The 57,671-nt window shown below is 61.3% G+C and carries 43 protein-coding genes (1 of these 43 running past the window's edge); 16 read left to right on the plus strand and 27 right to left on the minus strand.

Features of this window, described 5'->3' with window-relative positions:
- The first annotated feature begins 519 nt into the window (after positions 1-519).
- Positions 520-3,516 (plus strand): class I SAM-dependent DNA methyltransferase, encoded by a 2,997-nt coding sequence (locus tag ALA01S_RS34715; protein ID WP_084267464.1) that lies wholly within the window; start codon positions 520-522, stop codon positions 3,514-3,516.
- A gap of 162 nt (positions 3,517-3,678) precedes the next feature.
- Positions 3,679-4,587 carry a hypothetical protein gene (locus ALA01S_RS32890; protein ID WP_157118944.1) on the plus strand — a complete coding sequence of 303 codons (909 nt, stop codon included), beginning with the start codon at positions 3,679-3,681 and terminating at the stop codon, positions 4,585-4,587.
- A 670-nt stretch (positions 4,588-5,257) separates the two neighbouring features.
- Here the strand turns inward: ALA01S_RS32890 and ALA01S_RS31715 are convergent.
- Together ALA01S_RS31715 and ALA01S_RS31720 are read right to left on the minus strand one after the other, a co-directional pair.
- Positions 5,258-6,940 (minus strand): ATP-binding protein, encoded by a 1,683-nt coding sequence (locus ALA01S_RS31715; RefSeq protein WP_084267465.1) that lies wholly within the window; start codon positions 6,938-6,940, stop codon positions 5,258-5,260.
- 86 nt (positions 6,941-7,026) lie between these two features.
- Positions 7,027-7,659: a response regulator gene (locus ALA01S_RS31720; protein WP_084267466.1), complete on the minus strand. Its 633-nt coding sequence runs from the start codon at positions 7,657-7,659 to the stop codon at positions 7,027-7,029.
- 434 nt (positions 7,660-8,093) lie between these two features.
- Between ALA01S_RS31720 and ALA01S_RS11860 the strand changes: the two genes are divergently transcribed.
- Positions 8,094-8,393, plus strand: a complete 300-nt coding sequence (locus tag ALA01S_RS11860) for a hypothetical protein (RefSeq protein ID WP_157118945.1) — start codon at positions 8,094-8,096, stop codon at positions 8,391-8,393.
- Positions 8,394-8,781: 388 nt separating this feature from the next.
- On the plus strand, positions 8,782-9,081 hold the full coding sequence (locus ALA01S_RS11865) for a hypothetical protein (protein WP_157118946.1): 300 nt from the start codon (positions 8,782-8,784) through the stop codon (positions 9,079-9,081).
- Here ALA01S_RS11865 and ALA01S_RS31725 read toward each other — a convergent pair.
- The 5 genes from ALA01S_RS31725 to ALA01S_RS11890 form a co-directional block, all read right to left on the minus strand.
- Positions 9,072-10,361 carry a DUF1173 domain-containing protein gene (locus tag ALA01S_RS31725; RefSeq protein ID WP_084267467.1) on the minus strand — a complete coding sequence of 430 codons (1,290 nt, stop codon included), beginning with the start codon at positions 10,359-10,361 and terminating at the stop codon, positions 9,072-9,074. The genes ALA01S_RS11865 and ALA01S_RS31725 overlap by 10 nt on opposite strands.
- Positions 10,362-10,404: 43 nt before the next feature.
- Entirely contained in the window at positions 10,405-12,624 is a 2,220-nt protein-coding gene (locus tag ALA01S_RS11875) for a hypothetical protein (RefSeq protein WP_066336448.1), read from the minus strand.
- 99 nt (positions 12,625-12,723) lie between these two features.
- A complete protein-coding gene (locus tag ALA01S_RS11880) occupies positions 12,724-13,650 on the minus strand; it encodes a DsbC family protein (protein WP_066336451.1) in 927 nt (308 codons plus the stop codon).
- Positions 13,651-13,652: 2 nt separating this feature from the next.
- A complete protein-coding gene (locus ALA01S_RS11885) occupies positions 13,653-14,774 on the minus strand; it encodes a secretion/conjugation apparatus DotM-related subunit (RefSeq protein ID WP_066336454.1) in 1,122 nt (373 codons plus the stop codon).
- A gap of 14 nt (positions 14,775-14,788) precedes the next feature.
- Positions 14,789-15,547: a lytic transglycosylase domain-containing protein gene (locus ALA01S_RS11890; protein WP_238455775.1), complete on the minus strand. Its 759-nt coding sequence runs from the start codon at positions 15,545-15,547 to the stop codon at positions 14,789-14,791.
- A 172-nt stretch (positions 15,548-15,719) separates the two neighbouring features.
- Here ALA01S_RS11890 and ALA01S_RS11895 point away from each other — a divergent pair, with 172 nt between their 5' ends.
- Complete coding sequence (locus tag ALA01S_RS11895; RefSeq protein ID WP_066336457.1) at positions 15,720-16,088, plus strand: hypothetical protein; 369 nt, start codon at positions 15,720-15,722, stop codon at positions 16,086-16,088.
- A gap of 98 nt (positions 16,089-16,186) precedes the next feature.
- Here ALA01S_RS11895 and ALA01S_RS32895 read toward each other — a convergent pair whose 3' ends face one another.
- The 5 genes from ALA01S_RS32895 to ALA01S_RS11905 form a co-directional block, all read right to left on the minus strand.
- The gene (locus ALA01S_RS32895; protein WP_157118947.1) at positions 16,187-16,555 is read right to left on the minus strand and encodes a hypothetical protein; all 369 of its coding nucleotides are present in this window, start codon (positions 16,553-16,555) and stop codon (positions 16,187-16,189) included.
- A gap of 86 nt (positions 16,556-16,641) precedes the next feature.
- Positions 16,642-16,884, minus strand: a complete 243-nt coding sequence (locus tag ALA01S_RS11900) for a hypothetical protein (protein WP_066336460.1) — start codon at positions 16,882-16,884, stop codon at positions 16,642-16,644.
- 73 nt (positions 16,885-16,957) lie between these two features.
- Entirely contained in the window at positions 16,958-18,082 is a 1,125-nt protein-coding gene (locus ALA01S_RS31730; RefSeq protein ID WP_157118948.1) for a TraB/GumN family protein, read from the minus strand.
- Positions 18,079-18,585, minus strand: a complete 507-nt coding sequence (locus ALA01S_RS32900) for a hypothetical protein (protein WP_157118949.1) — start codon at positions 18,583-18,585, stop codon at positions 18,079-18,081. The genes ALA01S_RS31730 and ALA01S_RS32900 overlap by 4 nt, the downstream gene beginning before the upstream one ends.
- A gap of 88 nt (positions 18,586-18,673) precedes the next feature.
- Positions 18,674-25,255: an LPD7 domain-containing protein gene (locus ALA01S_RS11905; protein ID WP_157118950.1), complete on the minus strand. Its 6,582-nt coding sequence runs from the start codon at positions 25,253-25,255 to the stop codon at positions 18,674-18,676.
- Positions 25,256-25,455: 200 nt separating this feature from the next.
- On the opposite strand from ALA01S_RS11905, the gene ALA01S_RS31735 reads away from it, so the two are divergent.
- The 3 genes from ALA01S_RS31735 (at position 25,456) to ALA01S_RS11915 (ending at position 27,204) form a co-directional block, all read left to right on the plus strand.
- Positions 25,456-26,037 carry a hypothetical protein gene (locus tag ALA01S_RS31735; protein ID WP_084267477.1) on the plus strand — a complete coding sequence of 194 codons (582 nt, stop codon included), beginning with the start codon at positions 25,456-25,458 and terminating at the stop codon, positions 26,035-26,037.
- 17 nt (positions 26,038-26,054) lie between these two features.
- Positions 26,055-26,729: a hypothetical protein gene (locus tag ALA01S_RS32905; protein WP_157118951.1), complete on the plus strand. Its 675-nt coding sequence runs from the start codon at positions 26,055-26,057 to the stop codon at positions 26,727-26,729.
- A gap of 223 nt (positions 26,730-26,952) precedes the next feature.
- A complete protein-coding gene (locus ALA01S_RS11915; RefSeq protein WP_066336473.1) occupies positions 26,953-27,204 on the plus strand; it encodes a hypothetical protein in 252 nt (83 codons plus the stop codon).
- Between the two features lie 238 nt (positions 27,205-27,442).
- Here ALA01S_RS11915 and ALA01S_RS11920 read toward each other — a convergent pair whose 3' ends face one another.
- A complete protein-coding gene (locus ALA01S_RS11920) occupies positions 27,443-28,399 on the minus strand; it encodes an IS110 family RNA-guided transposase (RefSeq protein WP_066336475.1) in 957 nt (318 codons plus the stop codon).
- A 368-nt stretch (positions 28,400-28,767) separates the two neighbouring features.
- Here ALA01S_RS11920 and ALA01S_RS32910 point away from each other — a divergent pair, with 368 nt between their 5' ends.
- The 6 genes from ALA01S_RS32910 to ALA01S_RS11940 all read left to right on the plus strand — a co-directional run bounded on the left by ALA01S_RS32910 (position 28,768) and on the right by ALA01S_RS11940 (position 38,380).
- The gene (locus ALA01S_RS32910; protein ID WP_157118952.1) at positions 28,768-29,871 is read left to right on the plus strand and encodes a DUF6685 family protein; all 1,104 of its coding nucleotides are present in this window, start codon (positions 28,768-28,770) and stop codon (positions 29,869-29,871) included.
- Positions 29,872-30,553: 682 nt separating this feature from the next.
- Positions 30,554-31,561, plus strand: a complete 1,008-nt coding sequence (locus ALA01S_RS32915; protein ID WP_157118953.1) for a FitA-like ribbon-helix-helix domain-containing protein — start codon at positions 30,554-30,556, stop codon at positions 31,559-31,561.
- A gap of 662 nt (positions 31,562-32,223) precedes the next feature.
- Entirely contained in the window at positions 32,224-33,414 is a 1,191-nt protein-coding gene (cas7g, locus tag ALA01S_RS11925; RefSeq protein ID WP_084267469.1) for a type I-G CRISPR-associated RAMP protein Csb1/Cas7g, read from the plus strand.
- Between the two features lie 10 nt (positions 33,415-33,424).
- On the plus strand, positions 33,425-34,801 hold the full coding sequence (gene csb2, locus ALA01S_RS11930) for a type I-G CRISPR-associated protein Csb2 (protein ID WP_066336482.1): 1,377 nt from the start codon (positions 33,425-33,427) through the stop codon (positions 34,799-34,801).
- The gene (gene cas3g / locus ALA01S_RS11935; protein WP_066336484.1) at positions 34,798-37,437 is read left to right on the plus strand and encodes a type I-G CRISPR-associated helicase/endonuclease Cas3g; all 2,640 of its coding nucleotides are present in this window, start codon (positions 34,798-34,800) and stop codon (positions 37,435-37,437) included. Before csb2 ends, cas3g begins: the two co-directional genes overlap by 4 nt.
- Positions 37,424-38,380 carry a type I-G CRISPR-associated protein, Cas3-extension family gene (locus ALA01S_RS11940; protein ID WP_157118954.1) on the plus strand — a complete coding sequence of 319 codons (957 nt, stop codon included), beginning with the start codon at positions 37,424-37,426 and terminating at the stop codon, positions 38,378-38,380. Before cas3g ends, ALA01S_RS11940 begins: the two co-directional genes overlap by 14 nt.
- Before the next feature lie 775 nt (positions 38,381-39,155).
- Here ALA01S_RS11940 and ALA01S_RS31740 read toward each other — a convergent pair.
- The 14 genes from ALA01S_RS31740 to ALA01S_RS11995 form a co-directional block, all read right to left on the minus strand.
- Complete coding sequence (locus ALA01S_RS31740; protein WP_084267471.1) at positions 39,156-40,079, minus strand: thioredoxin fold domain-containing protein; 924 nt, start codon at positions 40,077-40,079, stop codon at positions 39,156-39,158.
- A 22-nt stretch (positions 40,080-40,101) separates the two neighbouring features.
- The gene (locus ALA01S_RS32920; protein WP_157118955.1) at positions 40,102-40,929 is read right to left on the minus strand and encodes a hypothetical protein; all 828 of its coding nucleotides are present in this window, start codon (positions 40,927-40,929) and stop codon (positions 40,102-40,104) included.
- A 24-nt stretch (positions 40,930-40,953) separates the two neighbouring features.
- Positions 40,954-41,550, minus strand: coding sequence for a hypothetical protein (locus ALA01S_RS32925; RefSeq protein ID WP_157118956.1), 597 nt, complete (start codon positions 41,548-41,550; stop codon positions 40,954-40,956).
- The gene (locus ALA01S_RS11945; protein ID WP_066336560.1) at positions 41,547-43,742 is read right to left on the minus strand and encodes a DotA/TraY family protein; all 2,196 of its coding nucleotides are present in this window, start codon (positions 43,740-43,742) and stop codon (positions 41,547-41,549) included. The genes ALA01S_RS32925 and ALA01S_RS11945 overlap by 4 nt, the downstream gene beginning before the upstream one ends.
- Positions 43,739-44,350, minus strand: a complete 612-nt coding sequence (locus ALA01S_RS32930; protein WP_066336497.1) for a hypothetical protein — start codon at positions 44,348-44,350, stop codon at positions 43,739-43,741. The genes ALA01S_RS11945 and ALA01S_RS32930 overlap by 4 nt, the downstream gene beginning before the upstream one ends.
- On the minus strand, positions 44,350-45,498 hold the full coding sequence (gene traW, locus ALA01S_RS11955) for a conjugal transfer protein TraW (protein WP_157118957.1): 1,149 nt from the start codon (positions 45,496-45,498) through the stop codon (positions 44,350-44,352). The genes ALA01S_RS32930 and traW overlap by 1 nt, the downstream gene beginning before the upstream one ends.
- 68 nt (positions 45,499-45,566) lie before the next feature.
- The gene (locus ALA01S_RS11960; protein WP_066336501.1) at positions 45,567-48,635 is read right to left on the minus strand and encodes a putative type IV secretion/conjugal transfer ATPase; all 3,069 of its coding nucleotides are present in this window, start codon (positions 48,633-48,635) and stop codon (positions 45,567-45,569) included.
- 15 nt (positions 48,636-48,650) lie between these two features.
- A complete protein-coding gene (locus ALA01S_RS11965) occupies positions 48,651-49,430 on the minus strand; it encodes an HNH endonuclease (RefSeq protein ID WP_157118958.1) in 780 nt (259 codons plus the stop codon).
- 14 nt (positions 49,431-49,444) lie between these two features.
- On the minus strand, positions 49,445-49,894 hold the full coding sequence (locus ALA01S_RS11970; protein ID WP_066336518.1) for a DUF6750 family protein: 450 nt from the start codon (positions 49,892-49,894) through the stop codon (positions 49,445-49,447).
- Positions 49,895-49,934: 40 nt separating this feature from the next.
- On the minus strand, positions 49,935-50,468 hold the full coding sequence (traQ, locus tag ALA01S_RS11975) for a conjugal transfer protein TraQ (protein ID WP_066336519.1): 534 nt from the start codon (positions 50,466-50,468) through the stop codon (positions 49,935-49,937).
- 15 nt (positions 50,469-50,483) lie between these two features.
- Entirely contained in the window at positions 50,484-51,326 is an 843-nt protein-coding gene (locus ALA01S_RS11980) for a hypothetical protein (RefSeq protein WP_157118959.1), read from the minus strand.
- Positions 51,327-51,354: 28 nt separating this feature from the next.
- A complete protein-coding gene (traO, locus tag ALA01S_RS11985; protein ID WP_066336525.1) occupies positions 51,355-52,722 on the minus strand; it encodes a conjugal transfer protein TraO in 1,368 nt (455 codons plus the stop codon).
- An 11-nt stretch (positions 52,723-52,733) separates the two neighbouring features.
- Positions 52,734-53,705, minus strand: a complete 972-nt coding sequence (locus ALA01S_RS11990) for a DotH/IcmK family type IV secretion protein (protein WP_238455777.1) — start codon at positions 53,703-53,705, stop codon at positions 52,734-52,736.
- Between the two features lie 233 nt (positions 53,706-53,938).
- Positions 53,939-54,601 (minus strand): DotI/IcmL family type IV secretion protein, encoded by a 663-nt coding sequence (locus ALA01S_RS11995; RefSeq protein ID WP_066336527.1) that lies wholly within the window; start codon positions 54,599-54,601, stop codon positions 53,939-53,941.
- Between the two features lie 1,651 nt (positions 54,602-56,252).
- Here ALA01S_RS11995 and ALA01S_RS12000 point away from each other — a divergent pair.
- Together ALA01S_RS12000 and ALA01S_RS12005 are read left to right on the plus strand one after the other, a co-directional pair.
- The gene (locus ALA01S_RS12000; RefSeq protein ID WP_084267473.1) at positions 56,253-57,542 is read left to right on the plus strand and encodes a replication initiation protein; all 1,290 of its coding nucleotides are present in this window, start codon (positions 56,253-56,255) and stop codon (positions 57,540-57,542) included.
- 101 nt (positions 57,543-57,643) lie between these two features.
- Positions 57,644-57,671, plus strand: partial view of a hypothetical protein gene (locus ALA01S_RS12005; protein WP_066336533.1) — the beginning only. It continues 260 nt past the right edge of the window; 28 of the gene's 288 nt are visible here — the first part of the coding sequence; the start codon lies at positions 57,644-57,646; its stop codon lies beyond the right edge, outside the window.

The following is a 57,671-nucleotide window of genomic DNA, read 5'->3' on the forward strand; positions in this document are numbered from 1 at the left end:
CCCCCCCCCCAACGGCCTACCTTCGGGTAGGCCGCCCTATTTCAAGCAGACGCCCCGCTAAGGGGCGTTTTGCATTGCGGCTTACGTCGCCGGTGTCCGCTCCGGTACCGCGTTGATAGTTCGCGCGAGCCTGCTCCGAATCAAGCTATCGCCTCAAGCGCATCCAGGATGTCTGGCCACGTCGGGGCTGCCCCCGCGCTTTCGGTGACGGATGTCCCTGGCGGCGGTGCGAGTCAGGCAGGGTGTGCAGTAGGTGCGGGGTACCTTCCCTCAGAGTCCTGGTAATCGTCGTCTTGGCATCCGTAATGCTGAAAACGCCGTGGCGCAAGTGCTTATCGCCGGCGGCAAGTGGTTAAATTGCAAAGGATTTTGTTGCCTGCCGGGAATTGAGGCGCCGTTGCGCCTGGATGGTGACCCGGCGTCGTGCAGGGCCAGCCCGAAACGCGCTGCAGCTCCCACGGTATCGACGTTTTTGTCCTCTACGATTCGCCCCCAGCATGACGAGAGTGGGTGAGGGAGATGGACGCAAGGGTTGACTCTGCAGCGAGCGATGCGCGCGCTTTCATAAAAAAATGGGGACCGGGCGGGCGTTCGTACACGCTCTCCGAGCGTGCCGGCGCGCAGAAGCACTTCATTGACCTGTGCCGGTTGCTCGCTCTGCCAGAGCCGGACGATCGCGACAGCTACTGCTTCGAGCGTGGCTTGACGAAAACTGGCGCCGGCCGCGGCTGGGCTGACGTCTGGAAGCGCGGCACGTTTGCATGGGAGTACAAAGCGCCTGGCGCAAAGCTCGACGCGGCGCTGCGCCAGCTCATGCAGTACGCGCTGCCGCTGGAGAGCCCACCGCTGCTTGTGGTCAGTGACCGACTGCGCATCGAGGTCCACACGCATTTCACGGGCACCCCCAGCGACTGCCATGTCTTCACGCTGGAGGACCTGGCGGATGCAGCGCAACGCCAGCGCCTGCGCTGGGTATTCACTGACCCAGAGCGTTTCAGGCCAGCGCGTACCAACCGGCAGATCACGGAAGAGGCCGCGCACACGTTTGCCGACACCGCGGCGCGCATGCGTGCCGCTGGCGCGCCGCCAGCGCAGGTCAGCCATTTCCTGACGCAGTGCGTGTTCTCGTTTTTCGCGGAAGACGTCGGTCTTTTGCCGGACCGGCTCTTTGAGCGCTTGGTAGGCATCACTGTGGCGCCCGAGCGGCTACGCGCACAACTCGCGCAACTGTTCAACGCGATGCGCGACGGAGGGCTGTTCGGGGTCAACGACGTGCCCTGGTTTAACGGCGGACTGTTCGCCACGGTCGACGTGCCTCCCCTGACCGCTGAGGACGTGGCCGCGTTGCGTACCGCCAGTGCCCTCAACTGGAGCGCTATCGACCCCGCCATCTTTGGCACGCTGTTCGAGCGCGGGCTAGACCCCAGCAAGCGCGCCCAGCTGGGCGCCCACTACACCGACCCCGCCACCATCGAACGCCTCATCGAGCCTGTCGTGCGGCGGCCGCTGCTGCAGGAGTGGGAGACTGCGAAGGACAAGATTGCGGGACTCCTAGTCAAGCGCGACGAGCTGCGCGACGAGGCCCAGAAGATCCCTAGCACCACCAAGACGCTGCGGGACAAATTCGCGCGCGTGCGCTCGCGGGCGAACGAAGCCGAGCGCGATGCGCAGGACACATTCCTTGGTTTCCTGAACCGGCTGCGCGACTTCCGCGTGCTCGATCCGGCGTGCGGCAGCGGGAACTTCCTGTACCTGGGCTTGAAAACGCTCAAGGATGTGGAACATCAGGCGAATCTGGAAGCGGAGCAGTTGGGCCTGCAACGCCAGTACGACCTGACCGGGCCGCACAACATGCTCGGCATTGAGCTCAACGAGTACGCCGCCGAACTCGCGCGGGTAACGGTGTGGATCGGTGAACTGCAGTGGCGCATCCAGCACGGCTACAGCTTCCGCCTTGACCCGGTGCTGCAGTCCCTGGACCACATCGAGTGCCGCGATGCGGTGATGAACGCAGACGGCACCGAGGCTATCTGGCCAGCGGCTGATGCAGTCGTGGGCAATCCGCCATTTGTGGGCGACAAGAAAATGCGTGGCGAGTTGGGCGTGGATTACACCGAGCGCCTACGCGGCCTCTACGACGGACGCGTGCCGGGAGGGGCAGATCTAGTGTGCTACTGGTTTGAGAAGGCAAAAGCACAGATCGAAGTCGGCACGCTCCAGCGCGCGGGGCTGGTTTCAACGAATTCAATCCGCGGCGGTCGCAACCGTGAAGTGCTGGACCGCATCTGCGCGGCGACTCGAATCTTCGAAGCTTGGGGTGATGAACCCTGGGTGAACAACGGAGCAGCAGTACGGGTCTCCTTAACTTGCTTCGGGTATAGCACTCAGCCAGCAATATTAGATGGTCAAGTGGTGACTTATATTGCGCCGGAATTGGCGGCTTGTGACGTAGCAGCTAACTCGTTGTCGTCAGCTGAAGTGCTTGATGAAAACCTGGGGGCGGCATTTCAGGGGCCAACCAAAGGCGGCAATTTTGATGTGCCAGGTGATACGGCGCGACGGTGGTTGCGCGAACCAGCAGTAGGTGTTCGCAATGCAGATGTGCTGAAGCCTTGGGCCAACGGTCAAGCCGTTGTCGGTCGCTGGCCTGATATGTGGATCATCGACTTTGGCGATATGTCTGAGGAGGATGCCGCACGGTACGCTGCGCCGTTCGAATGGGTGAATACAAATGTTCGGCCAGAGCGTGCAAGCAATGCCGAAAAGAGAACTAGGGAATTCTATTGGCAGTTCAAGCGTTCTGGGGCTGATCAAAAGACGGCGGTACAATCTCTTTCGCGCTATATTGCGACGCCAGAAGTTTCAAAGCATCGGGTGTTTGTCTGGCTGCCAACGTCCGTTGCGGCTGACAAAAATCTTGTCGTGGTGGCTCGCCAAGATGATGCTACTTTTGGAGTGCTGCAGTCGCGATTCCATGAAATTTGGGCTCTGCGGCAGGGTACTAGCTTAGAAGATCGACCAAGGTACACGTCTAGCACGACATTTCGGACATTCCCGTTTCCTGAGGGATTGACCCCACAGAACACGTCACACCAGCGCACGGAGATTTTGGCCTCTGGTGCGGTCATTCCTGCTGATTTAGATACTAGCGTGCGAAAACATGCCGTGGCTATTGCCAATGCTGCACAGCGTCTGATTACTTTGCGTGAAGCATGGTTGAATCCGCCAGAATGGACAGAGCAGCAGGCCGAAGTGAAGCCAATTGGCATGAAGGTTTCCCCCTACCCACATCGAATTGTGTCTAAGGCAGGTTTTGAAGGAGACGTGAAGAAACGCACACTGACGAACCTGTACAACAAGCCGCCCGCTTGGTTGACGCAAGCGCACGCAGCCTTGGATAAAGCAGTTGCCGTAGCGTATGGTTGGACCGAAGCCCCAGGCTCGCTCAGCGATGATGAGGTGCTGAAGCGACTTCTGGCAGCCAATCAAGCTCGATCTGCAAAAGCAGTCGCCTAATGAAGATTGCTGGTCTGCTGGTCCTGGATGACAGCTGAACTTTGCGCAACTCGCTACAAAGGCCGGTACAGGCCTTGCGTCATGGCCCTGCTTGTGAAAGAAAAGCGCTGCCGCAAAAAAACGGGCCGCATGCGGTTTTTTTAATTGATCAGTGAGGCTTAAGTGCAGCACGACGACGAAGTTCTTCAGTTCAACTCCGTTCAGGAGTTCCAGTCTCGCCCCCTGTTTCACACAGCATTAGTCGCTGCCGCGGAAGATCTTGAGAAAATTGTTGGAAAGTATCTTCTGCCCGAGCCAAGAATGGCCTGGATCTGCTGTGGTTTGAATAACTGCGACCAACCTCATCGACGCGGCTATATTGTTCGTCTTCGGGATGGCAGAGAAACGAACTGTGGTCACAACTGCGGCAGCAACCATTTTGGTGTCAAATGGGAAGAGCTGGAGGCGGCAGCTGCAAAAACAGAAACGGCAGCCGCAACCAGAAAATCCGTAGAAGCTATTCTTGCTCAGAAGCAAGCTCTCTTAGATCGCGCAAATAGCCTTATTTCATCATGCGCAAAATTTGAGTATAAAGTGCTGATGGTAAATGCATTATTACTACAGCACACAACTCTCTGGAGACATATTAAGGAGTGCGCGAAGCTGGATGGAGCTGTTCGTATAGAAGTTGCATTGCCATCAAATTCCATCAATTACACTTACGGAAGCAAAGGAGCCCTAAAGACAGTCGCCACCATTGATGGTATAAGGCTTTTGACAGAGGATTTTATAAAATACTCAAATGTGATAAGTAAATCAGTTATTCCGGAGCTAAACTCATGGTCTGCTACAGAGCTTGAGGGCAAATCGCAAAAGGAGCTCGCCGCCTATTCGCAGCGCGGGCAAGCGTTTATTGGGACTTTGAATAGGGCCGAAAAACAGCTACAGACCAGTCATCTGTTGTTTCGAAAAGGCAACTTGGAAAAAATAAAACTAATCGTTCAATATAAAATGCGAAGTCGCGAAAAGACTTCATCCCTGCTTAAGGATGTTGATGCGGTAGTTGCTATTGAATCTATAGTAGCCCCTTAGGAATGTTGAGTGTCCCTTGGCGATCTTGAACAGGCGCCGCAGCGCCTCAATGCCGGTCTGCTCCAACCCATCGCACCTGTTGACGGCGGTCTAAAAGCGCGGTTTGGCGGTCACGACGCACTTTTTGGTCGCCATCGATACCGGCTGGCCAGCACATGACAGTGCGCGCCCGCACGTGGTCGGCGAGGTGAAGTCGCCAAGGGCCGGTGTCTGTGCTCAGGAAGGGCGCTCGCGGCCCCGTGGGCGGCGCAGGAATCTCAGACGCACATAGGGCGTGAGTGGCTGCCGACAGTAGCTGCAGCACCACTGGAGCGGCACCGCAACGGCCGGCACCATGGCGGCGGAGGCCGTCCCGTCAACCTGGGCTGCCAAGCAACCCTAGTGCGTCACGGTGCTGGCGGCGTCGTTTTCGGTAACGTCGGTGGGGGACGCTGCCGCCACCTGTTGACGGGCGCGCCAGCGCCGTGAGCGTTCGGTGTCACTTTCCGCCGTATAGACGCCACGGCGTTTTCGGCGTCATGAAGCCACGCGGTTTCCGCCGTAATTGAGCCACTTCGTTTTCGGCATATAGGAGCCACTGAAGAGCTAACGGATACCTCGATCTGAGCCCGGCCACGCCGGTGCTGAAGTGTGTGCAAAGCTCACTTCCTGCCACGTGCCAGTGCGACGTTCATTCAGGAATGCTGCCGTATTGGAGGGGAATTGTCGCGGAAACCCTGGTGCCCGCATTAACTCCAGTTCTGATATCTAGCTTTCCCTGGAATGCGGCCACACGTTCCCTCATTCCAATCAGACCAATACCGGGAGAAGGCATGCTGCTGTCGTAGCCTCTCCCGTTATCTTCAATGACTATCTCAAGCATTGCTTTTTCGGAATAATGCTTCAGAGATACGTTTACAGCGGTAGCGCCGGAGTGCTTAATGACATTGGATAACGCCTCTTGTACAAGTCTATATGCTGCTATCGAAACGCCGCTTTCAAGCTTCGACATGTCGCCTGCTGCTTGAAAGGAAAAATGGAAGCCCTGATGGGCAATGCCATAACCGCGGACCATTTCGTCGACAGCTTGGTCCAGTCCAAGTACATCAAGTATTTCAGGGCGCAACCTTTTGACCAAGGCCCGCCCTTGGGTATAAAGATCATTTGTGTGCTCACTGATTGATGAAGCCCGCTCGGCGATTTCAATCAATGTTGGGTCGGGTTTGTTTGATGCTGCTAGCTTGATGATGCCCTGGGCGTCGTTGCGTACGCGAATGGCAATTGCGTTCAACACGTCATGGATTTCATGCGAGATGCTGCGCCGTTCTTCTTCCGCGACGCTTTGGAGTTGGTGGATCAGCGTCTGCCGTTCGCGATGAATCTTTTCTGCAGACTCCCTGGCCGTAGCCAGTGCGTGGGTCCGCATAATTGCAGTTGAGGCGCCTACTGCCCCAATAATGCATGCGCCTGCAGCCAGCAGGGCACCCCAGGCCAGCGCCGTGGCATCTGACATAACGGGTTCCGTCGCTAGGGAAACCGTTGCGTAGAAGTTGGTTCCATCCAGGCGCTCAAAAGCGGTCACTTTCTCCACGCCATCGTTTGGATCAATGGCCTTGATTACGCCGTTATCCAATCCTGCCATGATCTGAGCTCCAACATCGTCACGACCTTGAATGCGGCCGTCAGACAACGTATATCTCGGGAAACTTATAAGGACGCGTTGGGGGTCGCGCAGCGTACTCGAAGAGTTTGGGCCAAAATTCAGAGTGCGGTAGTAGGAGAAGAATATATTTTCGGCAGAAAGATTCAGTTGTACGACACCGCAAAAGGTGCCGTCAGGAGCGGCATAGCGCCGTGATACATGAATGCCATGCTTCCCGCTGGCGCGACCGTCTTCGACATTGCTAATGAACAGATCTTGGCCGTCCCGGTTTGCCTTGAAATATTCGCGATCGCTGAGATCAGTACCATCTTGCCCAACCACCCCAACAATTCTTATCCCCTGTTCATTGATCAAGGTGAATGACGCAATGCCTGGCAGACGGTCGCGGTGGTCCCGAAGCAACTTCAGGATATACGCTTTTCTTTCAAAAGTGATTGGCTGGAGAAAGTCGCCTGGAGTGAGATGGTCAGCCAAGTCGCGCAATATGACGTCGGCCATTTTGAATCCGAACCTGTCGTGCTCAGCAATCAGGTGAGCATAAGAAGTTGCTTGGTCATTAAGGCGCGCACTGGCCTGTGAAATGGAATGGCGTGCCAAGTAGGCAAGGAGAGCCACACCAACAGATATAGTCAGCCACAAGATGCCGATAATGATGCCAACATTAAATCTAGATATTTTTAAGTCGCGGCGGCCAAGCCTAAAGATCATCATCTCAGTTCCAGCCTTTGAAGGGCTGGTGTGTCTTTGTCTGTAAGCATCGTTCGCTCACGGTCGGTACAAGCAAAGTGACGGGCCTGCTATTCAATCAATTCATACTTCAACGCAAGCCGGGTAATGTCGGCGGCACGCTGCACGCCTAAAGATTCCTTAATCGACTTGGTGATCATTCCAATGGTCTTTGGATGCAAACTCAAATCGCCAGCAATCTCCTCGTTGGTCAAGCCTTTGGCCATCAACCTGAAAACAGTTAACTCCCGGTCATTCAGTTTTTCCGCTGGTGACTCTTCGCCTCGTACCGTCAAAAGTGCAATTTGCTTGGCTACTTCAGGATGTAGGTACGTATTTCCGTCGTGAGCGGTTTTGATAGCCTCTGCGACGCATTCCAGTGGTGCACTTTTTGGTAAGAACGCTTTGCCGCCAAGCCGGTATGCCTCGCGCACAATATGGGGTTGATCAAATTGAGAATAGAAAACAATCCGTGCCGAGGAATCATATGTCAATATCTCGCGCGCTACATCCAAACCTCTGATTGCGCCAATTCTAAGATCCAATACCAATACGGTTGGCTTCGATGTTACGTACCTGCTGATAACTTGTGTGCCATCAGCAATCGCATCGACTTGATCAATGCCAAAAAGCTTGAGGTCTTGCTGAAGGCTTCGTGTGATTGGCGGATGGTCGTCAGCTACCAGCACTCGAATCGGAGTCATGCAAGAACCTCCCCTGTGCAACTGACACAGCACGCAATTGCAGCCCCATACGCCGATACAAGGGGTTGCGCGAACCAAGAAGCAGATCTACCGCTAGCCACTTGCCCGTGATGCGATATTTCCAGACGTTATTTCCAGTCTAGACGGTGGTTCTACCCGTATCGCGTGAACTTACGTGTGGAAACTCCTCAAGGCGGCGTAAAAGTTCGTTTCGGTTCACAGGTTCGTGTTGCCTCATCGGATATTGTGAGGGCACTGGTGGAGTGCTTTTTGGCTCCTTGATGTAGCGCCATTGCGTGGGCGGGTGCCTTTCGAGGCCAATCAGCGCAGGGAGTGACCGCATGCCCGTGACCTCAGCTGTTAGACCCATGGTCGCCGTAAGTCCTCCTACAAGCCGTTCGGCTGGCGACCGACAGAGAAGGTGCGGCAGCAGCATGAAAGTACGTTCGCCCGCAGCGGCGTCGGCCCCAGATGATGTCGCCCGACTCGGCAAAGAGCTCGAACATGCCGAGGGCGTCGTGCGCCTTCTGTGCACCGCGGATCTGTGCCTGAAGAACGGCGATGACGCTGCGCTGTACGCCTTGGGGTTCTCGCAGGAACACGTCGATGACCTGCGCTCAAGAAGCGATGGCAACCCCGGGTATCCTGCTTACGCAATGCGCAACGCGCGCTGGCAGGTTCAGTGGTTGCGCAAGCGCTTGTTGCTGGCCAAGCAGATGGTCGCGATCCTTTGAACTGGCTGGGCAACGTTGCCCGGGTTTTCCTCCGCTGTGGTCCTGCGGCTTATGGCTGCGCTCACAGGAAATGCTCCTTGCCTTGGCGCTCGGCTGCGCTTGTCGGCCGGGGCACAGCTTCTCGCCCAGTTCTATCCCAGGTGCGTGAAGGCCGCGCACGGCGCCAGCGCCACGGATAGTGGCTCACCACGTCGACCGACTGGACCGCTGGCGGGGGCTCTACCCAGGCCTGCGCCGACCTCCAGGACGTGCGCCGAGGCACCAAGTGCCTATCCTGCGGCCAGCCAGTAGGCCGGTAGCAACGGACGTGGGCGAGAATTGCGCAATTCTTTTGTGCAGTTCGCTGCTGCGGCGGGCGTGACGTCTTCCAGTGGCAGCGGACCTGGCCATGTCCAAATCACGCACCCCTGCCGTACCGCCTCCCGAGTCGACGTCCCAAGAGCCGAGCGCGCAACTTTCCAGCTCTCATTCCTCCACCGCCACGGCCTTGGAGGGCGAGAAGGCCAGCGCGCGGGAGAACAAAACGATCCGGCTGCGGGTTGCCTTCGAAGCTCGGATCAAAGGTGAGGCCTATCGGCGCACCATCGCGGAAGGGCGCCGGGTCACGGAATCAGACATCATCGACGAGGCGTTGGAAGCGTACTTCCGCAGCCTTGATGAAAGCGCTGACCCAACCGGTCAGCCTTGATCTGCATCTGCCGGTTCTGCCGTAGCCTCGCCGTCGCCGCTATCGGCCAGCAGCGCGACGTTCAGCCTCATCGGCGTGAAGTCATTCAACGCCGGCAACGCAGGACACGCTTCGAGGCCTGCATGCCAGATCCAGGCCGGAAATTCACTGTGGTCCAGCATGTCCTGCAGCGCTGCCACGTAGTCACCGCCTACGCCCGGGACGACGACGTATATGGCCACCGGCCGTGGCCGTGTGTCCGTGACAACAGCGACCGCGACGGGCCGGTCTGACGCCAAGTTGTAGCGTAGGCAACGGCGAAAGCGCCGGCCATCACCCGCCAGGCTGCTGAGCAGCTGCTGGTCGTACAGGTCATCGACCGGTAGCCACGATGAGTTGGCCAGCAGAAACGACATCTCGTTGATGGCCATCATCCCCGCGGGCCCAACTCCGAAAGTAGCAACAATCATCAGGTGGGTACTGGGATCGGCATTCCACAGCGCCAACTCGTTCTTGAATCGCTTTTCCATGCGCCGTCCGATCTGCTCGTCCAGATTGAACGCCAGATACGGCAAATGCTTGATGACGACCTTGAAGCCGTACCGCGCAGTATTAACGGCCTTTACTTCGCCAACGAGCACCATCAGTTCCTGGCGCTTTCCAACGGCATACAGCGGGGCAAAGGCCTCGGCCTGCTTGCGCTCTATTTCCTGCTTTCGCTCTACCGCAAATTGTTCAGGAATGAAAAGCTTCCCCGCAAGCGCGTGCCCTTTGACGGATTTAGCAGCCGCTGCGGCCAGCAATTCGCGACGCACCACGTACCAACTGCGCTTGCCCTCCATGGCAGGCGACCATGAATTCAGGCCAGCTTCTTCCCAGAGATAATGCAGAAGGCCGCGTAGCGTCAACTTCGTGCCATCGCTCTTTACCGTATCGGATTCTCGGCCAGATGCCACAGGCATGGCGCGGCCCGCCAGCTTGGAGAGGCTGAAGTCCAGCTTCAGTGCCACCGATCCGGTTTCAGTGTCCTCAATAATCGCTGTGCCAGCAACCTCGCCTAACCCTGAGAGTTCCGCCGGCGGATCAAATGACGAACATTCTGGAGAATGCAGATTGCCCGTATTGGGCATGCGCTTGACGACGTGGCGGTGACCGACAGCCGCTATATACATTGGCACGCCCGAGTCTTGACACAGACACAACGGCCATTCCTTGGCTGCGTATGCTGTAGCCACCAATTCATCAAAACCTTCATCGCCAGGTCGTGTCCTGGCTCCGCTCACCAGTAAGTGCATTCCCATGGTTGCTCCTTTGCGTCAGGATCTGACGGCGATGCGGTTTTGGTCATTCAGCATATGCGTCTTCAGTTTCTCCGTCGTCCTCGGGAGTTTCGTCCTTCGGGGGGTCGTCGTAATTGGCTTCATGCATGTTGCCCGTCTTGCCGGCGGCCTCGCAACGCTGCAATGCAGCGCGGGCCGCCTGGAAAAGAACAATTCCGCGTTCGGCGGGAGAAACCTCAAAGCGCTGAATATCGTTCATATGATCCGCGGCGTCGCGGCACGCCTGCAAGATCGGATCCTTCAGCTTCGGCATGTACGGCGACTCCGCCCGGCGTATGTAAGCGGCAATCGGGTCTGTGAACCTGGCATCCTCGCGAATCAGTGCGGCTGATCTCGGCAGACGCTTGAAGACAGGACGCTCAATCTGCAGGAAGCGGTTAAGCCGTGCGGGCAGTTGAGAGGATTGAAGTTCAGCTTCAGGTAAGTAGAACGAGGCGCTGGGCAAAACACTGTTTTTGAAAATTACCAATCCTTCGCCTGCGTTCAGATTCTTGAGTTCTCCCAAAGAAATGCGATCACGCCTTTCAATATTTGCCGAATCCTGCGCGGTGAATTTGGTGGAGAAAGTCCCCACCACCGCTTCATGCCCGGAAAGCATGCTGTAGTAACCTTCGCCGCCTGCCTTTCGAATCAGATCAAAGGTATCTTCAGGGTCTTCAAGTGCCAGTGTCCACTTGATCTTGGTGTTGGCGATGACGGAGGCTGTTTCGTCGCCAGCGGCTGCACGTTTCATGCCTTGCACATCCTGGACGCTGGCCACCATCATGAAACCCAATTCTCTGGCCTGAGCGAACATCACGGCCAGTCCTTCCGCAAACCAGTACGCAAGTTCGTCGTTGATAATGATGTACGGATAAGGCCGGTTTGAAGGTCGCAGGTCAAGAATTGATTTCTTGGTGCCCTCCATTTTGTAGCCCAGGGTTTGGGCCATCATCAGGCGCTGCGTGGCTGTATGCAGTTGACCCACTGCCGCTGCTTCTGAAGGGGATTTTTCAAGCGAAGGTATCAGTACTGTCAATATCCTGTTGTTCAGCAATACGTCCAGCGGGTCAATTTCTCCATACTTGTCCAGAAAAATATGCCCGTAGGTATCCATCATCATGGACAGTGTCCGGGCCAATTGGCCTGTGAGGAAGCCGTGTTGATTGAATACTTCAGGGTCCCATTGGGACGGGTCTTCTGCGAGAGCAGGATTGAAACCAGGCAATCCAGTTTCAAAGTAAGCCTTCAAGGGAAGAAAGGCTGTCTCCGGCAGCTTGCCTTGCCTGCCTTCAATATAAAACTGCACCAAGTTGTTGAGCGCCAGATAATGGCGTATGACGCCAATCGACAAGTCAAGCTCGCCCCGCGCCCTTTTATAGCAAAGCGTGCGCAGCAAGGCGTCAACCATATTCAACGCTTTTTGCTGCCAGCTGGCGCCGTCGCCGCTGGTGATCCGCGGCAGGAGCGATGCGAGCAACTGCAAAAGGAAATCAGCCGCACCTTCCGAAAATGCGTTTGTCCCATTGGATTGGGGTAGTGAAGGAATGCCGCTGGTGTAGTTGCCGTCCTCCATGGCGACGAAGCGCTTGAAGGGGTCTTCGCCGCCGGTGAGGTAGTTGAGACACAGGAAATCGTCTTCGCGGCCGAAACGACGGCTCAACGACCACACGGAGAAGGGAAGTGCCACGCTCGCTTTCCCGTCGCCGAAGGTAAAGCCAGAACCCCAGCACAATGGGTTGTAGGCCACCCCGAGCAGCGTCACGGTCTTGCCGCTGCCCGTGGTGCCGTCGAGAAACATATGGGTGCGCGCATCCGAGTTCGTCAGCCACAGCTCGCGCCCGTATTCGTGCATCTGTGGCGAGCGCAAGTAACCCAGGTACAGGATGCCGCCGGCGACGGCGAGTTTTCTCAATGCCCGGGTCCTGCGCATCAGGCCAAAGAACAGCGATTCCTCGACCATCTCTTCGGTGTAGTCCGTGCGGTCGAGCCCGCCGGCGTCCTTGGGCATGCGCAGCGGCATGCGGAATTTCTGGTCCTGAAAGAAGATGGTCGCCGCCCATACCGTGATGAGCCAGGCTGGCCAAAGGGCAGGCAGATAGAGCTGCAACCCTACGAACACCACCATCCAGAACCTGAAGACCGTGGGCCGCAGGAACGATGAGGCGAAGCGCTGTCCTGCGGTGCGGGTGTCGCGTGTGAGCTTTGCCGGATCAATTTCATGCTGCTGGTTAAGGGCGGCCACGCTTCACTCCTTTTTTCGGGCAGGGCAGGGCGTCACTGGGCTCGCCCTAAGCGCGCCGGCGGCCTTGAAGGCCGGCTGGCGTGCGGGAAGACGCCAAGCTCAGCGCCGCAGCGCTGCACGCATCCAGCTGTCCACGCTCTGGGCGTTGAGCGGCATGTTCTCCGGCATGATTCGGCCGTCCGCTGCCACGATCGCGGGCGTGCCGGGCAGGCTCAGCACGCGAAAGATCTGGTCATTGGCAGCCACCGCGCGTGGACCTTCCTCGCACGCGGGGGCACCCTCCACGGTGCCTCCAGCCACCAGCTTTTTCCATCCCGCAGCACGTGCCTTGGCATCGGTGCACAGCAGCTGCGCAACGCGGCCCGATGACGACGTGCCGCCGATGACGCTGACCGGGAACACTTCGACGGTGTAGGTCTTCGCAAGCACGTCGAGCTCGCGCTCGAAGTCGCGGCAGTGAGGGCAGCTGGGATCGGAGAACACGTACAGCTTGCCGGCCGAGCCCGTTGAAACCTTCACCGAGAAGCGGCCGGCCTGCGCGGCGTTTTCCATGCCTTTGGCTACGTCCGCTTCGGGCGGCTGCATTGGAGTCCCAGGAAGGCCTGGTGCGGCCGCGAGCTGGGCGGGCGCGGGCAACGGCTGCCCCGCGGCCATGGGCGGCAGCACGCCGGCCTGCCGTGTCGCGGCGACGTTGAGCGCCAAGGCCGTCACGACCGCGGCCGCTGGCGCCACGCCCCACAGGACTGCGGACTTGAGGGTGCCCACGATGCGCTGGCGCCTGGCGTACTGCTGCACGGCGCCGCGCAGCAGCTGCAGCCCGTTGGTCGCCAGCTGCTCGCTGGCGAAGCGCTCGATCACGAAGCCGGCATCTGAGGTGTGGTACTGGCCGTGCACCTCTAGGCCGTTCTTCCTGAGGGTCAAGCCCTTGTCGAGGGCCAAGGTGCTGACGCCGCCGGAGTCGCCGGTGCTGCCGAACTCGACATAGAGCGAGCGGCCGAAGGGTCGGATGGTGTCGGTGACAGGCACGGTCAGTCCTTTCGCGGCCGCATGAGGCCGATCTTGACGAGGTACTTTTCGACGCCGTCGATGGCGTCATCCACGAAGGGTTCGGTGAGCGCATAGCCCCGGTCGTGCGCGAAGTCTTCCCACAGTGCTTGGGTGAAGACCGCCGCGCTTTCCATGAAGGGCGTCTTGCGGCCTGTGGTGTTGAGGGCGTACCAAAGACCTCGGTCCATGCCCTTGAGCCAGCGGAAGTGAGACGACGGCAGCGCCCCGGAGTGCATCACTTGCTTGTGCATGCTGTGCAGCAGCGTCCGGGGGTAGGGATGCTTGGCCAGCCACTGGAGCGCGTCAGGGTGCTTTGCGTAGCGCTCGAACGCGCGCTGCGCCAGGGTCAGGTCAGGGTAGCCACGCTGACCGTTGAACGTGCCGGTGTGGCAAGACCGGTTGAGCTTGTCCAGCAGCTTCTGCGCTTCACCCACGTCGCTTCCATTGGAGAGCAGGCGTGCGCCGAAAACCGCGAACAGAGCGCGCTCGTGCGGCTGCATCTCACTGAGCTCTGTGATTGGCTTGCCCAGGTCCGCGATCAGCAACTCGCGGCACCTGGCGCGGTCAAGGACGCCATCGACCAGCAACGCATGCTGTGCAACCCACTCTTCAGGATTGAGCGAGCTGCGGTGCTCCTTCGGGTCCGTGTTGAGCAGCAGGGTGTCCTTGTCGCCGTAGTAAAGCGCCGGGATGACGGCTGGCGCGTGCCTGGCCATGATCCAGGGCAGGGAGGCGGCGTCGATTCGCCTGCGCGTGAGGTTGGCCCTATGGCGCGTGGCCAGCACCACGGCGCGCACGGACAACGCAATGGGCAGCACGACGAAGAAGCGGCCTGCGGTGTCCATCACATCGAGCAACTGCTGCGGCGACAGCTGCGCAGGCTTCATCGCCAGCGCCGCTGCCTGTGCACGCCAAGTCCGCACCGCCTCGGGCATCCACGACCAGTCCAGCAGCCCGAGTTGCGTCCAGGTCCACAACAGCGCGTAGTAGCTGATCACCTCGTGGTACTCGTGCCAGAGGAACCAGACAAAGCCCCCGACCAAAGCGGCCGCGGCAAGGTAGACGAAACCCATGTCGTCGGTACGAGGGCCGTAGGTGCGCATGGCGTTTCCCTTGCTCAAAACCGCAGCGATGCGTCATAGACGCGGCGTGCAAAAGAGGGCCCGTGCAGCGTCAGGACGCTGCGGACGTAGTTCTGCGTTTCGGGGTATGGCGGGATGCGCATGCCGTACTTCGCAACGGCCCCTTCCCCTGCGTTGTAGGCCGCCAGGGTCAGCTCCAGGTTGCCGCCGAACATCTCCCACAGTCCGCGCAGGTGCTGCGTGCCCACGTCGATGTTGGTCGCCGGCGTGAAGAGATCCGTGGTCGTGCTGATGCCGTAGCGCGCAGCAGTGCCGGGCATCAGCTGCATCAACCCTCGAGCACCCTTGGGGGAAACCGCGCTCGGGACAAACTGCGACTCGACCGCGATGACGGCGTTGATGAGCTGCGGGTCGAAGCCGTGGCGACGTGATGCGGCGTCCACCAGGGGTGCCACGGCATCGCGTGGTGCAGGCGCGCCAGGTGGTGTGCTGGAGGGGTAGCGTCCGACACCGGTCCAGAAGTCGCCACCGGCCTGGTTAATCTCGTAGCGCAGCACGTACGCCGCTGCGCGCGCAGACCAGCACAGGTCGCTCTTGACCGTTTCGGTGCGCAAGCCCGTTGTCCGGGCCAGATACTGCCGCCAGCTCGGGTTCACGGGAAACGCAGCGCTGGCCAGGTCGGCCGCCGTGGGTGCGTCATCCGGCAGTAGAGCCAGCTTCAAAGCGAGCAGCGCACGTGCGGGCACCGAGTAGTCCGCCGCGGCCTGGATCACACACGCAGGGGGAGAAGCCACGTCCAACGCCACTGTCATCGCATCTACCTCGACATGCACACCACAAGGGTGCCCAAGTTCCGTATTAATGCAATGATGCGGAATTGAAGGGGCTGAGTCCAGCCCATGCCGCGGCGCTGGTTTCCGGGTGTGTGCAGCCCGTGCGGTCGCGGCGCTACACGAAGGAGACGCCATGTCGGTGCCAGAGCTCAAAGTCGTTCCGGCCTATTGGGCATCCACTGCGACTGGGCACAGCGTGCCCCTCGTCGTGTCGCTGTTGCTTTTCGACTGCGAGCAAAAGCCCAGGTTGGCGCCGGCGGTTGAGGCTTCCATCAATCGGACCGTCGATGCGACTGGCCGCGAGGGCCTGGCTACCGTGACGGTGATGGACGCCGACGATCTTTCGAAAACGCTGGGCCGTGCCATGGCCCGTGCCGTCGTCATGCCGGGCGTTATCGTGCTGGTGCGCTGTCAAAGCGCGGAAGGCGCAGAGCGAGTGATGAACTGGCTCCACAACTCTTACACGCTGGCCCTTGTACGCGATGTGCCCCACAGTGCCTGACTGGTGCCGCTGCCGTCGAGTCCTACAGCGGCACACCGTAGGAATTAGCTCAATTGGTGCGACTGTTTTTATTAATTGCTGCGCCGATCAATGTGCTTTTACTCATATTTTTTGATCCCGTCCATCTCCTGCTGTGTTTTGTCTTTAATTTCCGCAAAGGAAACCGACGGCAAAGTGACTTCGGCTTGAATATAAAACATTTCCTGAAAATTCAATGGACGTCCAAGCCTTCGCTCTTCAGCTTGAACATTAAGTTGCACACGCGCGGCTCGTTCTATCGCCTGGGCCTCAAGTTGGGCAACAAAACGGGCTTGGAGCAAAGCGTCTTTTTTGCGCTGCACCTCACCCTTCCAATAAATCCACAATGCACCTAATAATCCTACGCCAATGCCAATAATAAGGTTCCATGGGAAAATTTCGCTGCTGAATAGGCTATGTGAAGGCGGCATTTTGGCAAAGGTTTCCATTGTGCTAACTCCTCTTGCTTGGTGAGTAACCAGACAGCGCGACCGCGGATGCTCTGTAAGACCATATGAAAAGTGGGTGCAACGGCTCAATCCCTGAATCCGCGCACCTCTTGCCACGCAGCGAATATGCTGGCCGGGATGGCAAGCACCAAACTGCCAAGGATGAGGCGCAGCACCAGCGGGGATACCCGTTGTTCGTGTAATGGCGAGAAGACAATCCAGCGCAACCAGTCAACCAACGCGTGGCCGATCAGGTATGCCAATGCCACAACCACGAAGAACCACATCACAAGCGACCACCCTGAATTGGACTTGATATCCACCTTCATGTTGATCCCTGGTTGTATTTATATCGGCGCCAACAGCGGCGCCGGACATATTTGGCTCTTGAGTTCCAATGATTCAGCGCCCATTGCCAGCAGGCACCAAGACGGGCTCAATGCGGTATCCTTTGTTTCGCAGGAGTACGATTAAGCCATTCGGTCCGGAAAGGTGCGACGCGCCTACATTGACCACCGAATTTCCAGCATCAAAATACGTCATTAATTTTGGCATCCAGGCGTGGTTTCTGTTTGACAGCATGAATTGATTGAAGATTTCCATGTCTGCATTATTTGCTGCGCCGCTGTTGGTTGCTGCAAACACGCCATCGAAGTCGCCACTATTCAGGGAATCAATGGCCTGCTGCAATGCCTGTCGGTAAACTGGTTGAAACGCCTGCTGCAGTTGGCGTTCATAGATATGCTGCGGCACTCCACTGCGCTGCTTCTCCAACTCTTCAACAGTTTCAAGCGGCAGCGGCTGCAATCCCCGTTTTGTAGCGGCTCGCGACAAAAGATCATCGCGGGAAAGAAGGCCTTCACTTGCGCAGACGCTTGAGGCCAATTTGCTGGCTATGACCGGAGTGCGCGTGAGGAGGATTGTATCCACTATTTTTTCCACCGTAGTTTCCTGTTTGGCAGCGACTTGAGTAATTCTAGAATCACAACGAGCATTGCGGTACAACTGCTGAATTTGCTCTGTGGATAAAGACATTGCCCAGTTCGCGCGCAACACAGTGCCGCCATCGCGAAATGCCATACCTGGAACCTGGCCTTCCTTCACCGCCTTATTGAATATAAGAACGCGTTGCCGTCCGCCGATCATTGCTATACGCATGGCCTCCATACCTTCTTTGACTTCTGGAGCCACTTCCGGAATTACCTTGTCAATGGTCGAGTCTGGAACGCTTTCCACGACATAACGCTTAGCGCCATCCATGACGGAGTCTGCGGGTTGGCGCAAACCATCTGCTGGAATGTGCATGCTGCCAATTAGTAGATTCTCTGCTCCATTGGGAGCAGTAACCTTCAGCGCGGGCATGCCGCCTTCATTGGGAGTCACGGTTTGCGGCCAGGCATTGGCCTTAGAGAGCGTGAGCAGTGAGCAAAGAAGGATGGACGCATGGATCAATTTGCGCATATGAACTCCAGTAACGCTGGGCATGTAGATTGGGTATTTCAGTGCGATGAGAGAAATTAAAATCATCGCCAAATGCGCTGCCAGTAGTCAGAAAGGCTACTGGAGGAATTTGCAGCCGGAGCTGCATTGATGCCCACGGGAGGCGTCACAGGCACCGGGACGATCACAGAGCCGCCTTGCCCCGGGATTTGACGCGCCGTGTCGTTCACGCCTCGCAGGGCTTCGTCGATCTGTCCGGTCACGCTACCAACTGCCTCGTGGACTTGCGCGCTCGCAATGCGGCAGACCTGCTCTTTCACCGCGTTGAAGATATCCGACAGCGAGGGGAAAGTCGGGATCGTCAGGATGCCGGTCACGCCGCTGACACAGCGCCCCAGAATGTCCGACGATGACCGGTCCTTTTGCTCCGTTTCGTCCGCTTTACGGGTGTCGTTTCCATACCCAACCTGGCCGCCTTGGACGGCCGCTGTCCCGCTGCGGCATGTCACCGCTGAGGCTTGTGTAGCCCACAGTGCGCCGGCCATTGCTGCGGCCAGGATCAACCGCGATCCGATCTTGCGGTTCACCATCACGTTGTCCTCCAGGAAAGCCAGTTCAGACAAGGAGCACAAGCGCAAGGCGCCTCTGGGACGCCTTTGCGCAGAAACAGCGCCGCGATCAAGCTGCGGCGCGCGTGCGAGCATTACGCCGCGACCCTTTGCGAGGAGCGCCGGCCGCGACCTCCTCTCCCGCGGCCGGCTTCGCTTTTGGGGCGGAGTTCTCCAGTTGATGCACGGACGAGTCCTTGCCCCGTTGCTTGGGCAACTGGATAAAGCCAAGGCTTCGGTGCAGCGACTCATCACCCGCCGCATTGACGCGAACCTTCATCTTCTCGCGCCCGACGTTGAGCAGCATTTCATCGAAGAAGACCGGTTTGCCATCGCCGCGATGGTTGACCGCATTGCCGTATCCGATCTCGCGCCACTGCGCGTGTTTGGGATGGCCGTCATTGACACTCAAGCGAAGGTAGTTCGCCCGGACCTCTCCGGTATCCGGGTCCGGCGCCCTGCGGGCGATGTGCGCAATGACGGGCTGGCGCTTGCCCTCGATCGTGAGATAGCCCTGCAAGAAGTCCCCGGCCCCTTTGAACAGCAGCGCGCAAACCTCGTTCTTGTCGCCATTCTTCCTGTAGCCGCGCAGCACAACCTTGGCCGGGCTCGTGTGCTTCACCGCCGGCTGGGCCCGAAGCCGCGCTTGGTACTCCTGTGCATCCTCGGGTGGGTCATAACGCCGGCCTTGCTTATCAAACCAGAACACCTCGCCATGCTCGGGCTGTGGACCCAGCCGCTGCATCTCCGCTTCGCGCTCGTGCCCGACGAACCACTCTTCGACACCGGCCCGTTGCACGTTCCAGTATTGGTGCGCATCAATTGGAACGAGGTCTGCGGCAAGCGGCTGCCAGTCCGCGCTGTCATTGGCTGCACCATCGTCCACCTCGTTCAGCTCGGCCGTGGCCGCCACGACTTGCACCTCTGGCGCAACGGCCGGTGCGGCGCTGGCTGCAGCCACCACGGTTGTGGTGGCTTCGGCGGGCGCTGGCGCAGTTGCCGCAGGGCTGGCGCTCTCTGCCGTTTGCGTTGCCACGTGTTCGCCATGGGGCGCCGCTGGCGCAGCAGCCGCCGCAAGAGCTGGCGCAGTGGCCTGCGCTCCAGCGCTTTGGCTTGCAGGCGCTGCAGCCGCCACAGGAGCCGGCTGGGCAGCGGGTGGGGCAGATCGGGCAGCAGGTTGCGCACTGGCCGCAGCTTCGACGGATTGATTGTTTGCCGCCGCCGACGTTGAAGCCGGCGCAGCAGGCCGGCCTCCAAGTGGCGCGGGGTCTGTACTGGCGGCACTCTGCGCCAGATCCGGGGCCGTTCTGGCGATCTGCCGGCGCATGGCCTGTTGTTGGGGACTCGTGAGTTCCACTTCCAGGTTGTGCTTGACCATGAGCGCAAGCGCACGCTGCTGAAACTCCGGCGTGCCCGTGATCTCGAACCTGCCTCCCCACTTTTCCTTGGCCATCATCAGGGCCGTGAGCACCGCGTCGTCGTTGTCCGGAGCGAGCGTCTTGTGCATCAAGATCTGCTCGCCATGGTCGAAAAAGGCTGGTTCACCGTGCAGCAGGTACAACACGCTCTTGTTCGCCGCGATGGTGTACGTCATGTCGTCCAACAGCGCGCAAATGTCCGCCGCCGGCCGGGGGCGAACATCCGCCGGGTCGCTTGTGAAGCCGTTGAGCGTCCTGTCGAGTGCCGGGCGAATGCGCGGACCTTGTTGCTCAGGGATGCCGGCTGCCGTGGGCTGGTTGGACGGTGCGCCTGCCGCCGGATTCGCGTCGCGCGGCCGTGCCGCACTAGGCAGAACCTGCTGAGGTTGCTGCGCGTCCCCAGCGAAACCGGCTGCTTCCGCCTGCTCGCCTTGTGCGGTAGAGGTGGCGAGTCCCGATTCCGCGCGTGCTTGCTCGCTGTCCCGGGCGCGCCGCCCGGCCAGGCGCCGTAGCAGATCCTGGTGAATCCGGTCCTGGGTGGTCTGCGGTGCTGGCGCTGCTGCAGGGGCCGGTGCAACTGCTGTCGCCGGCGGCTGGGCGTCCGTTGATGTGGCCGTGGCCGCGATCGCAGCCTGAGCGGCTTCAAGGGTGGCTGCCATGCTCGCTGCAGGCGCTGGTATCGCTGCGCCAGAAGCGGGGGCCTGCACGGCCTGCGACGCCTGGGCAGTGGCCTGTTCCTGCTGCGTGATGGTCGCCGACAAAGCCTGGCGCTTGTCGTACTCAGCCTTCCACGCCTTGAATTCGTCCTGTCCCTCGCTTGTCATCTGCGAAGGGATGCCCAGGGTGGCGCGGACCAGATTGACGAAGGTTCTCTGATCCTGCCGGTCGCCGGCGAAGGCGAGCTTCGGGCCCAGGGCGTTCACCACGGTCTGCACAGTGTGCCCTTGAGCGAACAGGTCCTCCATTTCGCCGGTGAGCTGGCGACGATCTGCGATGTCGCGTTCTTGCTGGGCGTTCTGGTTCATGAAGCCGTTGGGATCGGTGCCGACTTGAACACGTGGCCGCTCGACAGCAGCTGGTTGAAGGGCCGTGACGGGCGGCTGCTCAACGGGAGCAGTAGCAGGCTGGGCAGGCGTTGGAGCTTCGTTGGCGCCTCCGACCTGTTGAAGCACTTGCTGCTGCTGCTCGACACCGAGCGAAGGGGCCAGCTGCGGGGCTTTGGCCAGCACCTCCACGGTGAACTCCGCGAGATCCACACGCAGATCGTCTTGATTGGCTGAGAGCACTTCGGGCGGTACCCGCCTGCGGCTGTACCGAATACGGTCGCCTGGCTGTGCACCTGCGCCAATCAGCGCCGCAGGCAGGCCACGGCCCCACGCCGTTCCCTCCCGACCGTCATCCTCCCTGTACTTCATGTAGTGCGTCACGCCGCTCCTGCCCTCGTGCTCCTCGTAGAGAGCGGTCCCCACTTCCTGGAGCACGCCCTCGATGCCGCTGGGGCGGGCGGCCTGGCGGCGTGCCCTTGCCTGCACCTCCACATCGAAGCGAATCGACTCGACGGCCTTGGCTACCTGATAGTCCGCGCTGCGCAGCGCCTCCATGTAGGCAGGCTGCTGGACGCTAGCCATGATGTCATTGACAACTGCAACTAGATTGGCCTGTGTGCGCACCTGGCGCAGCGCGTCAGCATCCGCTTGCGCGAGGGCTGAGAGATCAGCGGCATCGAGGTCTGCAACAGCGTTGCCGCTGTCACGCAGGACCGCGTGCCGCTGCCTGATCTGCTCGACGTGGTAGGTCTCCTCGCCCACTGCTTGCGCCGCGATCACGGAAGCAGCTTCGGTATCGACGGGTGCGGTCGACGTTGACGGGTCCGAAGCAGCGGCTTCCGTCGTGACGAGTTGCACCCGGTCTTGCTCGCCCAGATCCAATGCAGAGTGTTCCGCGATCCATTGCAGCCGCTGCGCCAGCGCTTCAGCTTCGCCCTTGTCGGAGAACCTGGCCACGACAGCAAACGGGCCGCTTCTCCTGGGCACGGACACTGAGAAAAATCCCGGATCAACGCCCATGTTCGAGCCGGGTTCGACATACATGCTGTCAGGCACGACTTGCACGCCGCCAGTCCAGTCGCGAGGCAAGGCAAAACCAAGGTGCTCCTGACAGGTCTTGTCGAATTCCTGGGAATCTCGGTCCACCGCCAGCAAAGAGTCCACCGGGTCGTGTACCAAATAGGCTGATCGCAGCAGGTTCAACCGTGCCTGCGCCACGAGCGCGTCGCCCGACGGCGGCGCTGCGCCCGGCTCCAACTGGTCCCGATCAGCAGTCGGCGCAAATGCCTGCTCTGCGGCTGTGGTGGCGGCTGGCGCTGCAGCGGCTGCAGTCGGCAGCGGCTCGGGGGACGCTGGCACCGCTGCAACTTCGACGTTCGTAGATGGCACTGGTGTGGCGACCGCGGCAGGCAGCGCAGCTTGCGAGGAAGCCAAGATGGCCGCGTCCGCATCCGGTTCGGCTGCAGCCTGCACCGCCTCCTGCAGGCCCGCGGTGGCGGGCTGTAGCGTGCCTGACAGCGTCCCCGTGGTGACTTTGGGGGCATCGAATGAGAAACCCTCGTCCTGCCAAGCAGGGTCCAGGCTGCGAGCTGTTTTCAGCTGCGACTCCATCTGCTGCACGAGGCGTCGGTAGTGCCCGGCGATGAGCTGCGCGTCCTCACGAGGTGTTTCTTCCCGGAGAAGCCGGTTGACGCTCGCGCGGATATCCGAGACGCGCTGCTCCATCACTGTGGTGTAGGGCTGCTCGGCGCCGGTGGCATCGCTGTACATCGGTCCACGCTGGCGCATGTCGGCCAGCATGCTGTCCAAGTTCACGTCCTCCAGGACATGGTCGGTGGAGCCCGAATAGCCGTCCAGGCGAATGTGCTCAGCATGGCCCGGCCACAGGCGCGAAGAGGTGTCGCGCCGCCACCGGACATGATCGTCAAGGGTCTGGTCGCTCCAGCCCCAGGCGCTCGCATCGTGCAACTGCGTGCGCTGCTGCTCGAAGACTTGCTTGATGGCACTGTCCCGGGCTACCGCGCCGCCCTCGTAGAAAACGACCCGTGCACCTTCGGGCACAGCGGTTCCTACCGGAGCCACGATGACGGCGTGCCCGAGAGGCAGGCTGCGCGGTGCGGCTCTGGTGCCTTCTCCGTGGCTGCGCAGGCGCCACCAAGCGTCGGTCTGGCCCCATCCCGCCGGTACAGGCATCTCACGCGGGTTGGCGATGATTGCGATGCCGCCGCTCTGGGAACCCACGGTGTTGATGCTGAAGTGCACCGTGTTGCGATCTGCTGCGCTGGTTGCCTGCAAGGTCAAGCCGTCATCCCCGTGGTGCATGCCGTTCAGATCCTCCTGCAGCCGCACCAGCAGCAGTGCGTTGCTCTGAAAGGGGACCTGCCTGTACTGGGCTAGTTGGGCCCATTGGCTGTCGGCCGCAGCGCGCAGCTCCTGCGCGCTTTGGTACTGCAGCGCCGCTGCGATGACAGCCCTGGTGTCGGCGACGTAGGCCGGATTGAGATGCGCAAGCTTTGCGTTGACCGCGGCGTTGATTTCCGCCATGCGCAGCTCATTGGCCAGAAGTGCGCGCACCGGCGCCGGCGCCCGCTCCAGGCCTCGGGCAATGCCTTCGGGCGTGCGTGCGTGGTACTCCTGCACGAAGTCGGCGGCCAGCTGCGCATCGCGTTCCAGCGTCTTGGCTGGATCCGGCCTGTTGGCCGCGGCGACAAGGGCAGCGAGCTCTGCCTCCTGCGTGTCAGCCGTTTCTCGCCGTGCCTGCGCATCGGTGTGCCCAAACTCCGTCGCGATGATCGCCCGCGTCCTGGCAAGCCGGGCAGGCGGCAGGTGGGCAAGCTTCGCGTCGACCTCCGCAGCCAGTTCGTGCACTCGCTCTTCGTTGCGCAGCAATTGCCGGACTTCGGCCGGTGCTTGGGCCAGACCTCGAACCACGCCTGCAGGCTTGTAGTTCTGGTAGACCTGCATGAAGTCAGCAATGGCTTGCACGTCGCGCTCGCGCTGCGCCTGCACGTCGAGCGGTGAGGGGGTCTGCAGCATGGGGAGCGACAACTGGCTGGCATCGGGCTGCAGCGGCGCTAGACCGCGGACAGCCGCATCGAGCAGTGCGTCTTCAGCCGAGTCGCGCGGCAGGCTGTAGGCTCCATCCTCGACCCGGACCTGCAGAGCGCTGGCAAGCTTCTCGACGTCGGGCGCAGCGTCACGCAGCGCAGCCCGGTAGCCGTCGTGCCCGTAAGCTCGCCACCCCATCGCGAGCAACGCCAGCGAACGTTCGTTGGCCGCGGTGATTTGCCGCACGGCCTGTGCATCAGCGCGGGCCGACTCGGCAACTGCCGCTGGCGACGCGGCCTCCAGCCCTTCGCCTCGCTGTTCGATCTGAAGTAGCAGGTACTCGCTCTTGGCGAGTTCCAACTGCTGGCGGGAGGCCGCGCGGCGGGTCTCTTCCCGCAATGCCGCCGCGACTTCCTGCGCCACGACGGGCGCATGCTGGTCCAGGGCGATCCGGTAGCCGTCGTGCCTGCTGGCGCTGTCGCCCATCGCCACGGCTGCGAAGTAGCGTTGCGCTGGACTGTCGATGGTGCTCAGCGAGGCTGCATCCGCGCGCACCAGATCTTCGGCCGCAGAGGCGTCGAGCGAGTCCGGAGGCATCGTGGCCAAGCGCTCGTAGGTCTGCTCGATGGCGCGGGCGGCTGCCTGTTCTTGGATGGTAGGCAACCGAGGCAACACCGGCGTGCCTGGCGTCGCCGCGGCGTCGGCTGAAGCCGCGGCCGGCGCTGGCACGTCGGCCGGCGGCTGTGCAGGCTCCAGATCCAGCGGCAGAGCTGAGGCGGACCCCGCGCGGCGGCTGTAGGTTGGCGCGTCAACGCCCACCGCGATCAACCCTGGGGAAAGCTGCTGGATTGAGGCGCGATAGCCGGCGTGCCGGGCCGCGTTGGCCCGCATGACATCAAGTACCGCTTGGCTGCTGCTGGCGCCGACCTCCTGGTACGCCATCAAGTCGGCTACGGCCCAGTGCCGCACTAAATCGGCGTCAAGGTCCTGTGGCCGTTCCAGCTGCGCCCAGGCTTGATACCGATCAGCACGCTGCTGAGTGATTTCGACCGGCAGTAGCCGGCGGTGCGCTCCCACCATGAAACGGTGATACACCGAGTTACGGAAATCCTGGAGTGGGCTGCTCAGGGGTGCATTCACATCGGCTCCTCTACAGGCGCGTCCGCCTGCGTCGAACTACTGCTAGCTGCCCGAAGAGCAGCCGGCGCTGGAGGCCGAGGTGGTTCTACAAAAGTGAACCCGACGAACTCCGTACAATAGATACTATGCGGAAAACGAGCGATGGAGAAGCACAACCAACCAGGCCGTCAAACACGGCCTTCCTTGCTATGATCAGCAGGATGCCTACAGAAGCCAAGAACTCAGCAGACACTGCCATTTGCGGAATCCACCTAGAGAAGTGGATGATGGACAGGAAGTTGACGAAGGCGGAAGCAGCGGAAGCATTCGGGCTACAGAGGGTCAAGTGGGACGAGTTGACCCGCGACGACCGCAAGCTGGAGCCTGTGGACGACCCGGTGGTAGCCATGCTCTATGAGGTCTACCGGCAGCACCCGAAGGCCTATCCCAGGCCGGTTCCACCTGACATCAAGGAGTTCTTCCTGTGGCTGGGTCTTCGTGAAGACCAGCCCCAAGATTTCACGACGTTTGCGGCGTTGATTGGTCGCGCGCCGCCGACCGCATACCGGCTTATTCGGCCGCCGAAGCTGAAAAAAGCCAGCCTTCAAGCTAAAAATAAACCGAGCCCGAGTCGGTCGGTCCTTCGTTGGATTGAAGCCTTGCGTCGATTAAACCTTACTCCCCGGCAAACCTTGAAGTTGATGGTTGACGTGGCGGCCTCAGTAGGTCAGCGACAGCAAGCAGGCAATGTATTGTCGGAGGGATGGTCTAAGCAGGATGCGGCAGCGGAGCAGACTGATTAGGCAGGGCCACCGCATGCATGCATCGAATTGAACTTTCAACAATCGTGTTCGTTGAACACAGATTGAAATCACTGGAGCTGCACGAGTGCTCGTTGCCGCTGGCCAATCCTATTCAGGGGGCCTTTGCGGGTATTTATGGCACTCGTAGCAAACCAGAAGCGTTCGTTGCTGCACGGGAACATGCGGATCGCAACCGCATGGACTACACCGTGGTGGACTTGGTTGTGGAACTGGAGCACAAGCCCAACCCCACGGTAATGAAGACGCCGGAGCTGAGCCAGTACGACTTCTTCAGCATGCTGCGAATGGCCAGTGCAATGAACCGTGATGTGGCGGAGTGGATTCGTGCTGGCTTGGCACCCAATGACCCGCGTGTGGCGCAGATTGACGATGAGCAGATCGCAGCGACGCTGGCCAACGAACCTTCACTGTTCGGCGTGTTGGCAGATTCACCTGCTTGCCGTCACTTGCGATTGATTGCGTGTCCTGTGCTGACCGAGTTCAGCGACCACTTCCTCAATGCCGGCATCGTCCCGTTCCGCCACTGGTCGGCCATAAAAGAGGCGACGTGCCGGTTCGATCCGACCGTCCACGTGAAGCTCAGTCCACCGCCTCAACTGGCGTCTTCGACGTCTGCAGCTTCAGCATCGCCAAGCGTGGCTCCTCGCGCCAGCAAGCCCAGGTCTCGCTGAACCGTGCTGTCCCTGCGTGGGCAATAGGCGCACGTAAGAGCCGTTGCCCTGCCGGGCTGAGCGCCCAGTTCGCTGGCGCAGCAGGCACCAGTGCCAGCGGCTGGGTTCATTGCAGGGCATAGGCCCGCTTTAAGCAAAACGGCGTCGCTCTGAATTACGTAATTACGTAATTACGTAATTACGTATAATCTGAGCTCTTGGTTCACTGCACTTAGGATTCACCTTGAATCTCACGTTCCACGGCAACCTGACCGAGGCCATCGTCAGCTTGGAAGCCGGGGCCAGTGTCCTGGTGCCTTGCGGCCGGCGAACCGTGCAATCGGTCATGTCCACCATCGCATCTTTGCCAGGCAAACGCGGTCTGCCCTCCAACGAGTTTTCGCAGCGCAAGGCTCTGCTGATCATTGACGAGAAGGTGATGCCCATGGTCGTCGTGATCGTCACTCGGAAGAGGGCATCTGGCAGCGACGAGTGATTGCGGCCAGCACAGGCTGGTGGCAGACCCTCTTGCCCGGTTTGCAATAAGTCACGGCAGTGCACTTCCACCCGCAGTCCAACTTAGGAATGAGTAAACATATCCACGACTACAGCGCCGTGCTTTTAAATAATTAGCTGTCTTGGGGAAACCGGATGCCATGTTGGGCAATTTCCATTTGAACCCTTAAGTGCTCTTGCTCGTAGCAAGGAGAAGGACAGAGCAACCGTCTTGGCTGTCAAGCGTGATGCATCTCCGGATTCCACGGCGAGCCATGCTTGGCGATGGCGTTGAGCATCGTCAGCAGCTTGCGCATGGCCGCCACCAAGGCGACCTTCTTGCGCTTGCCCGCGGCCAGCAGCCGCTCGTAGTAGGTCCGCAGGACGGGGTTGTGGCGCACGGCCACGAGCGTGGCCATGTAGAGGGTGCGTCGCACGTCGGCGCGCCCGCCCCAGATGGCACGCTGGCCGCGCATCTGGCCCGAGTCTCGGTTGAGGGGTGCCACGCCCACGAGAGCAGCCACGCGGCGGCGATCGAGCTTGCCCAACTCGGGCAGCTCCGCCAACAGCACTGCCACGCTGGCCGCGCCGATGCCCGGCACGCTTTGCAGCGCTGCAGCGAGTTCGGCGTGATGGCGCTGCACGTGCTTGGCGACGTCGCCATTGCTGTCATCAAGCTCGCGTTGCAGGAACTCAATGACGCGCTCGATGCTGGGCTTGGCCGCGGCATGCGAGATGCGCATGCGCTGGCGTTCGGAAGTCAGCATCTGCACGAGCTGACGCCGACGCAGCACCAAGGCCTGCAGCCGCTGCAGCTCGGCGTCGGCCAGCGGCTTCACAAAGCGCTCGCGCTCGGGGTGCTGGTGCAGCACGCGGGCAAAGGCAGCCAGCATCCTGGCGTCCAGCGCGTCGGTCTTGGCCAGCGCGCCCATGGCACGTGCAAAGTCGCGCGCCATGCGCGGGTTGACCACCGCCACGGCCAGCCCCGCGGCCTGCAATGCGCACGCCGCCTCGAACTCGTAGCCGCCCGTGGCCTCCAGCACCACCAGCCCCGGCTGCAGCGCCACCAACTGCGTCACCAACGCTTCGATGCCGGTGCTGTCGTTGCTCACCTGCCAAGTCTTGGCCTGTGCGGTGCTGGCGACTTCCAGCGTCTGGCTGGAGACATCAATGCCTACGAAAACAGAGTCGGACACGTCCTCTCGCTCCCATCCTTGTCTATGCGAACTGCGAGTTCCTACAACCGTTCGGGCTGCAAGAGAGGACGGTCCGGCTCACGCGCCCAGTGCTCAGCCACGGGCTTCAAACATCAACCCAGAGGGCGCTCGGGCTGCGTGAGCCGGTCCGAAGCCTCTCTCTGAAGATACAAGGCTCACACTTGCTGCAACGCAACACACGAGAGCATCTTGCGAAGCACGCCATCCAGGCACGGCCACCCGGTTCATTGAGTGCATTGCCTTACGTACAACATGGAAAATCCGTGATGGCATGTAATTACGTACAGTGAGTGATGAATTATTTAAGACCCATAAATTGATGCGTGACGCCAGTCGAGGATGGGCTTATGCCGGTACCCAGAAAGAACAGCACATGCTTCCCCATAGGTGAAACACAAACCGCAGTGCGAGATTGGCCTGACCGTTCCTGCCTAGAAGACGTGCCGCAGGCAATAGCAAAAGTTGAATCCTGGCCGACTTGGCGTCGTTTGCTGCTCCTGCCCGACACGTCCGCCTTTGAACGTATTGATGGCTGGCGCGGTCTCGTTCAAGCTGCCGCATTGATCGACACGCATGCAGAAAAGCTGCCTTTTGACCGTTGTCAAAATGGGATTTTCTGGCGATCCAGGCCTTGCTGGAACCAGTTCACAAAGTGTGCATGGAATAAAAGAGAGTTTGAAGGTCTGATTGCTGGCGGTCGAAAAACTGTGCTGAGAAATCCTTTCGGGCCGCTGGTGCTCGAAAGCCGTATGGACGAGTTTGCCTGCGATATTCTTGACGTCGAAGGTATTGCCGACAGCAGTTCATCGGACGTCTTCTTTGACAGCGTTGCCTCTTTTGGTCAACGGTATTGTTCTTCTGTCCGTGCGGAGATGAATGAGCACGGGCTGCAACAAATGCTGCATCACCGGGACGTTGGAATTACTGACCCTGCCGGTAATGACAGCCTAGATCTCTGGTTTTGGGATGGCAGGCTGTTCTTGTGCAGTGAAGCAGGATCACGTCGTTTCGCTGCCGCAGCCTTCATCGCAGAAGTGATTGAGCAGCCGGTTCCGCTGAAAGCGCCGTTGACGATGCGGTGGCTTAATGCGCCTGCATGGAACTGGTTGCTCTCACGCTATTGCTTGCTTCATGTGCCGGCGCACGCGCGATTCACGCCAAAGCAGTGCCTTGCCACGCTGCTGGGGCAGGTGTTTACGCTGCGGTTGGGCTCACGCCCTCTTTCAGAGGAAAATCTTTTTCTGATCCCCAAGAACGCAGCAGCATTTTCGCCCGTCGTTCAATTGCTGGAGGGCCGCGGGCTCACGGACATAAACAGGGAAATTTATGGACTGTTGCGTCGACAAGAGGCAAACCGGCGCAAGTTGTCCAGGCGCTGGCCGTCAATATGTGTGCCGCCATGGCTTGAAAAAGGCACAGCTGAAAAGCTTGTAGCTGTGAAGGTGCGCTGATCAATAGTCTCTTCAATGTCAATTATGTGAAGTGCTTTCAATATTTGGTTACGATGTCTGCTATTCTTGTACTGAGGCGGCCCAACTCCCTCCAGGTGTCGCCTTGTCGTCTTGATGGCCCGCCGTTGGCGGGCCTCTTTTTTTGGTAGACCGCGCGTGGTTTGGGTGCCGCGGCAAGGGTTTCGCCGAGCGGGCGCTGCGTACGGAAGGCAGCTCGCTGACATGGTGCACAGCTCCTTTTGCCGCTAGCACCATCCGCGAAGTCGGCAGCCGATGCTGGATCTAGCGCGGTTGCCACAGGCAGTGGCCAGCAATCATTTGATCCGGTACGCGCTATCCGCGCACCCAGCACTGCGCGTAAAGGCTGCAAGCTTTGCAGCGAGGCAAGACGAGCTGCCTGCCTGCAAAGGTTCAAGCGCTATCGAGACTTCTGCCGCTACCCCACACCTGACTCGATCGGTTCGAAAGCGCCCACCGAAAAACGCCGTACCACCACCGAGAACGTGCGCTTCCTGGCCACGCCAAAAGCCAACTTGGTTGGCACCCTACATCTACTTCCGCCCGACCCTTTGACCAATCTGCTTCGCGAACTTGCACTTCACACTGCATGATGCAATTCCATGATCAAAGCGAAATCACTATGATTGCAATCTGATCTACAGTGAGGCTTCTAGGAGGCCATATGTTTGAATCGTTCGGCAGCGGGAAGAATCGAAACGTGCAACCGGATGCAGAAGCTTTGACCACAGGGAAGATTTTGGTCAGAAATCTGCCCCCTGATGTGTTTAAAGCATTGGTAGAAATCGCGCAGTCACACGACAGGTCAGTCGAAGCGGAAGCCAGAATGGCTATCCGTAACTGGGTAAAAGAGTGGGTTGGTGCAGAATCTCATAATAGTCGATGCATGCAGGTGTCCCAGCGCTTGCGTTATATTATCGACGAGATAAATCATCGTCCAGGGCGTAATGCATCTCCTTCCAGGATTGCTGAAGCAATGGGACGTAGTCACGCGAGTGAAGTCGAACGCTGGTGCGCTGGTCTTGAGGAACCCTCCTTTGAAGAAATTAAAGCAGTTGCAAGCCTGTTGATGTGTGATTTCAGCTGGCTTGCCCATGGTGAGGGTACTCCCTATAAGCCAATATATCAAAGGATTCCAGAGAATCCGTCTGATGGCATGTCTTGGTTGCTTGAGTCGCCTGATTCAAGACCTGTAAAAACCGTAGGACTTATTCGAAGCAAAAGCGAAGCTGGAGAATTTGCATATTACAAACAGTATTCTGAATGGTCAATTCAGGTTTTCAGTACGCCTTACCATGTTAGCGAAGTGATCGGAGCAGGCGGAGAATCCAGTCTCGCAGCTTTGCTCCTTCTTTTCGAAGCCCTTTATAAGAAGCACACAAAATCAGGTGCGGAATTTCAGGTTACTGGATACCTGGTCGACGATGATGTATTTTCTGCTTTGCTTTCAGGGAAGCGTCATCCCCTTAATGTATTGGATGGCCCCAACTCCCATTTTCGTAGCACATGGTGGGAAGACATTTGGGATCCCGAGATGTTCGAAAAGCAGGCCTATTGGGAAGGGTGGCAATCTCTCACCACAAGAATGCATCGCGTCATAGAGGGAAAAGATTTCTATCGCAAAAACCGAGAAACCATACGCGGTAGTGTCCGTGATTCAAATGCTGTCTAACGACGGACCGACGCAGTTCCGACGGTGAAACTAGGCGTTGGTGCGGCTGCAAGCTATGGCCATGCCGACGGTGGACGCGCGGTTCATCGCCGACGCTTGCGCCAGCGTCAGCCATAGCCAGCAGCCGAGCACGGCCACGGGCGAGGCGTTCAGGCACCGTTGCAGGTACTACGCGCAAGGGCTGCCTGCGTCGCAGCCGATTCCAGTAGCCGCGGGCGCCTAATTGGTGCGCCTGGCGCGCGGCCTCAGTGCCGCAGAGGTTTCTAACCCGTCCATGCCGGGTCGGCTCCTGCCAACAACCGGTCGAGCTGCTACGCCGCGATCCGCATGGCCATGGACCACGCACGCGCAAGGTCTTCAGGCGCTATAGCAGCCCGGCCGCGACGGCTACTGACGCCCACGTGGTACCGCGCTCGCCTTATCAGCAACCGCCACAGGGCGTCCATCGCCGGCCGGTGCAGGATGCAGCCCGCCGCTGGTACGGCAGCCACGTAGCCGTGTGTTCTCTCGGTGACATTGAGTGCCATCACGCCATGCTGGCGCACTGCGTCTTTGCGGCACAGGCTCACCTGGCGAGCCTGTCGATCCGCAAGATGTGCAGGGCCTGAATTTTCTTTGCAGGCAGCAGCACCCCGGACCTTGAGATCCTTCCAGGAGGTCGCATGGAACTTGAGCATTTGCTTGACTGTGTTGCAACCCGCTCCGTGATCCGCCTACAGGTAGATCTCACGCCTGCCAGCCCGGACGGCCTTGTGTGCCCGCCAACCTATGCGGCTCCCAAGAAGAGCGAGCCGCCCCACATCCCCTACCGCCGGGCATACGTCGACGGCCAGCAGCGCGACGCTGTGGTGCTGGACTCGCCGCAGAGCCAGTCCAATCGCATCGAGCTTGCGTTGCTGGCTGCCGTGCGGGCCCAGCACATTCGCTACCCCGACATCGAGATTACCTTTCCTGGGCTGGAGGGCGAACCGGCGTACTCGGTGCTGCAGCTCTCGCACCGCATCTACGACGCCGTGATGCGCGCCGTCACGCTCGACAAGCAGCCGTTCTTCGAGACGCCGATCGGCCGCGCGTTGCTGGCCGCGCGCCCGGACAAGGCCTGCGCGCTGCTGGAGCATGCGCCGATCTGCTTGACGCTGGGCGCCTGGGACAGCAACGGCGGCGGCGGCCCGCTGTCGGCCAAGATTCCGCGCCTGCTCACGTCCGAAATCCTAGGCCTCGATGCCGTGCCGGCCGACATCTCGGCCACGAAGTTTGACCCGATGGACATTCGCAGCCAGGTGGCGGAGCTGATGCCCACCGACAACCCGGTGCAGCGCTTCACGATCCGCACCGCAGCCACCAAGTCCAAGGAGAAGGGCAAGAAGCCCAGCGAGATGGGCTTCGGCAGCGTGCCAGCGACGGCCGTGCCGCGCGCAGCCGTGATCAGCGGCGCGGTGCAGACCAGCGTGCTGTCGTGCTCAGGCCTGCGGCACCTTCACTTTCCGGACGCTGCAGGGCGGCTCGACCCGCGGCGCGACCAGGCCGCCCGCGCACTGCTGGCCGCGTGGACGCTCTACGGCCTCGTGGCCCAGAACGAGACTGGCTACCTGCTGCGCTCGCGCTGCGAGCTGCTGCCGCGCGATGCCGGGCGCCTGGAGCTCATCGGCCGCACGCTGCAGGAGCGGCAGGAGGTCTCGCTGCAGGCCGACACCGCGCTCGCCCTGCTCGATGCAGCCTGGCGGCACGCCGCGGAGTGCGGACTGGCGCTGCGCGAGGTGCCGCTGAAGCTGGCTGCCGACGAGCGGCTGGTCGAGCTCGTGCGACGTAGCCGCGCGGCTGTCGCGCAGAGCGATGGTGCCGACGAGGAATGAGGGTGCAGCCATGCTGCAGCTCCAGATTGGATTTCCCGGCGGGCGCTACTGCGCCGCCGACCATGCCGACCCTCGGCGCCCCGAGTGGCCGCCGCATCCCTCGCGGGTGTTCTCCGCGCTCGTGGCCGCCGCCTACGCCGGCGGCTGCAATCCCAGCAGCGAGCAGCGCGCCGTGCTGCGCAAGCTCGAAGCGTCCCCGCCGCCCGCGCTGTGCTTTCCGCAGGCCGACCTGCGCGAGGCGCCCGACATCTACGTGCCGGTCAACGATGTGCAGACGCGCATCGCGTCGAGGAAGGCCGGCAGTGCCCTGGCACCCAACCGCCGAGTGCGGCAGTTCCCCGGTGCCTCGCTGCTGGCAGAGCCGGAGGTCCGGCTGCAATGGCCCCTGGTGCTGTCGGCGCAGGAGCTGGCGCTGCTCGACGGCCTGGCGGCGCGCATGACGCATTTGGGCACCTCGCACTCGCTGGTCACGGCCCGGTTTGTCGCCGATGACACGGCGCCCGCGCCGGACCTGGTACCCGCGGCGCATGGCCGCGAGTTCTTGCGGGTGACGAAGAGCGGACGCCTGGAAGAGTTGGACCGGCTGGCAACGCAGGGCCACGGCGCCTTGCGACGCCCGCAGCCGGTGTTTGAGGTGCTGCAACCCTACGCGCGTGCCAGCGCTCCTGCCGGTGCGGACCATCGGCGCAGCGACTACGAATGGATCGGTCTCCGCCTGGACGGCTGTTCATGGGGGGCTGATACCGCCCACACGCTGGCCCGCGCAGCCCGCCGCGCCGCCATGTCGCTGTTGGGCGAGCATGTGCCGGCGGCACTGCATGGCCACGACGGCTTGGTACGCCACGTGGCCTGGCTGCCCCTGGCCGACGTGGGACACGCCCATGCCAGGGGCAAGGTCCGCGGTATCGGTGTGGCGCTGCCCGTGGAGATGGAGCCCAACGACCGTGCCCTCACGCTGATGGCGCTGTCCCGGCTGCGCCAGCTGCATCTGCCGGACGACCAGGTTGCGCAAGTGACGCCGGTCGGCTTGTCCGGGACGCCGCTGGTACTGCGCGAGGACACGTGGCGTGAAGCGTCCACGCATTGGTCCACCGTCACGCCAGTCCTTCTGGACCGGCCGCCCAAGCGCCCTGAAGTTGATCGCCTTGTCGATGCGCTGGTGGAGTCGCTGGCCATCGCAGGCTTCCCGGTGCCGCAGGCCGTTCACCTCAGCCGCACCAGCGACTTCGAGGGCGCACCGCGCGCCCTGGACATCCCGACTCGGATGCAGCGCTGGCATGCCCAGGTTTGCTTCGACCGACCCATCGAGGGTCCGGTGATCGCGGGCCGGTGGCGCAATTTCGGCATCGGCCTCTTCCGCCCGACGCCGCAGGAGCTGCGTACATGAGCGACCTGACGTTCCAGGAGTTCTTTACGACCGTCCATGGCCAGCAGCCGTTTCCGTGGCAGGTACGCGCTGCGGCGCGGCTGGCTCGGCGCGAGGCTTTCGACGTGACGGTACCTACCGGATTGGGCAAGTCGGCGCTGGTCGATGCCGCGGTATGGGCAGCGGCACAGGGTGGTTGGCGGCGCATCGTCTTCGTCGTGGACCGCCGCATCGTGGTGGATGCGGTGCACCAGCGTGTCGAGCGGATACAGCGCGCGCTCCAGCAGGCCACCTACCCCGCGCTGCGCGAGCTGTCCCAGCGCGTCGGCGAGATGCAGGTGGTGCGGCTGCGCGGCGGCGTCTTCGGAGACGACGACTGGGTGCTCTATCCCGAGCGGCTGTCGGTCGTGCTCAGCACGGTGGACCAGCTCGGGTCGAGGTTGCTGTTCCGCGGCTATGGCGTGAGCCCGCGGCGCTGGCCGCTGCACGCGGCCTTCCTGGCCAGCGACACGCTGATCGTGGTGGACGAGGCCCACCTGTCGATGCCGTTGCTGCAGACGCTGCAGGTCCTCAGGGCGCAAGGCGCGGACATCACCGTGACCCCCATGTCTGCCACCCTGCCCGGTCACCGCCAGGACGCCGCTGTCGGGCTCGAGGCGGACGACTTGGCGGTCGAGACCGTGCGGTGGCGGCTCGCGGCGCGCAAGCTGGTGCGGCTACGCGCTGTCAAGGGCAGCGGCGGGGAAGACTTCATCAAAGCGCTGTGTGAAGAGACCGAAGCGCTTCGCAGCCACCCCGGCGTGGCGAAGGTGGGCGTGGTGGTGAACCGGGTAGCCACGGCGCGGCGCTGCTTCGAGCGGCTGCACCGGGCCAGCGTGCCCTGCGTGCTGCTCACAGGTCGGGTGCGTTCACTAGAGCGGGATCGACAGCTTCAGGCGCTGCTGCCGCAGATCCAGGCCGGCCGGCAGCGCCGGCCCGACCATCCGCCGATGGTGGTGGTGGCGACCCAGACCATCGAGGTCGGCGCCGATCTGGACCTTGACGCGCTGGTATCGGAATGCGCGCCGCTGTCGGCGCTGCGCCAGCGCTTCGGCCGGCTCGACCGGCTGGGCGAGCGTGGCGAGTCCCGCGGCGTGGTGCTGTACCGGGAAAAGGACCCGGTGTACGGCACCGCCTCGGACGACGCCTGGGCTTGGCTGCAGGCGCGAGAGGAGGAGGCGGCAGGCATGGTCGATTTCGGCGTGGGCGCCCTGGAAGAGGTGCTGGGCGCCCACCCGGCGCCGGTCGAGGCGGCCTCCTGCGCCGCGACGCTACTGCCGGTCCACCTGGAGATGCTGGCGCAGACCGGCGCTTTCGCGCCGGAGCTGGACGTGAGGGCGTGGCTGCACGGGCCGAGCGACAAGGCGGCCGAGGTGACGCTCGTCTGGCGTGACGACCTGCTGCCCGGTGCGCCTGAGGACTGGCCGCGGGCCGTGGCGCTGCTGCCGCCGATGCAGCGCGAGGGATTGCCGATGCCGGCGGCCGCGGTGCGGCGCTGGCTCACCGGCGCAGCTCCTGGCGACCAGTGGAGCGACTTGGAATCCGTGGCGGACGAGGGCCAGGTGGGAGACCTAGCCGACCGTCCCGTGCTGCGCTGGCGGGGCGCCGACGACTGCCGCGTAGTTACGGCGCGTCAGGTCCGTCCCGGTGACACGCTGGTGCTGCCGGCCGCCTATGGCGGATGCGACGAATGGGGCTGGGCACCGGAAAGTAGCACGCCGGTGGCGGACATCGCCGACAACTGCCTGCTTGAACCCGGCCGGCCGCGCCGCCCCGCAGCCCGCCTGGTGGCCGGCCGCTGGGCAGCCTTCGGCGACGATGCCGATTGGCTCCACGCCTTGGTGCAGGCCTTGTGCAGCTTAGAGGCCCGCGCCGCCGCGGCCGAGGACGACCTGTGCGAGGAGATCCATGCCGCGCAGCAGGCGCTGCTGGACGCTGTTGCCGCAGGCGACTCGCCGTTGCTGGCCCGGTTAAAGGACGTGCGGCTTGAGCCGCACCCGGGCGGCTATGTGCTGCGTGGCGCCGGCGTCGAGGAGATCGAGGGCCAGATCGAGATCGGCCGCGCCGTGGCGCTCGACAAGCACCACGACGACGTGCGGCGCTGGGCGCGGCGGCTCTCTGCGGGCGACATGTGCCAGGCCCAGGTCGTGGAGGCCGCCGCGGTGCACGACGCCGGCAAGGCCGAGCCGCGCATGCAGGTGCTGCTGCACGGCAGCGTGCTGGCCGCGCAGGGCGGCCGGGTGCTGGCCAAGTCGGCGCTGCGCAGCCGCACCGAGCAGCTCGCGGCGTGGCGCCTGGCCGGCGTGCCGCGGGGCTTCCGGCACGAGTTCGCCAGCTTGGATTTCAAGTCCCTGGCCGATCCCCTTACCCGCCACCTCGTGGCCACGCACCACGGCCTCGGCCGGCCCTGGCTGCCTGGCTGCGCTGAACCCACGGCGGCGGGCATGTGCTACGCCGGGCTGCCGGCTCACTGGCCAGCAGCGTGGGCCGGCATGCTGGCGCAGCACGGCCCCTGGCGCCTTGCGCAACTGGAGTGGCTGCTGCGCGCCGCCGATGCACGGGCCTCGATGGAAGAGGCGGCCGTGTCCCCTATAGGAGAGCGTGATGAACAATGCTGATCCCGAAGTGGCCCTGACCGGGGTACCGATCGCCTCTCCCATCGGCTTCATGGCGGCACTGGGCCTGTTGCGCGTGTGCGCTCAGGACCACGGGCGGCCGGTGCGGCTGGCATGGACCCCTACCCATGCCGTGCTGCATGGGGTGGAGGCTTCGGTCCTGCGCGAGCTCCTGGCCGAGCACATGCGCGGCCGGGCTGAGGCGCCGGAGTTCAATTTCGAGGCCACCAGCGAGGACGGCCGGCGCAGCCCGGCGCAACACATCCGCACCATCACGCCGCAGGATTTCCGGGCAGCAGCAGCGGCCCTATGCGGCAACGAGCGGGCGCTGGGCTTCCTGGCCGGCTTCGCAACGGATGCCGTCGTCAACGACAAGGGGTTCGTGGCCCGCTCGCGCTTCGACTTCACATCTGGTAGGCAGCAACTGCTGCACAAGATCCGGCAACTGGGCGTGGAACTGTCGCCGACGCGCGAGCGGCCACGCGTTGGGCTGGCACTGCGCATTGAGCGGGCCCTGTCCGGCGGTCCCTACGAAGACTGGCACAGCCTGGGCTGGGATCCCGCGACGTTGATGACGCACGCCCACCAGCCCATGGCGCCGACCGACAGAGCCCCACCGGGGCAACCGATGCTGGTGTGGTTGGCCATCGAATCACTGCCACTGCATCCCGTCGTGGCGACGGGCCCGCGCAGAGCCGGCACCACTGGATTTGCCGGAAGCCGTGCCTACGTCTGGCCGCAGTGGCATGAACCGCTGTCGCTGGCCGAGGTCCGGCTGCTGCGGCAGCGGCCCGTGGGCTCTCTGGAGCAGTTGCCCGGGGTGGAGGGCGTTTGGTCCTCGGCGGTCACCAGCGCAGGCGAATATGACGTCTTCCAGCCGGCCGCGCGAACCTGCAGTGACGCTCTCGCAGTCGAGAGGTTCGCGCGAGCAGATAATGCCGGCTGAACAAGGAGTTGCCGTTCGGCCAAGCCAGGCGGCACCTCGCCTCTGCCCTACCCGGCAGGTTCGTGCGGCGCCAAGGATCTTCTCGTGTACATCCACGTGCTGGGCGCGCAGGGCGTTACCCGGCCGTTGCGGTCGGTCATCGTTGAAGCTCCTTCAGCGTCTCGTTCACGGCTTGCGCCACTTGCGTCACCCGGCCGTTGCGGTCAGGCATCGTTGAAGTCCGCTGGAGGGGCTTTGGGACGATCCCACGCAGTAGCGTCACCCGGCCGTTGCGGTCGGGCATTGTTGATGCAGCATCGACGCCGGCCAGCGCTGCAGGTCCAGCGGGCGTCACCCGGCCGTTGCGGCCGGGCATCGTTGAAGCCAGTCTTGCACCATGTCCGCCGGGTAGTACCAGCCGGCGTCACCTGGCTTTCGGGGCCGGGCACCGTTGAAGCAGGGCGCGCATGCGTTCGGTTAGCAGCCACAGCGCGCGTCACCCGGTCCTCATGGCCGGGCATCGTTAAAGCGGCAATGTCACGCACACCACCCTCCCGCCGCGACGCGTCAACCGGCCATTGCGGCCGGGCATCGTTGGAGCTGGCTTGCCTGTGGCCTGCAGGCCTTCCGCGTCATGCACCACCCGGTCCTCTCAGTCAGGCACCGTTGAAGCATGTCAAAAACAATGACCTGCGCCCCCTGGGTATCGCGTCACCCAGCCTTCGCGGCCAAGCATCGTTGAAGCGGCGGTAGGGAAGCCACATCGCTGATGTGACATGGCTTCGTGCGTTGGCACTCAACGGCCAAAAATTGCTTTTTTCAAATCAAATCCACCGCCCGAACTGCCTGCACGTTGGTCTTCCGCACTCATTGATAACCAACGAACCGAGCCGGTTACTTGCTGCCGAGCACCAAACGACCCAAATGTCGCGGCGACGTACGCCGGCGACAGGTTTGGCACGTCTGCGATGAACGATCCGTCCTCCAGAACAATCTGCGGAGTGCCATTTACCTGAATCCCCACAGACCTCAGTATTTCCTTGAGCTGCTGATCAGCCGACTCTGCAACGCTGGGCTCAGTAAACTGGCATTGACGGGCTTGCGGCACACTTCGAGTCGACCAGAACGACTTCCAAGCCGCCCCGGCATCAGAAGCACACCAGATCCGCGATACGGTCTGCCAAGCTTTTCCTCCGCCCTGGGCTATTGGCTGTAGGGATGCCGGAACCACGTAGAACGTCGAATTTAAGTTGGCGCCGTACTTGCGCATGCCGTCTTCGAAGACTTTGCATGAGGGGCAATCGACTGCACTGAAGATCAGCAGACGTCTGTTACCGCCATCTCCGTAAGTAAGCTTAGGAAGTTTCTCGTACTCAATAGCCGCTAGCACTTCTGCACGGACCTCAGCACTTTCGGTGGCGGTAAGCGCTCGAAGGCGAGCACCGTTGTTCGGTACTACATTCAAGCCTCTATAGTCCCCGAACAGCGTGCCACTTTCGTTTATATAACCAACGAAAACCCCTTGTTGGTTCGTCATCCGATAAATGCCGCGCACCAATGTCGGACTCGCAACAGCTGACGTCTCAGTGACACCAAGGTTCGCATTTGAACGCGCAAGGTTTGAGAATAAGTTGTGTACGGCTGATCGGCCATCAGCCAAGGCCGAGCCGACAGCCAAGCCACCAACCAACAGCCCAATTGCTTGAATGCGTCGGTTCATCAGGTCATCCTGGTTGTTTCGCTTACTGCTGAGGTTTTAGCTCAAAAACGCCTAATGACGAATTGGTCTGTGAGTTAATCAGCTGGATTCTGGCCGCAGTCACAACTCCTTGAGCTACATTGCCTTGAACTGATGGCACAAAGAAAAAGATGGTTCCCTCCTCTACAATTGAGTTAGATGAGCGTGCCGCTTCAATAGACTTTGCAACCGATTCATCTTCTACTGTTATCCTGCAAGGTACGATTCCACCAGTAAGATTCAAGCCAACCTTTTGAATAGTTCTGAAAGCCCATCCCCAGCAGTCTTGTCCATTAATTCCAATCGGAAAACTTTTGGTTGAGAAGTCGTATGGGCTTAAGCTAATCTTCGCTATAGACACTTCGTTAGTTGAGCTTGCAGATAAAGAAATGGCGTAGTGATGATTATCTCGGTATTCTGACAGGATTTTTTCGATCCGAGGTAATTCAGACTTTGCAATTTCTCGCTTTTGAAATGCATCTGTTGTAGATGCCCAACTTGACGAAAGTCGTGCTAGTTTTTCCTCTTCTGAGAATGCGGGAGCATTTTGAGCTGCGACAAGATACGCTAGCGCCAGCGGATCGCTGTCAAGTCGGGAATACTTGCTTATTGGGTGAGCTAGATCATTGGGAGTCAGCTTCACTGCAGCCTTATTGATGTCTTTCAGATATGGCTTCGTCGCGTCGCTGTGGATTGACTCCTTGGTCGGCGGGCGATCAACGCCGAGAGATGGCTGTGAAGCCGAGTTCTGTGCAGTCTCGCTTTTATTTTGGTCACCACAGCCTATAAGTGCCACAGCTATAGCGCTAAAATAGAACAGGTAATGTTTCATATTTATAAGTTCCTTGAAAGCTGTCTATTTCAAGCCTTGTAGCCAAGCTCCGAAAATATTAAGCTGGCTTGTGGATATTTTTATGCCAATCGTCGGGTTGGTCGGCGAATCTGTTGCAAAAGTTAAAGAGGTGCTATCTCCGCGGGACAGCATTTGCCATCCCTGAATGTCGTCGTAATCTAGTATTTCTTCAGTTTTGGCAAGCATGTCAACGTATAACATCTTTCTATTCTTTGGGTCCAGCACCACGGCACGGTTTGATAGATACCCTGTTGCTTCCACGAGAGGATTGAAGGTGCGGCTTTTGTTCGCTTGGATTCGGGCTGTGAGCTTCGATCTCAACCTGTTGGGAAAGGATATGAAGCACGCATATCCCACAGCGAAGTACATAAGCGTAAATAGAATTACAGGCAGGGCAAATTCAATATCCTGCGATATGCCATTTGCGATAGTAAACCAAAGCAAAATAACGACGAAAGGCAGACCAAATAGATAAAACGGCCTGAAAATAGCCCAAAGTAAAATAATCACGTTTGCCCCCTTGCTTGCACGTTTCGTGCGGTGCCGGCTGGACGGAGTCGCGTCCAGCCTAGCACCGGACAGTTGCTGTTCCCAGTTCATCGGGAGCTAAAACCATCCCCTGAACGAGGCTTTCCCTTTGAGCCATCTAGGCGAGGTGAAAGACGTCGGTTGACGGCTTCCTCGACCTTGCCGGAGATAGCAGCAACCGCGTGACGCATGCGGTCGTTGTCATCGCGGCCCAGTGCAGAAGAGGCGTGCCCACCAATCCAATTGATAACTTGATCAGGAACGATAAAAATTAAATTGAAGCAGCTATGTACGAGATTTGTGGCCATAGATACATAAATAGCCAGCAGGAAAATCACACTCACCAAGCCTGTAATTGAGTCAAACTGGGCATTTGCTACGCCGACTCCAAACAGTTGATTCAAGAGGGTTCCGCCGGCGATCAAAAATGCTCCTCCCAAGAAGAATCCGCAAACCATGAGTAACGGTCTTACCATTACATTTAGAAGGAAAACCCAGCCATGAGTGCTATGATTGCCCAGTCCATCTCCTCCATCACCTCGTAAATGGGTTACTGCCCACAGCGGGGCTGCTATAACTGCCTCACCGACAACAATGAGCCAGTTAATCGCGGCGCCAAACCATACGATAAAAGGCACGAATGGCAAGTAGATTGAGAGGGCTCCACCAAGTAAAAACAAGGAAATGACTAGAATAATTATGATTGGGCTCAATGCATCGAGTGCTGATTGAAAAAGGCTTCCTATACCTGTGGCGAAATCAGCCACTCTGGCTGCAATACCTACCAAACTAAAATGATCTTTTAGCTTGGAGGCGCCTTTTGCAATGGCGTAAGTAGCCAGGGCAGTGTCTGCTATGCCCAAGGTGTAATCGCCCAAATTTTTCATTTTTATTAGCGGATTGACTTGTCCAAGGCCTTCGCCACCGGCATTAATATTTACGGCCCAATTCACAAACCTTTGTCCTGGTGCTTGGAAAATCCCGCCAATAATTTTGCTTGCTTCATTTCCTGTCGCAGTCTTTGAATAGTCTGCGGTACTGCTTGTCCCAATTGGTGGAGTGAAATTTGTTGTGCTTTGCTGAGAAATGTACGCTGTGTAGGCTGCGTTATAAATTGCCAGAATGGCAGGGTCACCAGCGGTTGAGGTGCCATAGACGGCGGCTTTTGCTGCAACTGCGTCAGATAATTTAGTGTTGGCCTGAGCAAAAGTTTGGTACCAAGCTCCAAGCGTCCACCAACCGGATTCTGCGATCGTGGTGCCTAGCTTGGAGGCTAAGCTTTTAATATCTCCTTGTTTTGTCGCCGCCACGGTATTGACATGCTTCTCATAAGCTTGCGCAGCTGCTTGTATCGCGCTTTCCGCGTTTATTAGAGAAGCATTTGGATTGGCTTGCCGGTCCACAACTGATTTGACGAACGCCAAAGCTTGGGAATCCAAAATGCCTTGCATTTCCCGTAAAGCTTGCGTATGCGCTGTCCGCAACGCTTCCATTGGGATGCTGGAGCTGAACCAACTATTGGATGCTGGTGTTGAATCAAATGAACTGGGTAAATCTACACCGCCGCATACAAAGCTGGCATTTCGCAGTACGAAGCCGTTTGCGGTGGGCTTCAAGTTTACGAATTCGCCATCCGGGATGAGGGCGCCGCTTTGGCTTGCTGTTGCAACTCCCATGTTCAAGCCGTGCATGCACAAATTAGCCTCAAATAGCCCTTGTGCCGTGGATAACGTACTGGGCATCACTGGTTGCATCACCATGCTGTCTCCCGAATTGAAAGCGGACACAGCTTGATCGACAGCAAGATTAGCAGTGCCAACTCCCATGATGGATGCGCCCCACAGCATCAGCAGTTGGGCTAGTGACCACCCATTAGGCGAGGGCACTACAGATGCAAGCCCCCAAAGAATTCGGATTGGGCCCCATAAAATGTGCTTCTGTTGGTCAAACGCCGTGCCGTCATGGGCCGTCTGGGTTATTTTTCTTAAAAATTGATAGCACACAATAAATCCGCCGATAACCAACAGTGTTGCGTTGGTCACCATAAAGATTCCTGCCAAAACCGTATCGGTGCCGCCTGCAATGCTTAATGGGTCATTAACGACATTTCCGAATACTGAAACCAATGCTTGGCGTGATTTGTCGCCAGAACGCTGTGCTGCGCCGGCAATTTCTCCAAGCGTGGTCTGAGAATGCGCCGGTATTGAGAAACTTGCCGTGAGCAACAGCAATGCGGCGCGAGCTTGTATGGCCTTATGGATCATGTTTCCCCCCTGTGGGCGTGCCCTAGTTCAGGGTTGAGCACCGTGAGCCACCAGCGTGGCACTTCCTGCCGAAAGTCGTCAAATCCGCCTTTTTCCGCCCTGGATAACCGGCGGTTATCTATTTGCCAGATTCGGAAGTGTGCGCTTAATGCAAGCACAAAACATAAGGGTTGGCTGCCTGCCAAAGATAAGAGGCCAAAAAAGACCGCGCCAGCCGAAAATGTTGCTACTCCCCAGGCGATCTGCGTCAGCGCTGTAAGCAAAAAGATTAGTGCCATTACTAGCGCTGTGCGCTTCTTGCGTAAAAAAGCGCGCCGGAGTATCGGAATAGGCAGCGCCCCAGGCCCGCGCCGGGCAATAGCTTCGTCGAAGGATTCTTCGGCCGGCTCGGCAGTATGCGTGTCGTTGGCCGAGTTGATTTGGGAATCTGTAAGTGAGCGTCGTGCTTGTGTCGCCAGGTCCCGCAATATAACTACATTGTCTTTTGTCCGTTGTGCTTCCTGTTTAGCCAGGTGCACAGTTTGCCGCATGGCGTGGAACGGAAGCATCACGCGCAAAATACCGCGGCCAATTGACCTGGCGCGGCTTGGCCGTTGTTCCTCCGTCATCATTGTCCTCCACCAACGCGTCCAGATACTGCGCGGTACTTCTGTGTCAAGATAGGCTCATACTCCTGACGAACAGAACTAGCTAGAAGTTGACCCGTGATAATGTTGCCGCGACGGAGTTCGGTTTTAATTTCAGCAAGTAGCCAAGCGTTCAAGGTGTTGACGCGAATGAGTTCTCTGGCGAGGTTATCTCCTGCCATGGATTGCAGGTCTGCTTGATAAGCGGTATTGGCATAGCGACGCCCGACCTCAAAAAATTCAAATTCACGTGCTGACATCACGTTCGTTGAGCGGGCACGAGGTGAGGCAACTTGGTCGAAGTAGGCTTTTGCTGAAGGCGATTCGAAAGCCTCCTTGAGCAATTGCTGCGTCGCAGGATTCGGGGTGCTGTCAGAGATTTGTTGCTCTGCCGGATCCGTTGCAGCTGACAGCACGGCGTTGAATTGCGTTACCAAACCGACATATTGAGCGCCAGCAGTCGTTTCGGCCTCCCCCTTCCGCAGTTGGGGGCCCACAGACCGCCGGTATGCGTTTTGTATATACATCAACGCTGCATCAATCTGCGGTTGCGAAAATGTTCGCTCAATGGTTTTGCCGTTGGGGCCTGCGCCTGCATACAAAGAGTCCACCCGCTTGTCGGCGCCAGGCATGGTGGTTGAAATAGCAGGGCATGCTTTGCTGCCTCCGTACGCGGCGTGATCGTCGGCGTCGCAGAACTGCGCGTGCACCTTCGACGCACGGGCAGCGTCGACCTCTTGTGGCACTTGTGGACTGTTGACTGCTTGTGCAATTGCGCTATCGGCGATGGGTACTCCACCTCGTGGACGAATCGCCCCCTTTGCAGCAGCGGCAGCAGCTGCGACCTCTGCCGCTCCACCCGAGGTCGATTCGCTGCAGATACTGGACGGCACGGAGTAGCGCTGACGCGCGTCTTCGTAGCGGCGGTTGCGTTCTTGTGCCGTATCGAATTCGCGCTGGGCTCGGGCTGCGGCTTCGACCGTGCTTGAGACCTTGGAGGTCTGCTGGTTGATGGCCGTACCGATCTGGTAGAGCAGCGACGAAACGCTCGTGTTGAGGGCCTGGACGGACACGTTCACCGCATTGACCGCGGCGAGCACGGCTGCATCAAAGACAGCGACGGCTGCCATGGAGGGCTGCGAGGCGACCAGGCAGACGGCCAGCGCCACGGCCCGACGTTTTGGAAGGCGTGGAAGGTTCACTGCATGGGTCCTTTCTGGGTTTGCAGCTGCCGCGCGTGCTCCTCCAGGAGCTTGTTGGCCAGCTCTGCCACCACGGACTTCTGCGCGCCTTCGGGAGCGTTTGCGCGCATGTGCTCGAGCGTTGCCCTGGCAGTGCCCAGCGGAAAGTGATGAGCCAGGAGCTTGCGCGCCGCATAGGTTCCCAGCGCCTCGTACAGCCGCGTGCGCAGCGAGACATCGTCGGACGTGGTCGAGAAGGCCCACGCTTCGACGGCCCCCACGGTGTTGGTGAGCATTTGCACGACCAGGCCGCTCTTGGTCTTGAACAGCGCGAGGAAGTTGCCGCCCTCCTCCGCGTTCGGGCCCACGGCCTCGCGCTGCAGCCGCCGGATGGCTTCGTCGCTCACGGCGAATTTCTGGCGCAGCACCTTTTCGTCGTCGGAGCTGCCGCCGCGCATGACGTAGACACAGGTGGCCGCGTCGAGCAGGTCGTCCGGGTAGTCATGCAGAAACTGCGAGAACGCCGCAATGCGGATGCCCCACTCGCGCCCTTCCCGGCCGTCCTTGATAACCGTCGCCGTGAAGGACTGGAGCCCGCCGGTGTTGTGGAACTCGTCGTAGCTGATGTGCTTCTTCTCGTCGCGAATGTCGGCCACGCGCGCGCGGTGGTATTCCTTATAGAGGGGCGGCACGTGAGGCAGCAGCAGTTCCTCGCGCAGGAAGTAGTTCCGGGCCGCAAGGTGGCGGGCAAACATGTACATGATGCTGGTGCGCGCCTTGCCTTCGACCGACTGCCCGCCGACAACTTCGTTGAGATCCATGCCCACGACACGGGTCTCGCTGCTGAGTTCGAAACGCGTGCGGCCGCTGAAGAGCCGGTAGGACGTGGAGGCCGCATGGAAACAGCGGGCCATGTACTCCAGCAAAGTCTCCTTGTCGCTGTACATGGCGGAGCCATGCACGCCGGTGATGCTGCTGTGATGCAAAGCCGCGATAAAGTCCGACAGCACGGGAGATGCATGCCGTTGGGCCACAGCCGCTTCCCGGTACAGGCCCTTGGCGAACAGCAGGTCCGTGACCTCGTACCAGGTGGCATGCAGCCACCAGTCCTCGTCGTGGCTGTCGCGAATGCCGTGGGCGTCCAGGGCCGCGTCTACCTCACGGTCGACGGAGGGCTCGTACTGGTTGGCTTTGATGCCGGCCAGCTCCGCGTACACGATGTCGATGAGCATGGCGTTGACGCGCGCGCAGTCGCTGGGCGCGGCGCCCAGCTTGGCATCCATGCACAGCGCGTTCATGAAGTCGGTCTGGAAATCCGCCTCCCGCGACGTCGGCCGGCGAGCGCCAAGCTGCGTGTCCCAGATGTTCACCGCGAACTCCTCGGTGTTTCGCAGGCGCAGATAGACGGCCTCGTGCTGGCGGTGCGGCGGGAGCGAATCCTGGATGAGCTGGATGAGGCCCGCGGAGCCGGGTTTGACCTCGATCATGGTCATCAGCGGAAGCCGTGCGCTGCCCGGGTTGTGCAGCAGCGCTAGGTTGATGGTGTTGAGCAGCGTCGTCTTGCCCGAGCCTGGCGGCGCCGAGCCGAGCTCGATCCAGGTGTCTTGCTGGGCACTGGCGGGCTGGAGCGGGTAGATCTTGCCGTCCGGGGTTCGCGTGAGGACGTTGCCGGTTTCAGCCCAGGGCGTGGCCGGGCGCTGCAGCGGCAGCACCGTCAGGGCGTCGTCCAGCGGCGGCAACCAGCGATTGGCTACGTTGCGCGTGGTGAAGCCCGGGATGGTTGAGGCCCAGGCCGCCATCGGGTCGCCGTGCACGTCGGTGACCTGACACGTGCCCCAGGCTTGGAGAGCCTGTTCCAGCGAGGCGGCGCGCTGCTTGGCTTCGTGCTCGCTGTGGCCCCACGTCGACGCCGTGACTTTCATGGAGAGGATGGCGTCGTGCCGGCTGCGCTCGCGCAGGTCGATGAACGACTGCTTGATGCTCTTGTTTGCGGGGAACATGCCGGCGAAGGCCAGCATCATCTGGCGTCCGCGTGTCTCGTTGAGCCCGCCCGGGCACAAGTCCAGGCGCATGCGCCACGGCATGCGCGGATCGACGTTGCGCATCAGCTCGGCAAACCGCTGCGGCTCCTGCGGCCCCAACTCCAGCGAGAGGTTGGCGTGCCACAGATCCTGGCTTCGGATGAGCTCGCCCTCAATGTCCACCGAGGCGGTGGCGAGCTGATAGCCGATAAGCGGCGCGGAAAGATCGGAGAAGTCGCGGGCATCCTCGCGCCCATGCGGGATGAAGCGGTCCCCGGGCAGCACCGGGCGGTATTTCTGCGACGTGCGTTCGCGGTTGAGCATGATGCGCAGCCGCTTGATGGCCTCGTGCGCCCCCATGGGCTTGAGCATGATTCCCGGCGCTCCAGCCAGGCCGCAGGTCTCAAAGTCCTGCTTTACGCGCGACACCATGGCATCGTGGCGCAGCTTCATGGCCATCAGCACCGCGGCCGGGTTCTGGCCGAAGTCCAGATAGGGCAGGCGGTGCTGGGTCGCTCTTTCCACGCGATCCTTGAGCTCGCGTTTGGCCTCGTCGTCGCTCATGACGTTCATGTGCGTGTAGAGCACCAGCAGGTTCTGCTCGTAGGCCACCAGCGGGGCGTTGCGGCGCACGCGGTTGAGGATGATGTCCTCGCTGCGCAGCCCGATGCGGCGAGCCGTCTTGATCATCGGCTCGGCTAGGCGCATGAGCTCGTCGTGCGCCCTTTCGGGATCCCGCTCAAAGCCGAGGGACAGCGAGTGTCCTGGCCGGGACAGGTAGCCGTTCATCTTCACGCGCAGGTTGTCGACGATGGTCTCGAAGTCCTGGGCGGAAGTGATCTGGAAGCAGCCCTGCAGGTCGTACACGGTGGCCAGGGAGTTGGAGTCCATGACCAGAACGTAGGGGTCGTCCATGCCCGGCATGTGCCGCATATCGTCTTCGCTCAACGGCAGTGCCGTGCACAGCTCGCAGTAGGAAGCCATGTCGCGGCCGATGAGGTAGCGGCCTACGTGGGCAAGCAGCGACTCGACGGCGGAGACGCCCTTATCGAGGATTCCAGGCATGGAGGCACCTTTTGTTCAAGTCGGCGCGTTCAGCACGTCGTGAGCGACCCTGGGCCAGGCGTTCACGGGCCAATGCGCGGTGAGTTCGGCACGCATCTGCTGCGTTGCCTTTTCAACGGTCTGCGGATGGATGACCAGCGCCAAGCCATCGAACGCGATGGCGCGGCGGGCCGGATCGTCATGCACGGTGCGCGCAACGGCCGCGGCGAATGCGCTGGGTTCACTGCTTCCCCAGCGCTGCCGGACGTACTCATGGTGTGACGCCATCCAGTTGAGTAGCCGCTTGGCATCCTTACTCGCGGCTTCGTCGTCGCAGGTCAACGCGATGAGGATCGTGCGCAGCAGGTGACTGGCGTCACGGCCGCTGAGCCCGGGCAGATAGACGACCAGGCCTTCGCCCTTGCGTAGCTGGCCGAGGTGAAACCAGCGATGGCAGATCGGGTCCGCAACCATCAGGTTCTCTTCGCTCAGGTCGCGGTGGTTGTCGTTGCGGTTGTGGACCTCGTTAGCCAGCGATTCGAGGCCGCAGAACATGCAGCGGTGACCGTGGCGCTGCAGCGTGCTGCTGCGAAGCGCGCGGTCCTGCGCCGTGTTGGCAAAGGGTTCCAGCGCGTCAGGCGCCGCGTCGCCCCAGACAGTGCTCTTGGTGGACAGCAGCAGTGGCGCCAACGCGGGGCGCTCGAAGTTCGAGCCCACCGCGTTGGTGGCCGCCCCGCTGGCGCTGCCGGCCGCCGGGGAAAACGTGGCGGCCGGCTGTGGCTGCATGGATGTCGCTTCGGGTTGCGTGCTGCGCATGCGCGCGCTGCCGTTCAGGGAACGAGGCCCGCGATGCCCACGGTTTCGCCAGCCTTGACGAGCATGAAGCCCGTGGCTGCCAGAGCGCTGCCGCCGAGCAGCGGCACCACGATCTGGCTGCCCTTGACCTGGCTGTTCTCACCCTCCTTGCCCTTGCGCCACCAGTTGTAGCCGCCGTACCCCGCACCTCCAAAGCCGCCGGCTGCAAAGATCTTTCCGAGCGATCCCTTCATGGAATCACCCTGCGTCGCAGCGACGGTGAACAAGTCGGCGAAGCCGCCGGCGTGGGCCCCGGCGGCCAGGCCCAGCAGCGTGACGCCGGCACCAATCTGCATCAGCCGGCGCTGCTGCAGATCCCGCGGGCTCGGTGTGGCTGCCGCCACCGCGGCGGCCGTGAGCTTCACGTGGACGAAGCGGCCGGCTTCGTCGAGCAGATTCAAGGGATTGAGATTGCTCAGCTTCATGGTGTGCAGCTCCTGTGCGAAGAAAAAATCACCAGGTGGATCACCAGACCAGGCCGAGCGTCGAGCGAAGACGCTCGATCATGTCGGTGATCTGTACGAGAGCGGCGCCGCCGAGCATGTGCGTGCTGGCACGCCAGGCGACGTCGTCGGTGCCGTGCGAGGAATCCCCCGCGACGGCAGCCCTTCTCCAGAGCAGGGCGCCCCGGAAGAAGAAGTAGCCGCCCGAGATGGACACGAGGGTCAGGACGGCATTGATGGCGGCAGCGAAGACGCCGAAGCTGGCGGCGCCGCTATAGCTGATGGGGCCGTAGCTGACCGTGCCCGCACCAAACGAATTCCATGTGACGTTGATCAGTTGCGAGAGGTTGACCATGCACGCAGCGATGATGGCCACTATCCCGACATCGCCCAGGGTCAGCGACCGCTGTCCGGGGAACTGCGAGGCGCGCATCATCTTCCCGACGATGTGGCCGAAGTACGCCGTGCCGCACAGCGCTGAGACCACCCACAGCAGCTTCCACGCTGGCCCGGTGATCTCGTTGGCCAGGTTGACCATCATCGTTGCGAGATCCATGACCGTGCTCCCGCGTCAGAGGATGTCGCCTTGCGTGGTGTGCACGCGCCGCGATACCGCGTCGATGCTTGTGACGCGGATGCCGTCGACCAGCGTGCCGGGTTCAACCAGGAAGGTCTTCCCGCCCGCCTCGATCCAGGCTTGGCCGGGGTAGATGGTGTTGACCCGGTACCCGGTGAGCACGCCGCGGTCTGCTTCGGCGCGAACCGCGGCAACCTGCCTGGACCGCGCGGGAGCGGCTGCGGTGCGGGGGCGCGCAGCGGCGGGCTGTGCAGCGCGTGCCGCGGCCAGGTCTGCGCGCAGGCCCACGAGTTCGCCTTGCATGGCAGCGAGCTGCGTACGCAGTGCCACGAGTTCGCTCACCGCGGCGTTGCTGGCCATCGGATTTGCAGACATGGACCCCGCCGGCACGCTGCTCGACGGGGCGGGCACCGCTGCGCTCTGCGCGACTGGCTGCGGCAGCAGCGCCTGCTGTACGGGCCCCGGCTGTGCCGGCTGCGCCGCCTCGCGCGCCACGTTGCTGCCATGTGTTTGCGGTTCCACCGCGGAGGAGACTTGATAGGTGGCGTCCGTGCCGGCAGCGTAGTGCGAGCCCGTCATCAACGCATCAGCATTGGGGTTGGACTGGGCGTTGGAGGTACTGGCGAAGGGGTTGCCGAAGAGGACGGCAGCGGCGACTAGGAAGAGTCCTCCGCCCACGTGGTAGGGCTTGACTTTCGTATGCGCCGCAGGCTTGGTGCCCGGTTCCGGCGGTGCTGCTACTGCGGCCGTAGCAACGGGTGCAGCTGCGGCCGGTGCCGGCGTCACAGGCGAGGAAAAGAAGTCTTCTTCAGCGGCATTGGAGCTGTTGGGGTTCACGGTGCACCTCGGCTGCGTGGTTGAAGGATCACTGGGCCGCCCCGTATGGGGCAGGCGCGTACGGCGGCGTGTACCCCGGTGGGTACTGCAGCGGCGCACCGGGCACGCCAGGCATTCCAGGAACGGTTGGGACCATCGGAGGCGGCGGCGCGGCCTGCTGCCACGCTTGCGCCGGCGCGAGCTGTGGAGCCTGGCTGCGCGTATTGCCAGTGGCAGCGGCGGGCGTGGGTGTGGTGTTGCCGCGGATCTCGTCGCTGGCGAAGACCGGGGAGAGGAAACGCACGCCGATCGTGGTGTTCGGGGGCACCAGCACCTGCTTGGGCGGAATGGCGGCCGCATCACGCGCGAGGACATTGCCCGCTTGCTGTGCCGCACCGCCGACAACGGCTCCCGTGACTTGGCGGCCGCTGACCGAGTCCGGTGCGGAGATCACGGCGCCGCCCAGCGGCGAGATGATCGTCGTGCTGCCGCTGCGCTCGAAGAGCTGCCCGACCCGTCCCAGGCCGATGGCTAGGGAGGGCAGCACGATGCGACTGAAGTAGCGGTTGTTGACCTCGCCGGACAGCGCCGTGCGCAGCGAATCCTTGTCAACGGCCTTGGCTTCAATCTTGTAAGTGCGCCCGCGCCAGGACATGCCGGTAAAGGTCATGTCGACGGTGTTCTCCAGCCGCCTGTAGCCGGGCGCAAACACGCTCGCACCCGCGTAAGGGCCGGCCGGGATGTGCGCTTCGACCATGGAGTTTTCATCGGTGTCGATGCCCGTGCGCAGCTCGGCGGCCACGAGTTCGTAGCCAGGCACCAGTTGCTCGCCTGCGGCCCCGCCCTGCTGTTGTGTCCCTGCGGGAGCGGATGCCGGCGGCGCAGGCTGAAGCGATGCCGTGTACGCCTTGCCGTCCTGCGCCACGGCCGCCAGGCCATGCTTCTCTCCGGCCCAGTTTTCCATCAGCGTCTGAACCTGCATCTCCACCGCCTTGAAGCGCTCCGGGTCCACGGCCACTTGCTGCGCGGGCTGCTGCGGCGCGGGAGTGGGGGCAGGAGGCGGCGCGGGTGCCGGCGCTGGCGCAGGTGCCGGCGTCGTGGGCGGCGGCGCGTCATCGCTTGCACCTTGCTGCGCATCAACCGAGCGAGTGGACGGCACGGACACGTAGGTGCCCTTGGCGGCCTTGGCTTGCGCGGCCTGGCGCTCGTTGTAGTCGCGCAGGATCTGCTGGTAGCGCGCCGACTCCTCGGCGCTGGTGCCCTGCCCGTTGCCCTGCACCGCAGCGACCTGCGACGGGGTTGCACGGCTGCTTTGCCACCAGGAGTAGCCCAGGTAGCTCACGCCGGCGACGGCAACGAGGCCCAGGGCCGCGACGACGACGGTCTGGCGTCCGAAATCCGCCTGCAGTTTGGTCATGCGCGACCCTCTCAGGGCAAGTCGAGTTGGAAAGTCAGCGAGCGGCCCGCATCGCTGAGGGTGACGTAAGGCGTAGGCGCGAGCCTGTAGACGCGCGTGCCGTCGCTGGCGGCCAGCGTGTTGTCGAACGCGGTCTGGATGTCGCGGTCCGTGCGCACGAAAAGGGCGCCGGCGTACTGCCACACGTCAGTGCGCGGTGGCACCTCGCCACGTGGTTTCAACCGCACGGCGTCGTTGGGCGGCAAGCCGTCTAGGAAGGCTTGCATGGTGTCGTCGTAGAGCCCGATCTTGGCAACGCCCGGCACGGCAGCTTGTGCCCACGGGCTGTGCCCCGGCACACGCAAATCAAGCCGGTAGTCGACTTCACGGGTACGGGTCTTGGCGTCGGGCTCACCGGCCACGAGCTTGATCACCACCGGAGTTGCCAGCCCCACGAGGAACGCGGTCAGGTTGGCTTCCTCATAGGGCGAGAGCATCGTCACAACGACCGAAGGCGAGCCGTCGATCCATTCGGCGCTGGCAACCTGATTGGGTCTGCTCACACGGGGCGCAGCACCCAGTGGCCACGGAGCGCCCGCGGCATCAAGAAACACGACGGTGGACGTTTCCCCGGGCAGCGTGCGCAGGATCGGCGGCGTGGCGCCGGGTGAGAGGTCCACGGAGACGGAGCGGATGCGCGGCAGGGTACGCACGGGGCGGTCGGCCTTGGCCGCGCGCGTGTCTTCGAAGCGCCTGCGCAGCTGGCGGATCTCCTGGCTCTTGAGCGGTGAGACCATCGTGCTGGCCCGCTGGTAGTCGGTGGGAGGAACCAGTGGCGGCAGAGGTGCCGTGCCGTTTTGACCTTGCGCGCCAGCTGCGCCAGCACCAGCGGCCGCCGGCGCCCCGCCTGCATAGTTCGGGGCGCCATAGTTGGTCGGCGGAAATGCGGCCTGCATTTGCTGGCTGCGGGCTTGAGCAGCTTGGGCCGCTTGCGCGGCCTGCATGGCCGCAGGCGAGGGCGGAAACTGTGCCGGCGCCGCAGCGGGCGCGGCTTGTACCCATGTCCCGGGCGCTGTTGCTGGCGCCGGCGCGGCTGGTGCCGCGGCAGGGGTGGCTGCGGGGTGGACAACGCCAGCCGCGGGTGCCGTTTGTTGCTGTGCGTGCACCGCCTGAGCGGCAAGCGCAGCAACCGCAAAGGCCGCTGCATACCCACTTCGAGACTTCATGGGCAGCTCCTTCAGCGCGGTGCGGTCACGAGCTGCCCGACGGCGATGCCAAGGACGTTGTCGAGGGTCGACACGCGCGTGACCCGGACCGTTGCGCGGAACCGTTGCGCGGGCATCTCCGTCATCTGCCCGGCCAGGCGCAGCTCAAGCGGGACTTCGACGTACCAGACATACACGCCGTTCTCGGTGCCGTCCTTGACCAGTACGCCCGTGCCCACCGTGGCAGAGACGTTCATCCGCTTGGAGGTGACCAGCTCCAGGATGTTTGACTTCTTCAACGCCTCCAGGAACGAGGCGTAGCCCTCGCGGTCGTACTTCGGCCGTACGGCTTCGAGCTGGGCACGGTAGTTGGAAAAGTCCAGCGTGAAGGATTCGTTGAGGGTGTCTTTGGCGAACTGGATGACGGCCGGTGCCTTCGTGTAGGGCCTGCTCAGCGGGATCAGCGGGAAGAGCCGCCCGTTGTCCGAAGCAAAGAACTCGCGCACCGGGTTGAGGGCGGCAAAAACCAGCACCGCGTTGAGGAACACCGAGGCGACCAGGCCGCCCGCGAGCAGGAAGTTGAGCTTGACGGAACTCCTGGCGAGCCACTGCATCAGCCGGCGGCTGAGCTCAGCCTGCACGGCCGGCTTGACCGCGTCCTCGGTGCGATGCAGCTGTGACAGTGCGTCGGCCATGTCCTGCTCGATGCTCGCAGCGCTGGCCGGGACGTAATGAGTTTCGCGTGCAACGGCTTTGGGGAGGGCTTGGGCCGCCGTGGCGGAGGAATCTTCACGGCGCGGGGCCGGTGCTGGACTTGGAGCCAACCCGTCGCCTTGAACGGGAAATGGCAGTTGCGACGCGTCTTGCAGTGCAGCCACAGGATCACCTCTTGCGCTCCGTATTCACTGCACTATACGGAATTACAAAAGTCCGGCAAGCCTGACTGCGGCGAATCAGCTCCAGCCGCAGCGCCGCGCACAGGAGCCACAGAGTGCAGCCGCTCTTGAACACAACATACCGGTAGATAAACGACACCCCGCACCTTCTGGGGTTAATTCCCCGGTATTCACCCCCCTTTTCTCCTCCCCCTGGCTTATCTGGACTGCACCGCACCAGCGCGAGAAATAGGTAAAGAACAGGAAATTCAAGGAAGGAGCAACCGCAAACCAAGGTCAGGAATGCGGCTCAGTTGTTGCTCGTATGTTGTTTCCGTGGAGTGGATGGCCAAGCGCAAATGGGCTGACCGCTTCTGCATCATCTGGCGCCGCGCACTTGGCTGGGCTCATGGCCGCTGCGTGCTTCAGCCCCTGCCCTGCCTGTCCTCTCGCCGGGTCCACGAGGGACAACTTTTGGGAGTTGCTAGCGTGAAAGGCTTCAGAAAGCCCAAAAGCTGTCCCCTTTCAGGCCTTGAGAGCAGCAACAGGGACACCTTTTGGGATTCGCTGGGCGTTAAGTCACGCTCCGAAAGCCCAAAAGCTGTCCCTTTGGCTCTTCGGAGACCGCACTGGGGGCAGCGTCTGGGATCACCGGATCCTGCTAAAGCCTCCAGGCTCCCAAAAGCTGTCCCCTTTCGGTCTTAAATGGGCTCAAGGGGTACAGGTTTTGGGCATTTGGCTGCTCTCCACACCGCACGAAGCCCAAAGCCTGTCTCCCTTGCGCAATCCAGACGCTTCCCCGAGGACTTGCCGCTTGGGGCTGCAGCCGGATTGAGCAGCCGGCCACAGCTGTTGTAGGCAGCTATAGGGACTGCAGAACCAGCTCCCACTTGATCTCCAGCGCGCCTCAGCACTCTGCGTGCCGAACAGCGATACCACCCCACAGAGCGGCGGGCGTTGGCAGCGAACAGCTTGGTCAGCAGCTCTGGTACGCATAGGTCAGCGATCAGCTTCGCCCCGGACCGTAGGCATTCATTGCGTCGCGGCACAGGTACGTTCCTGGTTGCGCTGAGTAAGGTCTCGTGGACGGCCTGACCCTTAGGCCAACAGCCCAAAGGTTGTCTCCCAAAAGCCCATATCCACACCCCCAAAAGCCCAAAAGCTGTCCCCCAAAAGCCCATATCCACACCCCCAAAAGCCCAAAAGCTGTCCCCCAAACTCCCAAAAGTTGTCCCTCAAACTCTTCCAAGTGACTGTCAGCATTGAAGAAATTTGACCCTAAAGGTTTAAAACGTATTAAAGGTCTTAAAGGTTTAAAACAGGCCGTTGCTTTGAAAGGTCGCATCGAACAGCCCAGGACACCCCATCGCCACGGGCTTCGGCTGCCGCTGCTCCAACGTAACAGTGGCCGCTTCGGATGCCTAACCGGTACACTGCGATGTAACTTTGTCCCGCTTCCTGGAGCTACCGCTTGAACCGCAGATCGCGCGAAGTCGCTGGATCACCGCAGGCCAGCCTGCTTCCAACGGAGTCTCAAGAGCCCGACGACCTGTGGCGCAAGACCGTCAAAGTGGTGCACAGCGTCCCGCGCGGGCATTCGTTGACCGTGATGCAGCGCAAGATTGCCAACGCCTGGATGAAGCACGCGATCGAGAACCCGCGTGGCCGTGACGGCTGGTGGCAGATGCCGCTGATGAAGCTGCGGCAGGAAACGGGGTTTGGAGGCTCGCACAACACGAAGCACCTCAAGGAGTCAGCGAAGGCGCTCATGCGCATCATCTTCGAGTTCGACGTGTTTGCAGCTGGCGACCGGCGGACCGACGAGTGGCAAGCGCAGGTGCTGTTTCACGGCGTGGCCCTGTCCCGAGGCTATATCCGCTGGCAGATCAGCGACAACATCTACCGCGAGCTGCTGCGCCCGGAGGTCTACGCGCTCATCAATATGTCTGTCATGCGCCGCTTTACCACCGCGGCGGCGTTGCAGCTGTGGGAGTTCTGCGTGCGTTTCGAGAACCTCGGTCAGACCAAAAGGTTGCGCTGGGAAGAGCTGCGCGACTCGGTGCTCGACGGCGCGGGGAAGGCATCCTTCGCCGACTGGAAGGTGCTCAAGAAGCGCGCGCTCGTGCCGGCCATCGCAGAGATCAACGCCTGCTCGGATCACGACATCGAGCTCATCGAGTTCCGCGAGGGCCGTCGCATAGCTGACGTCCAGTTCCGTGTGACGCGCAAGAGCCAAAACGTCAAGGTTCCTGTCGAGGCCGAGCGGCTGGTCGAGCGCATCGTGCGGCTGGGCGTGCCGGCCATGGAGGCCAAGCGCCTGGCAAGCCTCTATCCGGTGCCACGGCTGCACGCTGCGCTGCATTACACCGAACTGCGCCAGACCGACAGCGCGCAAACTCCGCTGGAGTCGCCTGCCGCGTACTTTCGCCGCGCGCTGGAACTTGGCTGGGGATACGCTGGCGACATCGCCACGCCGCAAGTCACGCAGGCAGCAGGTCCTGTTGCCGCCGAGGCGGCCAACGACGTCGGCGCGCCGGATGAGAGCGACGCTGCTGCTGCCAAGCGTCGCGAGCTCGCCCGTGCGCACTACGACAAGCAGTCACCCACGGACAAGGAAGCCTTGCGTGAGCGCTACAACGCCCAGCAGCACCTGCCCAACTTGCGCGTGAAAGCCCGAGTCTCCAAGATGACCCAGGTTGCTTTCCTGAACTGGCTGGCCCGCGAACTCTGGGGCAGCGAGGCACAGGAAGTGCTGCTGTGAGCGCGGCTCTGGCGATGTCAAGCCACTACGGGCGCTGCTGGACCAGGGTGAACGGTCCAGGTCCTGGCAGGTGCTGTCGTGAAACTGGAGAATGGTTTGCCATGGAAAACGCCCAGCTCCCCATCCCAG

The organism is Azohydromonas lata NBRC 102462, assembly GCF_001571085.1.
Lineage (GTDB): Bacteria > Pseudomonadota > Gammaproteobacteria > Burkholderiales > Burkholderiaceae_C > Azohydromonas > Azohydromonas lata.

Coding starts and splice junctions, on each gene's coding strand:
- ALA01S_RS34715 (WP_084267464.1), top strand. CDS start 520: ATGGACGCAAGGGTTGACTCTGCAGCGAGCGATGCGCGCGCTTTCATA.
- ALA01S_RS31715 (WP_084267465.1), bottom strand. CDS start 6,940: ATGATGATCTTTAGGCTTGGCCGCCGCGACTTAAAAATATCTAGATTT.
- ALA01S_RS31720 (WP_084267466.1), bottom strand. CDS start 7,659: ATGACTCCGATTCGAGTGCTGGTAGCTGACGACCATCCGCCAATCACA.
- ALA01S_RS11860 (WP_157118945.1), top strand. CDS start 8,094: ATGAAAGTACGTTCGCCCGCAGCGGCGTCGGCCCCAGATGATGTCGCC.
- ALA01S_RS11865 (WP_157118946.1), top strand. CDS start 8,782: ATGTCCAAATCACGCACCCCTGCCGTACCGCCTCCCGAGTCGACGTCC.
- ALA01S_RS31725 (WP_084267467.1), bottom strand. CDS start 10,361: ATGGGAATGCACTTACTGGTGAGCGGAGCCAGGACACGACCTGGCGAT.
- ALA01S_RS11885 (WP_066336454.1), bottom strand. CDS start 14,774: ATGCGCACCTACGGCCCTCGTACCGACGACATGGGTTTCGTCTACCTT.
- ALA01S_RS11895 (WP_066336457.1), top strand. CDS start 15,720: ATGTCGGTGCCAGAGCTCAAAGTCGTTCCGGCCTATTGGGCATCCACT.
- ALA01S_RS32895 (WP_157118947.1), bottom strand. CDS start 16,555: ATGGAAACCTTTGCCAAAATGCCGCCTTCACATAGCCTATTCAGCAGC.
- ALA01S_RS11900 (WP_066336460.1), bottom strand. CDS start 16,884: ATGAAGGTGGATATCAAGTCCAATTCAGGGTGGTCGCTTGTGATGTGG.
- ALA01S_RS31730 (WP_157118948.1), bottom strand. CDS start 18,082: ATGATTTTAATTTCTCTCATCGCACTGAAATACCCAATCTACATGCCC.
- ALA01S_RS32900 (WP_157118949.1), bottom strand. CDS start 18,585: ATGGTGAACCGCAAGATCGGATCGCGGTTGATCCTGGCCGCAGCAATG.
- ALA01S_RS31735 (WP_084267477.1), top strand. CDS start 25,456: ATGCCTACAGAAGCCAAGAACTCAGCAGACACTGCCATTTGCGGAATC.
- ALA01S_RS32905 (WP_157118951.1), top strand. CDS start 26,055: ATGCATCGAATTGAACTTTCAACAATCGTGTTCGTTGAACACAGATTG.
- ALA01S_RS32910 (WP_157118952.1), top strand. CDS start 28,768: ATGCCGGTACCCAGAAAGAACAGCACATGCTTCCCCATAGGTGAAACA.
- ALA01S_RS32915 (WP_157118953.1), top strand. CDS start 30,554: ATGTTTGAATCGTTCGGCAGCGGGAAGAATCGAAACGTGCAACCGGAT.
- cas7g (WP_084267469.1), top strand. CDS start 32,224: ATGGAACTTGAGCATTTGCTTGACTGTGTTGCAACCCGCTCCGTGATC.
- csb2 (WP_066336482.1), top strand. CDS start 33,425: ATGCTGCAGCTCCAGATTGGATTTCCCGGCGGGCGCTACTGCGCCGCC.
- cas3g (WP_066336484.1), top strand. CDS start 34,798: ATGAGCGACCTGACGTTCCAGGAGTTCTTTACGACCGTCCATGGCCAG.
- ALA01S_RS11940 (WP_157118954.1), top strand. CDS start 37,424: ATGAACAATGCTGATCCCGAAGTGGCCCTGACCGGGGTACCGATCGCC.
- ALA01S_RS31740 (WP_084267471.1), bottom strand. CDS start 40,079: ATGAACCGACGCATTCAAGCAATTGGGCTGTTGGTTGGTGGCTTGGCT.
- ALA01S_RS32920 (WP_157118955.1), bottom strand. CDS start 40,929: ATGAAACATTACCTGTTCTATTTTAGCGCTATAGCTGTGGCACTTATA.
- ALA01S_RS32925 (WP_157118956.1), bottom strand. CDS start 41,550: ATGAACTGGGAACAGCAACTGTCCGGTGCTAGGCTGGACGCGACTCCG.
- ALA01S_RS11945 (WP_066336560.1), bottom strand. CDS start 43,742: ATGATCCATAAGGCCATACAAGCTCGCGCCGCATTGCTGTTGCTCACG.
- ALA01S_RS32930 (WP_066336497.1), bottom strand. CDS start 44,350: ATGACGGAGGAACAACGGCCAAGCCGCGCCAGGTCAATTGGCCGCGGT.
- traW (WP_157118957.1), bottom strand. CDS start 45,498: ATGGCAGCCGTCGCTGTCTTTGATGCAGCCGTGCTCGCCGCGGTCAAT.
- ALA01S_RS11960 (WP_066336501.1), bottom strand. CDS start 48,635: ATGCCTGGAATCCTCGATAAGGGCGTCTCCGCCGTCGAGTCGCTGCTT.
- ALA01S_RS11965 (WP_157118958.1), bottom strand. CDS start 49,430: ATGCGCAGCACGCAACCCGAAGCGACATCCATGCAGCCACAGCCGGCC.
- ALA01S_RS11970 (WP_066336518.1), bottom strand. CDS start 49,894: ATGAAGCTGAGCAATCTCAATCCCTTGAATCTGCTCGACGAAGCCGGC.
- traQ (WP_066336519.1), bottom strand. CDS start 50,468: ATGGATCTCGCAACGATGATGGTCAACCTGGCCAACGAGATCACCGGG.
- traO (WP_066336525.1), bottom strand. CDS start 52,722: ATGACCAAACTGCAGGCGGATTTCGGACGCCAGACCGTCGTCGTCGCG.
- ALA01S_RS11990 (WP_238455777.1), bottom strand. CDS start 53,705: ATGCAGGCCGCGCAAGCGGCCCAAGCTGCTCAAGCCCGCAGCCAGCAA.
- ALA01S_RS11995 (WP_066336527.1), bottom strand. CDS start 54,601: ATGGCCGACGCACTGTCACAGCTGCATCGCACCGAGGACGCGGTCAAG.